Genomic DNA, 55805 nt, shown 5'->3' on the forward strand with positions numbered 1-55805 from the left:
GCGGTCGGCGCGGCGCTGAACCGCGCAGCCAACCAGGTCGCGGCCGAGGTTGCGGCCTGGGTGGGGTGACCTTTCGGTCCAACCGCAAGGTTCGTATGACGCGGCTGTTTTGCCTCGTTTTGTTGTTTTGCACGGCAGGCTGCTTTGCAGTACCCGACGAAACTGGCGGAAACGAGCCATCGGACGCTGTATCCGTTGCTGTCACGTTGGCGCGGCCGGATGGTTCGCTTGGCACTTTTGCGGGAGGAATTTCGGCGGGCGTAGATGCTATTGCGCTGAAAATTTGATCAAAGCTGTGCCGCCTGCGCAAAACCCATTACCGAACTGAAAATTGCCAGCCGCCTAAAGCGGCGCTCCTCAGCTTCCCAATCCTTGCCCCACAGGTCGGCCTGCCAATCTTCTTCAAGGTTGGCGGCAGCCCACAGCGCCTCTGCATCTGCGCCCGGCTCAAGCGCCGCCAGGCCGATGACCAGCGACGCCGCCAGCGATGCCATGGTGTTAAGCGCGGAGAGTACGAAATCGTCCTGCGCCGCCAGCACCGCGTGCAGCCGGGCCAGCGTAGCAGGCGGCTGGGGGCGGTGGATCACGCCGGCGATACGTTCAAAATGAACATCGTACCGCGCTTCTGCAGCCGACAGCAGCGGCTCCCAGACTTCAGCCTGACGCTCGTGCAAAGGCTCGCCAGCGTCGGCGCGGTAGCACAGCGTGTCGCCTTCGGCGAAACGCATCAGCGCGGTGATTGAGGCGTCGCGATCGGGGCCGATCACGTCGATGGCAAAATCGGCCATGTCGCGCAGGATGAACCCGGCAGGGTCGATCTGTTCGCCCTGCCTGGCCCATTCGTCGGCCAGCGCCTCGGCCAGGCCCGGGCTGGGGACGATCTGGGCCCGCCCGCCCTGGCTCTTGACGCCCCGGCCGTCGAGCATGACCTGCCAGCCACCCGGCACGGCGGCGATGGTGACGGCCGCATAGAAGCGCTTCATCGCGGCGGCGATTTCCAGCGCTTGGCCAGCAGCAGCGGCGCGACAAACAGATCGACAAAGCCGACGATCAGGAAGGCATAGCCCGCGATCACCGGCAGGTCGATCCGGCGCGCGACCACCAGCAGGCCCAGCAAGGCAAAGAAGGCCCCGCTCAGCCGCAGCAGTTGCAGGACGATAAAGCGCTGTTTGGCGGGATCGGGTGTGTTCATGACAAAAGCTCCAGCAAATGGGATGGGGACGTGGCGATGGCCTGCGCGCCGGCGGCTTGCAGTTCCTGCGGCGAATGATAGCCCCAGTCTACCCCGATGGCGCGCACGCCGATGGTCTGCGCCATGGCCACATCGTACTGTGTATCGCCGATCATTACCGTATCGGCAGGCAGGGCCAGGCAATCGTCCATGGCGGCTTCAAGCATGGCCGGGTGCGGTTTGGACGGGTGACGGTCGGCCGTTTGCAGCGTCGCGAACAGGTGGGACAAGCCGTGGCTGGCAAGGCAGTGGCTCAATCCGCGATCGCTTTTTCCGGTGGCGACACCCAATGTCCAGCCCTGGCTGTGCAGCGCAGCCAGCAGATCGGCAATCCCGTCGTACAGTGGTTCGACCAGAGCGCCGCTTTCGCGGGTCTGACGGAAGGAATCGCGGTACAGCCGGTCGACTTCGGTCCGCGCCGTTTCGCTCGCTTGCGGGATCAGCAGGCGGATCGCTTGCGGCAGGCTGAGGCCGACGGCCCGGCGCACGGCGTGGCGATCGGGCGCAGGCAGTCCGGCGCCGGCAAAGGCGGCGTCCATCGCGTTGCAGACTGCCGCCTGGCCATCGACCAGGGTGCCATCGCAATCGAACACGGCCAGCCGCACGGTCATGCGCCGCCTCCCAGTGCGCGCATCAGCTGCGCGATGGCGGGTGATCCTTCGGCTTCCAGCCCGTCGGCAGCGCGGGCGCGGTCGGCGGCGCCCTTGTTCTGGCTGAGTTTGAGCGTTTCGCGCCAGGCCACCACTTCCACCTCGAAGCCGACGATGCTTGCCAGCAGGCCGCGCTTTCTTGCGGGGGAAAGCTTGTCCATGGTCCACCGTTCGCCTTCGCTGACGCGGGCTTCGTGCTTGTCCGACAAGGCCGTGACCTGGCCCAGCAGGCCGTCATCGTCCATTTGCCGGACCCGGCCTTCCAGTTCCAGCGCGGCATAGTTCCAGGTGGGAACCTGATCGGGATCGGCGTACCAGCGCGGGCTGACATAGCCGTCCGGGCCATTGACCACGACCAGCACGGTCGCCCCGTCCAGGTTCCGGGTCAGCGCATTGCCCCGCGCAAGGTGGAACTGCACCGCGCCGTCACCTGTATAGAGCAGCGGCACATGGGCAACGCGCGGGCCATCGGGCGTCAAGGCGAACACCATACCGAAGCCGATCTCTTCCAGCATGGTTTCAAGCAGGGGCCGGTCGTGGTGGCGAAAGGCGCAATTGGGATGCACAGCGCGTGACTTCTTCTATTTGCCCGCAGCGGGTTTGGGCGAACCCTTGCCCTTGGTCGGGCCGCGCTTCTTCAGCGGCTTGTCCTCGGCCGGACCGCGTGACCGGCGTTCGCCCCGGCGTTCCTTGCGGACCTGCTTGGCGTGGGCCTTGGCCTGCTGTTTCAGCACCTCGCGCGGGGGCGGGGGAGGTGCCTGGGGCAGCCGCGCGCCGTCTGCCGGATCAAAGCCCAGGCTGTCCATACTGGCGGCAAAATGTTCGGGCAGATCGGCCGTCACATCGATTGCCCTGGCATCGCCCGGCTGGTCGATCAGCAGGCGGCGAGCGTGAAGGTGCATTTTGCGGCTGATACTGCCCGAAAGGAACGCGTCCTGCCCGCCGTATTTTCCGTCGCCCACGATCGGGTGACCGATCGCTGCCATATGGACGCGCAGCTGATGCGTGCGCCCGGTCAGCGGTTGCAGCTCGACCCAGGCGGCGCGGTTGCCGGCCCGGTCAACTACGCGGTAGCGGGTGCGCGCGGACTGGCCCTGTTCGCTTTCGTCGACCATCATCTTTTCGCCGCCGGTGCCGGGCTGCTTGCCCAGCGGAAGTTCGATCAGCCCGTCATCGATGTCAGGCACGCCGATCACCAGCGCCCAATAGATCTTGCGCGCCGAACGGCCTGAGAAATGCTTGGAAAAATAGGCCGCACTCCCCGGGGTGCGGGCGATCAGCAGGACGCCGGATGTATCCTTGTCCAGCCGGTGGACCAGCCGCGGGCGCGGTTCATCGTCCCCGGCATAGGCATCCAGCAACCCGTCGACATGGGCATAGGTGCCGCTGCCGCCCTGCGTCGCCAGGCCCGGCGGCTTGTTCAGCACCAGCGCGGCGGGCGTCTTCACGATCAGCATCGTTTCGGCAAGCGCAGTCTGCTCGGCCGTAAGCGGCTTGCGTTCACGCACCCGTTTGCCTTTTTCCGGCGCCTCGCCGCCGGGCGGGACGCGAATGATCTGTCCCGCCGCGATCCGGTCGGCCACGTCGGCGCGCTTGCCGTCCAGCCGGATCTGCCCGGTGCGCGCCCAGCGGCTGACCGTGGCAAAGCCCACTTGCGGCATATGGCGCTTGAACCAGCGGTCCAGCCGCGCCCCATCATCGTCGGCTCCGACCGTAAACTGGCGGACGCTGTCGGCCGGTTTCATGCTGCCACCCGCATCAGGCCAAGGCCGATGAAGAGGCCAATCACGCCGCCGATCACGGACAGGGCGGCATAAAGCGCGGCCATGCCGTGCGATCCGCGCTGGATCATGCCAAACAGTTCAAGGCTGAAGGCGGAAAAGGTAGTAAAGCCGCCCAGCATGCCCACACCCAGCAGCAGACGCCACTGTTCTCCCCCTTGGCCGTGGCGGGCCAGCCATCCCGCCAGCAGCCCCATGGCCAGGCTTCCGGCCAGATTGACGGTCAGCGTGGGCCAGGGAAAAGGATAGCCCGCCGTACCGATCAGCCGGCCGACGCCGTAGCGCAGCCAGGCGCCAAAACCGCCGCCAATCGCGACGGCAAGCGAGGATGAAAGAAAACTTGGCGGGTTCATGCACAGCGCCTTAGCGGGGGATGGGCGCCGTTACCAGTTGCCGCGTTTTGCCATGCAAATGCTTGCACAGCCCCCGACTCTCTGCTAGCCGCCCGCCGGTTAGAGCCGTTCCCACGGGGATTCGGCGCTTTTCCGTCTTTCTATTTAGAAGGCGCACCCCCGCACCATTTGCAGCGGGGCTCTGGTCTTTTGGTTTAATTGAGGTGTTTCGGTTTATGCAAATTCTCGTCCGCGACAACAACGTCGAACAGGCTCTCCGCGCGCTTAAGAAGAAGCTGCAGCGTGAAGGCGTGTACCGCGAGATGAAGCTGCGCCGTCACTATGAAAAGCCGTCGGAAAAGCGCGCCCGCGAAAAGGCTGCCGCCGTTCGCCGCGCCCGCAAGATGGAGCGCAAGCGGATGGAGCGTGACGGCGTCAAGTAAGACCCGTCGAGTCCCGCTTGAACCCAAGCGACTGTTGAGCCAAGAGGGCGCGGACACAACCCGCGCCCTTTTCGCTGCGCCTTACTCAGGATGGCCCGCATGACCGAGATTACCCGCGTTCCGCTTCAGCCGATTGCCAAGGGCGCCCTGGGCAAATTGTGGCTGGGCGTTGCCGCCGCCGCGCTGGCCGCCGGCGGCCTGGCCTGGGCGACCCTGCCCGCCGGGGTCAAGGTTGACGTGGTCAAGGAAGGCACCGGGCCCAACCCAACCCGCGACCAGGTGGTGTGGATCAAGTATACCGGCAAGCTGGCTGACGGGAAAGAGTTCGACAAATCGCCCGAACGCAATTTCCCGATCCCCGGCGTCCTGCCCGAAGGCGTGCCCAATGTGGTCAGCGGCTTCGTTCCTGGCTTTACCGAAGGCCTGCTGAAAATGAAGGAAGGCGGCAGCTATGTCCTCCACATTCCGGCGGACAAGGGCTATGGCGCTACTCCTCCCGAAGGATCGCCGATCCCGCCCAATGCGGACCTGACCTTTGACGTCGAACTGATCGACATCATGTCGCGCGAAGAAGCCGAAGGCAAAATAGCAGCGGCCCAGCAGATCATGCAGCAGATGCAGGCGAAACAGGGCGGCGGCAAAGGCGCTCCGCAAGGCGCGCCTCAGGGCATGCCGCAGCCGCAATAGGGGCAAGCTGCGGCTTGAAGCCGTTTTTCGGGGGTGCTAGCGCGCCCTGACTATCCTGTCTTGAAACGAAGGAATGCCATGTCGGTCGATACCGCCACCGTGGCCAAGATCGCCTCGCTGGCCCGGATCAAGGTCAGCCAGGCCGAGGTCGAGGCCATGGTTCCAGAACTGAACGGAATCCTCGCCTGGGTCGAACAACTGGGCGAAGTTGATGTGTCCGGCGTCGAACCGATGACTGCGGTGATCGAAAACCACCTGCGGCTGCGCGATGATGTGATCGGTGCCGATCCGTTGACCGGCGGCGGAGTGCGCGATGCCGTACTGGCCAATGCTCCGGCTGCAGAGCACGGCTTTTTCGGCGTGCCCAAGGTGATTGAATAGTGACCGACCTGACCGAACTGGGCGTTGCCGCGATCCGCGACGGGGTTGCCGCAGGTGATTTCACCGCGGTCGAAGTGGCCGAAGGCTTCAATGCCAATGTAGCCGCCGCCGCCGCGCTAAACACCTTCATCGTCACCACGCCGGAAAAGGCGCTGGACGCAGCAAGAGCCACGGATGCGCGCCGTGCCGCGGGGCAGCCGCTGGGCAAGATGGGCGGCGTGCCGATCGGCATGAAGGACCTGTTCGCCACCAGGGGCGTACAGACCACCGCGGCCAGCCACATCCTTGAAGGGTTCACGCCCGAATACGAAAGCACGGTTTCCCAAAAGCTGTGGAACGCCGGGGCGGGGATGCTGGGCAAGTTGAACCTTGATCAGTTCGCCATGGGTTCGTCCAACGAGACAAGTTATTTCGGCAACGTGATTTCACCGTGGCGGCGCAACGATGGCGGCAATGCACCGCTGGCCCCCGGCGGCTCGTCGGGCGGCAGCTCGGCTGCGGTGGCAGCGCGCCTGGCCCCGGCGGCGACCGGGACCGATACCGGCGGATCGATCCGCCAGCCCGCTGCTTTTACCGGCATTTCAGGGATCAAGCCCACCTATGGCCGGTGTTCGCGCTGGGGCATTGTTGCCTTTGCCTCCAGCCTCGATCAGGCCGGGCCAATGGCGCGCGACGTGCGCGACTGTGCGATCATGCTGGAAGCGATGGCCGGGTTCGATCCCAAGGACGCGACCAGCCTGGATATGCCGGTGCCTGACTGGGAAGCGGCGCTTTCGGGCGATCTGCGCGGCAAGAAGGTCGGCATTCCGCGCGAATACCGCATGGACGGAACCGATGCCGATGTGCTGGCCAGCTGGGATGCCGGCATCGCCTGGCTAAAGGACGCCGGGGCCGAAGTTGTCGACGTGTCGCTGCCGCACACCAAATACGCGCTGCCCGCCTATTACATCATTGCGCCTGCCGAAGCGTCCAGCAACCTTGCCCGCTATGACGGGGTGCGTTACGGCCTGCGTGACCTGCCCGACGGCGCGGGCCTGCAGGATATGTACGCCGCGACCCGTGCCGCCGGCTTCGGGGCCGAGGTCAAGCGCCGGATCATGATCGGCACCTATGTGCTTAGCGCGGGCTTCTATGATGCCTATTACACGCAGGCGCAGAAGGTCCGCACCCTGATCGCGCAGGATTTCGCCAATGCCTTCACCTTGTGCGATGTAATCCTGGCCCCCACCGCGCCGACCGCCGCGTTCGGGCTGGGCGACATGGTGTCTGACCCGCTGGCAATGTACCTAAACGACGTGTTCGCGGTGCCGGCCAGTCTGGCGGGCTTGCCGGCGATGTCGGTTCCGGCCGGGCTGAACAAGCAGGGTCTGCCGCTGGGCCTGCAGATTATCGGCAAAGCCTTTGACGAACAGGGCGTGCTCAACGCAGGTCTCGCAATCGAAGCGCGCGCGCAGTTTTCGGCCAAGCCGGACAAGTGGTGGTAAAATGAGCAACTATCGCATTGAGGGCACTACCGGCGAGTGGGAGGTCGTGATCGGCCTTGAAGTCCACGCGCAGGTCACTTCGCAGTCCAAGCTGTTTTCCGGAGCGGCGACGGCGTTCGGGGCAGAGCCGAACAGCCAGGTCTCGCTTGTCGACGCCGCGATGCCGGGGATGCTGCCGGTGCCCAACCGCGAATGCATCCGCCAGGCGGTGCGTACCGGAATGGCTGTGGGGGCGAAGATCAACAAGTGGTCGCGGTTTGACCGCAAGAACTACTTCTACGCCGATTTGCCGCAGGGCTACCAGATCAGCCAGCTGTATCACCCGCTGGTGGGCGAAGGGTCGCTAGAAGTCATTCTGGACGAGAAGGATCCCGAAGGCAGCACCAAGACCATCGGAATCGAACGCATCCATGTCGAACAGGACGCCGGCAAGCTGATGCACGATCAGCATCCGACGATGTCCTATGTCGATCTCAACCGTTCGGGCGTGGCCCTGATGGAAATCGTCAGCCGCCCCGATATGCGTTCGCCGGCAGAGGCGGGGGCCTATCTGTCAAAGCTGCGTTCGATCCTGCGCTATGTCGGGTCGTGCGACGGCAACATGGACCAGGGATCGATGCGCGCCGACGTCAACGTCAGCGTGCGCAAGCCGGGTGAGCCGTTCGGCACCCGCACCGAAACCAAGAACGTCAATTCGGTCCGCTTCGTCATGGCTGTGGTGGAAAGCGAGGCGCGCCGCCAGGTCGATCTGATCGAGGACGGCGGCACCGTGGTGCAGGAAACCCGGCTCTATGATCCGGACAAGAACACCACCCGGTCGATGCGCAGCAAGGAAGACGCGCACGATTACCGCTATTTCCCCGATCCCGACCTGCTGCCGCTGGAACTCGACGATGCATTTCTGGAAGACTGCAAAGCCAGTCTGCCCGAACTGCCCGATGCCAAGCGCCACCGCTATGAAACCGCGCTGGGATTATCAGCCTACAACGCCGGGGTGCTGACCGCCGATGTCGAAACCGCGCGCTGGTTCGAAGCATTGGTCGCTGCCGCGGCAGCCAAGGCCGGCAAGGGAGAGGCAGAGCTGGCCAAGCAAGCCTCCAACTGGCTGATTTCCGAACTGTTTGGCGCGCTCAACAAGCTGGGCAAGGGGCTGGCGGACAGCCCGGTGACGCCGCAGGGCGGAGCCGAACTGCTGGCGCTGATCGCCGATGGGACAATCTCGGGATCAATCGCCAAGCAAGTGCTCGAAAAGATGCTGGAAACCGGCGACGGCGCGGGCGCAATCGTTGAGCGCGAGGGCCTGAAGCAGACCACCGATACGGGCGCGATCGAAGCGGCGGTTGACGCCGTGCTGGCCGCCAATGCCGACAAGGTTGCCCAATACAAGGACGGCAAGGATGCGCTGTTTGGTTTCTTCGTCGGCCAGACGATGAAGGCAATGCAGGGCAAGGGCAATCCAGGGCTGGTCAACCAGGTGCTGAAAGCAAAGCTGAGCTAGGGCGGGCTGTTGCAACTTACCTGCAACGAAAGTCATTGAACCTCAATTCAAAATCGCCGAAGCAGTGCGCCAGAGCGCATCCATTCCAGAGCGCTCTTTTTCCTTTGGGGGGCGCATGAAGAGGATTTTGATTTCGGCGGCATTGGCCGCAGCCTTGTCGGCAACCGCGGTACATGCGGAAACCTTGAGCAATTCGAGTGTAGTCGAATTGCTCAAGGTCGGTCTTGGCGACGAAGCGGTGATCGCAAAGATCAAAGGCAGCGATGCCAGTTATGACACATCGACCGGCGCGCTGATCGCGCTGAAGGGGCAGGGCGTTTCAAGCGCGGTAATCGCCGCGATGATCGAAGCTGCCAACCGCAAAGCCGTTGCAGCAAGCGAAGCACTCTCTGTCGATTCGCCTGACCCTGCCGTGCCGCACGCCTCGGGCGTCTACATGCTGGCCAACTGGCTGAGCCAGCCCAGGATGATCGGCATCGATGCGACGACGAGCAACCAGACCAAGACCGGCGGCTTTCTTGGCTACGCTCTGACCGGCGGCCTCGCGTCAATGAGCTTCAAGGCCGTTGTTCCGGGTAATTCGGCAAAAGCCGTGACCGGATCGCCGCGCCCGACCTTTTATTTCTATTTTGATCAGGCCAATCGCGGCGGCAGTTCGGCGGTGTTCAACGCCGGCGCGGTTACATCGCCGCAGGAGTTCAGCCTGGTGAAGTTCACCGTCAAGGATGACCGCCGAGAAGCCAAGGTGGGCAAGTTCAATATCGGCGGGGCCAAGGCCGGGGTGATGGACAAGGATCGCATACCCTTCAGCGCCACTCAGCTGCGTCCGGGGGTTTATGAAATCCGCCCGGATGCTGCGCTTTTGGCAGGCCAGTACGGGTTCATGGTGCAGGTCACCACAGGCGGCGGAGCCGGCATGTCGGGAATGGGCGCGATGAGCTCAAAGATATTCGATTTCGCGATCGCGCCTGCTGCGGGATCTTCGGCCGCAAAATAACGCCGCCATCCCGGCATAAGCAAACGGGCGCCGGAAGTGATTCCGGCGCCCGATTTCTGGTGGCAAGGTGCCCCGGCCCTGATGACCGGCGCGGTAAGTCACATCCTTGGCGTCACTGGCCCTTCACGGCAGCTGTATCCGCGCTTGCAACCTCCACCGGCAAACCAAGGCCCTTGAGCTGCGGTTCCACCACCTTGGCATCGCCCACCACCACGAAAGTCAGTCCTTCGCGGCCCAGATAGGTCTTGGCCATGGCGTCGATAGCCGGGGCATCGATGGCGCGGTAACGGCTGGCCAGCGTACTGATATAGTTGTCGGGACGGCCCAGCCGCTCGTTGTTCACCACAGCGCCCAGCACTTGCAGGTTGGTTTGGAAGCGGTTGGGAAGGCCGCGAATGTTGCCATCGGTGACCCGCGCCAGTTCGACCTTGTCGACCGGTTTGGCTGCAGGAAAAGCGGCCATGTCTGCCAGCAGCAGTTTGATCGAATCGCCGGTGCGATCGGCCTGCACCGGGGCCGTGACAATCAGCGCGCGCGGACCCAGCGGGCTCGAAACGATCGAGCGCACGCCATAGGACCACCCCTTGTCCTCACGCAGATCCATGTTGAGCCGGCTGAGGAAGCCGTTGCCGAGCACTTCGTTGGCAAGATCCAGCGCCTCCTTGTTCTGGTCGCGCCCGGTCAGCGGCAGCACACGGCCGCCAAAGATGACGGACTGCGGCGAATTGGGCCGGTTGATCAGCACGATGCGCGGGCGCGGTGCGGGGGCAGGGCGGCTGATGTCCTTGACCGGCAAGGCGGCAGCTGGCGGTGCCCAATCACCGAAAGTGGCGTTCAGCATCGGCACGAGGGCGTCCATCGTGATATCGCCAACTACGGTGATCTTCAGCGTTTCAGGCCGGATCCAGCGGTCGTGCGCGGCGCTGAGCGCTTGCGGCGTCATCGCTGCAACATCGCTTTTGAAGCCCAGGCCATCGCCCGGCAGGCCATAGGGATGGTCCGCACCGAACAGGATTGGGGCCAATGCGCGCCCGGCCAGGCCGCTGGGGTTGGCTTCAACCTGCGCAATCTGGCTAAGCCGCTGATCGCGCACCCGCGCTACGTCTTCGGCGCGGAAAGCGGGGCGCCGCACTACATCGGCCAGCAGCGCCAGTGACGGCGCCAGGTTCGCCGACAGCGCCGTAAGCGTGACGGCGCTGCTATCTACGCCCGGACCGGCGCCTATCGTGGCACCCAGCCGCTCCTGTGCTTCGGCGATCTGGGTCGCATCGCGGGTCTGGGTGCCTTCATCAAGCAGGCTGAGCATCAATGACTGGGTTCCCGGCCTGTCCAGCGCGTCTGCCGATGTCCCGGCATCGAAGTTCAGGCTGAGGACCAGTTTGGGCACGCTGGTGCGGCGCACCAGGGTGACGGGCACGCCATTGGCCAGTTTGCTGCGTTCAATCGCCGGAAAGGCCAGATCGCCGACCGGGGCTACCGGTGGAGCCACCCGCTTGGGGCCGGTTACCAGTTTGGGCGCGGGTTTCCTGGCGTCAGGCCTGGGCGCCGGGCTGGTCGCCTCATCACCCCATCCGCCCATCGTCTCACCGCTTTCGGTGCGGGTTCCGGGGACTGTGTTGATCGCTGCCACCGGGCGGCTAAGCCAGCGGTTCAGCGCGTCCTTGACCTCGGCCGGGGTAAGCGCGGCAATGCGTTCCAGACTTTGCTTGTACTTGGCCGGATCGCCTGAATAGAGCTGCCCTTCGCTGAGCGTCATGCCTTTGCCGCCAAAATCGCCGACCTGTTCAAGGCTCCCGATTTCCTGGCTGACCAGGCGCGTGGCGGACCGGCGCACTTCGTCTTCGGTCGGCCCCTCGGCAAGGTACTGTGCGATCACTGCATCGAGCGCGCGTTCGGCATCGGCGCGGGCCACACCGTCTTTCACTGTCATCGCCACTTGCAGCATGGCAATCTGTTCATGCTGCTGAGCGCTGGCGGTAACGTCCACCGCCTGCTTGCTGCCGCGCACCAGCGCGTTGTCGAGCCGTGAACTGGCCAGTCCGCCCAGCACGTCCATTCCGATCTTCAGCGCTTCGGCGTCGGCCGAGTTCACTCCGGGGCCGCTCCACGAACGGGTCAGCCGCAGGTTGGGTACCTGATCGGCAATGTCGCGGGTGATCGGCGCGGACAGCGTCACCGGTTCGGCGACCACGACCGGCACCTTGGGCCCGGGTTTGATGCTGCCGAACCATTTTTCGACCAGCGGGCGGGCGGTTTCCGCATCGATATCGCCGGTCAGCGCCAGCACGGCATTATTGGGGCCATAGTTGTCGGTAAACCATTTGCGAACGTCGCTGATCGATGCCGCGCTCAGGTCAGCCATCGATCCGATTGTCGCGTGGCGATAGGGGTGCCCTATCGGGAACAGCGCATCGCCGACGCCATAGTCTTCCAGACCATAGGGCTGGTTATCGTTCTGGCGTTTTTCGTTCTGGACGACGCCGCGCTGCTTATCGAGCTTGTCCTGGCTGACCGCGCCCAGCAAATGGCCCATGCGGTCGCTTTCCATGAACAGCGCCAGATCCAGCGCTCCCTTGGGCACGGTTTCGACATAATTGGTGCGGTCATACCAGGTCGATCCGTTGGTCCCGGTTGATCCTGCGCCTTCAAGGGGGATGTCGAAATTGGGGACGTTTTCCGATCCGCCGAACATCAGATGTTCGAACAGGTGGGCAAATCCGGTCCGGCCTTTGGGTTCGCTTTTGGATCCGACCCGGTAATAGGTGGTGACGCCAACAATCGGCGCTTTGCGGTCGGTATGGACAATCACCGTCAGGCCGTTGGCAAGTCTGAAAGTTTCGAACGGAATGTCGACCGCGCTGACCAGCTGGCTTAGCGGCGCCGGCGCCGTTTCCGCCGCAGCGGTTACCGCAGTGGGCGGCGGTGCGCTGGCAAGCGGCGCGGTGGTCTGCGCAGCGCAGGCGCTAAGGGCAAGGGCGACGAGCGATACGGCAGCAAGTTTGCGCATGGGATTCCTTGGCGATTGAAGCAGTTGACCGGTATCGTGCGACAAGATGGCGGTGCGCGTCAATTGCCCACCACAATTCGACTAACGGCATGAGCAGCAGCATCGGCGCGGTTGAAATGAACCGGTTTGAAGCGGTGCGCCACGAACAGCGCAGCCTGATCGGCATAATGCGGACTGGCCGGGCGGGTAGCGGCCTGGCCGAAGGGCTGGATCGATTCCGACCGCACCTGGCCGTCCCTGCCCCATTCCATCACCATCACAAAGCTGTCCCCGTGGTTGACCGCCAGGCGCCCGTCCTTGCCCACGTCCCATGTGGTCGACGCGCGCAAGGTATCGCCGCCGCCGTCATTTGGCAGGTTGACCCCGCCCTGGCGAATGCGCACGACATCACCAAGTGGCGGATCGATCCGTCCGAAATATCTGATCAGATGATCGACCGCCTTGACCAGTTCGGTCTTTGGGTCGGGCGCGGCGCGCAGGCCGTAGCTGTTCTTCATCGCCTGTTCGAGGACCATGACTGCCAGGGCATCGGCGCGGCCTTTGCCATCGGCGGTCATGTCCCACTGCGACAGCAGCGTCTGCGCCTTGGCCAGTTGGGGATTGTCCCCAAGCTTCAGCCCGGCGATGCCATCCAGCATCGCGGCGACATAGCCGGCGCGTTCATAGCCGGTATCGAACTTGATCCGCAGCAGCCTGTCGCGGGTGATCGGTCCTGCTTCGGACAGCAATTTGACTGCGCGCCGGGCACGGTTGGTCATGTCGGTTTCGACGCCCCAGATTGCCGGAACGCTTGCCGGGTCAATCTCGCTGCCGGGTCCGGCGGCAAGCAGCGGAGTGTTGTTCGAATTGAACAGAAAGCCTGAAGCTGGGTTGATGCGGTGGGGCAAGGCTTCCCACGGTACATAGCTGTTCCAGACGTCGGCTCGCATTGTCAATGGCACCGGACTGCGCCAGTCCGGCCCGGCCCGGCGCTGAGGGATCAGCGCGTTGTACCAGTAGGCGATCGTCCCGGCCTTGTCGGCGTAGATGAAATTGGTCGCAGGAACACCTTGCAGCGCCATGGCCTTTCGCCATTCGGCAAAGGATTTTGCCTGGGTGATGCGATAATACTGCTCGACGCTGCCGATACTGTCGATCCCGGCATAACGCACCGCAAAGGTGCCTCGGGCTGTTTTCATCACCGGGCCTATGCCGGACGCGCGCCATACGGTCCGCGGGATCGGCAGGACCAGCGGGCCAAACCGAACCGGTAGCCACACCCGCTGGCTTTCAAGCCTGTGCCACTGTCCGTCCATCCTGAACCGCGTTCCGCCTGGATCCAGTTCCAGCGCATAGACGTCGATCAGGTCAGCCCGGTTGACCGTGTTGGTCCAGCCCAGGTTGTCGTTATGGCCCATGAACGGATAGGGCGATCCGGGAAAGGTCGCCCCGGCAAAGTGCCAGCCGCTGTCGCTGTCAATCACCAGTTCATACCACGCCACCCCGCCGCGATAGGGTTGGTGGCTGTTGGAAATCAGCCGTGTGACCCCGTCTCCGGCGCGCGATGAAGTGACGGCAAAGGCGTTGGAGCCGCTGTTTTCCGCAGTTTCTCCCATCGGCAGCGGCATGGGGGCCGAAGGCACCAGCTGATCCCCGCCGCCTCGCGCAAGGTTGGGCAGGGGCTTGCCGTTGAGCGGCGGACCATGTTCGGGCAGGAGCGGTTCTTCTTTGGCCAACGGTCCCAGCACCCGGTCCAGCCCGAAGAAGAACGGTTGGCGAAGCGCAAAGCCGGCAGCAATGTCCTGTCCGTTGACCGGGAACAGCCGGCTCAGCTTGATCTCGTTCGCATGCTGTGCGGCATAGCGGTTAAGGCCGCTGGCATAGCCGTCCAGCATCGCGCGAACGTCGGCCGGAAGCTGTGCATAATGGCTTTGTGCGGTCCGGCGTGCGCCAAGGAAATGATAGGCGAAATCCACTGCCGCGCCGCTTTGCCCGGCAATCGCCCCATAACGCCCGCGAGTCATCGCGACGACATCCTGCAATGTCGCAAAGTCATCCTGGGCGTGGGCATAAGCTACGCCGAAGGCGACATCGGGATCTGTCGCTCCGTGGATATGGGGCACGCCGTATTCGTCGCGGGTAATGTCCGCGCGGTAGGTCTGCGCAGGCGGCGGAGCGCCGGGCCGCTCGGCAAAAAATGGCTCCCAGCTGGCAAGCGCAACGAACGCAATCATGAACAGTGCGAGCAGCGTCCAGCCGCCCCGTGCAATCCACTTCCTTGTCATTCAAGCGCTCCCCGGTACGCCGCACTTTGTCGGCCGAATGTCCAACGCCCTAGTCGCGCGTTCCGTCATTGTAAGCATAATCGTAAGTGAAGCGCGTTTCGCTGTTTGCGGCAATCGACAGTTGCCGCACCCGCTTGCCCGGTTTGTTCTGCAATTTGCCGGGCACGTTGTAAACGCGGTCTTCCCCGGTCGGGAAATCAAGTTCGTACCGCACGGCAAAAGGATTGGCGTTGCGGATCGTGGCGGTCACCGTCCTGCGCTTGGCGCCTTTGACGGGTTTGGTATCGCTGACAATCGTAATTCCGCTGGGTTCGCCAAAAACAAGTTCAACCTCTTCATCCAGTGTCTTGTCGGCCAGGGTGGTTTCGCCGATCAGTTGCCGTCCCCAGGCACTGTTCTGGTAAAGCACAACCTTGCCTGCCGGCAGCGGATTGCCCAGGCCGTCGGCCTTGCGGTTGCGGAACCGGAACAGCATTTTCGGATCTTCTGGCTCTTCCCAAACCCGCGAGCGGTAAAGCAGAACCCCTGCGACCTTGTCCGCGTTGAGGAATGCGACCTGCTTTTGCGAATGGGCCGCGACGGTCATCGCGACGGGCACGCGGTAAAGTTTCAGATCGCCCAGCGATTCCGATACCGCGGTGACAGCAAGCGGCGAAAAGTTCGCTTTTGCCTCGCGCCGAGCGCCGGTGACGACGATATCCATCGCTTCGTCGGCCATCATCATGCCCAATGCCATGGGCGGCGGCACTGGCGGCGGCATGATCTGCAGACCAGTCGTGGTTGTAACCGAAGGCCAGCAATTGGACCATTTAGCCAGGTTTTCAGCCTCGGCGCGGGCATTTGTTCCAGTATCGTCGCGGGTGTCATCGGACCGGTTGATCCGCCCGGCAACGGCGCTGGTCGTGGCATCGGGAAAACTGGTTTCATCGCCGCTGGCCATCGTCAGCCAGGACATCAGGCCAAGCGATTTGCCGTCATCAGCCAGAGTGCCGACATAAGTGGCGTCCCAATCAAAGCCGGTCGCGATATAGGCCAGCGTGATCGTGGCGGGGCCGCCGGGTTGATCCTTGGTGGTCATCGACAGCACCGGCTTGGCCGAAAGGGCGGGGGGCGCGCCGGGATAGATCAGCGTCTGGTTCAATCCGGTGCAATAGACCGCCTCTACCCCGCGCGGTGTCGTCAAAACCAGGCGATCAGCGGCAGATCGGACCGTGGCACGCTCTTCGGTGATTTTGCCCGTTGCGGGATCGGTGCGGCGCAGGATCACCGACTGGCCGGTGAAACCATCGACCAGGCCCTTTTGCGACAGAAGCGCGGCATCGCGGTTACGTTCGCGCGGGTCGGTGCCAAACAGGATTGCGGTCTGCGGTACGATCCCGCCTGCCACCCCTTCGAAACGCACGGTAACCACGCCTGGCGGCAGGTCCACAATGCGCGTTTCGGCGATCAGGGCGAAAGAGCCAGGCTGGTTGCGGTCGATTTCGCCGTCGCCGCGGTTGGGATCGCGGTAGAACGTCACCGCTACCGTGCCCGGCGCAGCCGACGTTACCACGGGCGGATCGGCCAGAGCCGGCATTGCGGCCAGGCCAAGGATCAAGGCAATTGCGCTGCGCACAGGGTTCAGCGTTACCAGGGCGTCAGGTACGTGACGGTCAGCTCTGTCTTGCCGTTCGCTGGCACCGGCACTTCCCAATGACGGCTGTCGGCGCTGTCCTGCTGGCCGGTAATCGATTCCTCCGGCACGCGCAGGTCATACCACCACCACCACTGGTGCAGCCCGGTCTGGACGACGTCGACCGTCACCGGCACGTCGCGCGCATTCGTGACCACGTAGCGCACCTGCGTGCGCCAGTAGGACTTGGGATATTCCGCATACCCTTCCTTTACGGTGCCATCGGGATAGGTCACTTTCCACCGCGAATATTTTACCCATTCGTCGCTGGTTATGGCTTCGCGCTTGTCTACGACCGGCTGCACCTTGACGTCGAAGGCATCGCCGGTCCGGATCGCCAGGCTTGAACCACCCGGAGTGTGCGGGATTGCGCTTTCACCTACGAATTGCGCCTGGCCCTTGGTGTCACGCATGTAGACGCGGACCGTCCCGGCCGGCAGCGCCGCACCGATCCCTGCGGCCCGGGCGCTGCTGAACTTAAGCACAGAGGCTGCGCTTTGCGCTTCTTCCGCGTTGGTCAGCCAATTGGCACGGTACTCGTATCCCTTGCGGGCCGGCACGCCTTCGGCATTGAGGAACGAGACCTGCTTGGTCTGGGCATTGGCAATCGTGGTGCGGCCTTCGATCGGATAGATGTGCAGATCGCCCAGCTGCGCGCCGCCGCTTTCGGTCCCGGCCACGTTGCCGCGCGGACGGACCGGACGCGAATTGTAGCCGCCGTAGTTTTGCTGTGTCTGCCCAACATCGCCCGCGATCATCAGGATTCGTGCGTTCTGGAACGTTGTTCCCGTGCTGTTGGTCAGTGTGATCCAGCCTTGCATGTCGAGCTTTCCCGACTTTTCGTCGAACAATGTGACATAGTCCGATTTCCAGCCCAGTCCCGGCGTCAGATAGGATAGCGCCAATGGCCGCGTGCCGCCGCGTTTGGCATCGACCGTTACGGAAAGCGTTGGCCGGGCGCGCAGATTGGGCGGGATCGAATCGAAGATCACCCGCACCGGCAACCCGTCGTCGCGCAGCACTTCGATTCGCTCCCCTATTTTCAGCACCACACCGCCATTGGCCGCCAACACCTGGGCGCGTTCGCGCGTCTCCGCGCCAGTCGCAGGATTGGTGCGCAGCAAGGTGATGGTCTGCCCGACCGCCTTTTGCATCAGCGCTGCCGGGGTCAGGAGGTCATAATCGAAGTTCTGCTCGATAATGCCAAACCCTTCGCCTGACAGGGTGACCGTTTCGGGCCGGATTCGCGCCGATACATCGGGAAAATCCTGGCGCGATTTTCCGATGGGCAGGTTGACCTCGCGTTCATCGTGGACCAGCGCTTGATCGTTGTTGTAAATTGTGACTGACAGGTCGCCCTGGGCGCTGGGTGCTGCCGACTGTGCCAGAAGGGCAATCGGAAATCCCGCCAGTCCGGCGGAAAATACAAGCTTGGTCAGCCGCATATTGATCCTCTCTGCTTCGTCGCCGCAGCTTGCCTCGGCAGGATCGGGTTGACCAGCATCAAAGTCATGCGATCAAATTGCGCCTAGCGCCCTTGTGTTGCTTCAAAGTCACACTATCTCACGGTGTAACAGGAGGCTGATACACCCATGAACCTCGAAAAATTCACTGACCGCGCCAAAGGTTTCTTGCAAAGCGCGCAGACCGTGGCGATCCGGATGAACCATCAGCGGATCACGCCTGAACACATCCTCAAGGCATTGCTCGAAGATGACGAGGGCATGGCCGCCGGGTTGATCCAGCGCGCCGGCGGTAATGTGGGCGTTGCCCAGGCCGAGGTGGACAAGGCGCTGGCCAAGATCCCCGGGGTGTCGGGCAGCGGGGCGCAGGCCGCTCCGGGGCTGGAAAACGATGCCGTTCGTGTGCTTGACCAGGCCGAACAGCTGGCTGCCAAGGCGGGAGACAGCTTTGTCTCGGTCCAGCGGATGTTGCAGGCGCTGGCGTTGGGCGCGACCAACCCGGCGGGGCAGGCGCTGAAAGCGGCCAACGTAAATGTCCAGGCATTGGAAACCGCAATCCAGGAACTGACCGGCGGGCGCACCGCGGACAATGCCAGCGCCGAAAATGCTTATGACGCGATGAAAAAGTACGCCCGTGATCTGACCGAGGCGGCGCGCGGCGGCAAACTTGATCCGGTTATTGGCCGCGATGAGGAAATCCGCCGCACTATCCAGATCCTGGCTCGCCGCACCAAGAATAACCCGGCGCTGATTGGTGAACCGGGTGTCGGCAAGACCGCAATTGCCGAAGGCCTGGCGCTGCGCATTGCCAATGGCGACGTGCCTGACAGCCTGAAGGACCGCCGATTGATGAGCCTCGATATGGGGGCACTGATCGCCGGGGCGAAATACCGCGGCGAGTTTGAGGAGCGGCTGAAAGCCGTGCTGGACGAGGTCAAGGGCGCCGAGGGCGAAATCATCCTGTTCATTGATGAAATGCACACTCTGATCGGGGCGGGCAAGGGTGAGGGGGCGATGGATGCCTCCAACCTGCTGAAGCCCGCTCTGGCCCGCGGTGAACTGCACTGCATCGGCGCGACCACGCTGGATGAATACCAGAAGTACGTCGAAAAAGACCCGGCGCTGCAACGCCGGTTCCAGCCGGTGTTCGTGGGCGAGCCGACTGTCGAGGATACGATCTCGATCCTGCGCGGCCTCAAGGACCGGTACGAGCTGCACCACGGTGTGCGCATCACCGACGGGGCGATCGTGGCCGCAGCAACGCTGTCAAACCGTTACATTTCCGACCGCTTCCTGCCCGACAAGGCGATCGACCTGATGGACGAGGCGGCGAGCCGCATCCGCATGGAAGTGGAAAGCAAGCCTGAGGAAATCGAAGGGCTCGACCGGCGGATCATCCAGCTGAAGATCGAGGAAATGGCGTTGGCCAAGGAAAGCGACACGGCGTCCAAGGACCGGCTCGCGACGCTCAAGGCCGAACTGGGCAACCTTGAACAGCAGTCCGCCGAACTGACCACCCGCTGGCAGAACGAACGCGACAAGATCGCCGCAGAAGGCAAGATCAAGGAAGCTCTCGACGCGGCGCGGATCGAGCTGGAACAGGCCCAGCGCGCCGGCGATCTGGCCAAGGCTGGCGAGCTTTCCTACGGCAAGATCCCCGATCTGGAACGCCAGCTGGCCGAAGCGCAGAACGTCGATACATCGAACATGCTGCTGCGCGAGGAAGTGACAGCGGAAGACATCGCCTCGGTCGTCAGCAAGTGGACCGGTGTCCCGGTCGACAAGATGATGGAGGGCGAGCGGGAAAAGCTGCTGAAGATGGAAGAGGTCATCGGCAAGCGGGTGATCGGCCAGGCCGATGCCGTCATCGCCGTGTCCAAGGCGGTGCGCCGCGCACGCGCCGGCCTGCAGGATCCCAATCGGCCGCTGGGGAGTTTCCTGTTCCTGGGTCCCACGGGCGTCGGCAAGACCGAACTGACCAAGGCACTGGCTGGCTTTCTGTTCGATGATGATACCGCGATGGTCCGCATCGACATGTCCGAGTTCATGGAAAAGCATTCGGTCAGCCGCCTGATCGGTGCGCCTCCGGGCTATGTCGGTTATGACGAGGGCGGGGTGCTGACCGAAGCGGTGCGGCGCCGGCCCTATCAGGTTGTCCTGTTCGACGAGGTTGAGAAGGCCCACGCCGATGTGTTCAACGTCCTGCTCCAGGTGCTGGACGATGGCCGCCTGACGGACGGGCAGGGCCGGGTGGTCGATTTCACCAACACCCTGATCATCCTTACCAGCAACCTGGGCAGCCAGTACCTCGCCAACCTGGAAGACGGACAAAGCGTGGAAAGCGTCGAACCACAGGTGATGGAGATCGTGCGCGGGCATTTCCGGCCCGAGTTCCTCAACCGGCTGGACGAGATCATTCTGTTCCACCGTCTGGGCCAGGAACACATGGCGCCGATCGTCGACATCCAGGTCGGCCGGGTCGCAAAACTGCTCAAGGACCGCAAGATTACGCTTGATCTGACCGATGCCGCCAAGCGTTGGCTGGGCCGCGTCGGCTACGATCCGGTCTACGGTGCGCGGCCCCTGAAACGCGCGGTGCAACGCTATTTGCAAGACCCGCTGGCGGAAAAACTGCTGGCCGGCGAAGTGCCGGATGGCGCTGCAGTGCGGATCGACGAAGGCGACGGCGCGCTGACCATCGCGGTGGCTTGACGCGCGCGGCCTCGATTGCGCGTTGACCTGGCCGGAGCGGCGCTTTAATCGTTCGGTTAAACGCCCGTTCCGGAGAGGAGTCGTCCCATGCCTGCCGCCTATATCGTCGATGCCGTTCGTACTGCCGGGGGCCGCCGCGGTGGGCGTCTTTCCGGCATTCACCCGGTCGATCTGGCCGCAGCTGCGCTGGATGATCTGGTCACCCGCACTGGCATGGACCCGGCTGGGATCGATGACGTGGTGATGGGCTGTGTAAGCCAGGGCGGACAGCAGGCCAACCAGGTTGGCCGCAACGCTGTGCTCGCCTCAAAGGTGCTGCCGCAATCGGTTCCGGCGGTGACGATTGACCGTCAGTGCGGATCGTCGCAGCAGGCAATCCAGTTCGCTGCGCAGGCGGTGATGAGCGGCACCCAGGATGTGGTGATCGCGGCCGGCGTCGAATCGATGACCCGCGTTCCGATGGGCAGCACCACCATGCTGTTCATGAAGGAAGGGCTGGGCGCATCGCGCTCGCCCGGCCTGGCCGAGAATTATCCGGGGCCGAACTGGACGCAGTTCGCCGGCGCGGAAATGATCGCGCAAAAGCACGGCTTTTCGAAAGACGACATGGACCGCTTCGCGCTGCGCAGCCATCACAACGCCAGGGCCGCGACTGAAGCCGGGGCATTTGCTGGTGAAATCGTGCCGATCGCCATCGAGACGCCCGACGGCGCGGCGGTGCACAACGTCGATGAAGGCATTCGCATGGACGCAACGCTGGAAAGCATCGCAGCGGTCAAGCTGCTCAGCGAAGGCGGGCGGATTACAGCAGCCAGTTCCAGTCAGATCTGTGACGGTTCCTCGGCTGCGCTGGTAGTTTCGGAAGAGGCCTTGAAGCGCTATAACCTGACCCCGCTTGCACGCATCCACACTTTGGCAGTAACCGCCGGCGATCCGGTGATCATGCTTGAAGAACCGCTGTTCGCGACCGACAAGGCGCTGCAACGCGCCGGGCTGTCGATCGGCGATATAGACCTTTACGAAGTGAATGAGGCCTTTGCCTCGGTCCCGATGGCCTGGCTCAAACACACCGGCGCCGATCCCGACAAGCTTAACGTCAATGGCGGCGCGATTGCGCTGGGCCATCCGCTGGGCGCATCGGGGACCAAGCTGATGGCGACCCTGCTCCATGCGCTCAAGGCCAGGGGCAAGAAATACGGTTTGCAGACAATGTGCGAAGGTGGCGGGGTTGCCAATGTGACGATCGTCGAGATGGTTTGAAGCCAACCTCGATCACGCCTTAGATTTACGAAGAACATGGAGAATTGCTGAAATGAAACTCGACAACACGGTCGCAGCTGTCGTTACCGGCGGCGCTTCGGGGCTGGGTGCCGCGACCGCCCGGGCGCTGGCTGCCAAGGGCGTCAAAGTCGCCATTTTCGATCTGCAGGAGGAAAAAGGCAAAGCCGTTGCTGCTGAAATCGGCGGCGTGTTCTGCGAAGTCAACGTGACCGATGATGCCAGCGTCGATGCCGGGTTTGCCAAGGCACGCGATGCCCACGGGCAGGAACGCATCCTCGTCAACTGCGCCGGTACCGGCAATGCAATCAAGACCGCCAGTCGGTCAAAGCAGGACGGCAGCATCAAGCATTTTCCCCTGGATGCGTTCAACTGGATCGTCCAGATCAACCTGGTCGGCACATTCCGCTGTATCGCCAAATCGGCGGCGGGCATGTTGACCCTTGATCCGCAGGACGACGGTGATCGCGGCGCGATCGTCAATACCGCTTCGGTTGCGGCTGAGGACGGCCAGATCGGCCAGGCGGCCTATTCCGCGTCGAAGGGCGGCGTGGTCGGCATGACCCTGCCGATCGCGCGCGACCTGTCGGGTGAGAACATCCGCGTCAACACGATCCTGCCGGGCATTTTCAACACCCCGCTGCTCGCCGCTGCGCCGCAGAACGTCAAAGATGCGCTGGGCGCTTCGGTACCGTTCCCCAAGCGGCTGGGCGAGCCCGAGGAATACGCCAAGCTGGCAATGTGCATGATTGAAAACGGGTACTTCAACGGCGAGGACGTGCGCCTTGACGGCGGGATCCGCATGGCGCCGCGTTAATTTGGCTGGGTCCCCGTGCAGACGGGGACCAAAGGCCTGACCCCCTGCCCGCGCGGGGGATCACGGAGGGGTTTGAAGATGGGTTATTCGCAGATCGCGCTCGATATCAGCGAAGGCATTGCCACGCTGACGCTTAACCGTCCCGAAAAGATGAACGCCTTCACCGGCACGATGATGAACGAAATCATCGATGCGATTGACCGCACCGACGCCGATGACGCGGTGCGGGCGGTGATCTTTACCGGAGCCGGTGAGCGCGCGTTCTGTGCCGGGGCCGATCTGACGCCCGACGATGGCCGCGCGGTGTTTTCCAATTCCGAACCGGTCACGGACCTTTCCGATCCGCGCGTGCGCGATGGCGGCGGATTGCTGACCCTGCGGCTGTTCCAGTCGATGAAGCCGCTGATCTCCGCCTGCAACGGTGCCGCGGTGGGCGTGGGCATTACCATGCAACTGCCCATGGACATCCGCCTGGCCAGTGAAACGGCGCGCTACGGCTTTGTCTTCGCTCGTCGCGGGATTGTTCCCGAAGCCTGCTCAAGCTGGTTCCTGCCTAAGTTGGTCGGCGTTTCCCAGGCGATGGAATGGTGTATGACTGGGCGGATATTCGATGCGCAGGAGGCCTTGCGCGGCGGGCTGGTGCGATCGGTCCATGCGCCGGGCGAATTGATGGACGCGGCGCGCGGACTGGCGCGCGAGATTGCCGACAACACCTCGGCCGTGTCAGTCGCGATGACACGCGCGATGCTGTGGCGCAATCCGTCGGGCGACCATCCGATGGAAGCGCACAAAGTCGACAGCCGGGCGATCTACCGCTTGTCCAAGGGCGTGGATGCAAAGGAAGGTGTGCAAAGCTTCCTTGAAAAGCGGGCTCCGGCCTTTCCGGGCCGGGTTTCTGCCGATATGCCGGACTTCTACCCCTGGTGGGGAGAGGAGCCGCCCTACGCATGACGACAGCGAGCCAGCAGATCGCACCCGATGCGCCGCCCGGCGCGCGAGACCAGTTGCTGGATACCGCGTCTGCGATCATGCGCGAAGGCGACATCGTCGATATTTCGCTGTCGGAACTGTCGCTGCGTTCGGGCCTCAATTCGGCGCTGGTCAAATACTATTTTGGCAACAAGGCCGGTTTGCTGAAAGCGCTGCTCGACCGTGACATGGCGGGGATCGTCCATTCGGTCGATGCCCTGCTGGCCAAGGACATGGCGCCCGAAGTGCGGCTGCGCCGCCACATCGGCGCAGTGGTCGATACCTATTACAAGACCCCTTATCTCAACCGGCTGCTGATGCGGCTGGTGCGCGAGAGCGACCCGGACGAGGCGCATCGCATCGCCGACAGCTATCTGACCCCGCTCAGCCGGGCATATGACAAGCTGATCGAGGACGGGATGCGCGAAGGCGTGTTCCGATCCATCGACCCGCAGATGTTCTATTTCACCACCACCGGGGCCTGTGACCGGTTCTTTTCATCGCGGCTGGTGCTCAAGCATTGCTACGATACCGAAGCGCTGACCGAAGAGCTGCGTGACCGTTACCGCGACCATTGCATCGAGACCATAATGGCCGGCATCCTCGCCCGCTGATGCCGGCTGGCTGGCATATCGGGGTAATCGGCGGTTCCGGCCTGGCCGCTGCTGTGGCGATGGACGGCGCGCAGGAGATCGAGGTTGCCAGCCCATTTGGCGCGGCCTCCGGTCCGGTGACAACAGGCACGATCGGCGCGGTCCGGGTAACGTTTCTGGCCCGCCACGGTGCCGGGCACCGCCTGCCGCCTGGTGAGATAAACTACCGCGCCAATATCGACGTGCTGAAACGCTGCGGCGTAACCGACGTTATCGCGCTGTCGGCAATCGGATCACTCAACGAAGCGATGGAGCCCGGGCATTTTGTGGCGATCGACCAGCTGATCGACCGCACGATTGGTCGCGCAGGCAGTTTTTTCGGCACGGGTCTGGTGGCGCATGTTTCGCTGGCCGATCCGGTCTGCCCGCGCTTGCAGGCCCTGCTGGCCAAGGCGGCTGATGCGCAAGGCGCACAGGTCCATCCAGGGGGCACCTATCTGGCGATGGAAGGGCCGCAGTTTTCAACCCGGGCAGAAAGCCGCCTTTACCAAAGCTGGGGTGCCGACGTGATCGGCATGACCGCAATGCCCGAAGCGCGGCTCGCCCGTGAGGCTGAACTACCCTACGCCCTGCTCGGCATGGTCACCGATTTTGATTCCTGGCGCGAAGCCGATGCAGGGGTCGATGCTGGGGCCGTGTTGGCAGTGATGAAGGCCAATGTCGAAACGGCCCGCGCGATTGTCGGCAGCCTGGTGGCAGCGCTTCCGGCAAAGCGCGCCGCCAGCCCGATCGACCGTGCACTTGACCATGCAATCATGACCGCGCCTGATCAGCGCGACCGCACGCTGGCTGCCAAATTGCAGGCCGTCGCCGGAAGGGTGCTGCAATGACGGATGAAGTCGTCCTGTATGATTACTGGCGTTCATCCGCCGCATACCGGGTGCGGATTGTCCTCAATCTGAAGGGAATAGCATACCGCGCAGTGCCGGTTGATCTGGGCAAGGCAGAGCAGACCAACCCTGCCTTTGTCGCGATGAACCCCCAAGGGCTGGTGCCGGCGCTACAGATCGACGGCCATTTGCTGACACAAAGCCTGGCGATCATTGATTACCTTGATGCCAGGGTTGATAGCCCGCCGATGGTTTCGCCTGATCCCGCAGCGCGATCACGCATCCTGGCCCAGGCATTGGTAATCGCGGCGGATATTCATCCAATCAACAACCTGCGCGTGCTCAACTACCTGCGCCGCGAGCTTGGCGCTGATGAAGCCGCCATCAACCGTTGGTACCATCACTGGATCCTGGATGGGTTCCGCGCGCTGGAAGATCAGGCACCGCAGCGGGGCTTGCTGGGCGGTGATCAGGCCAACCTGGCCGATGTGTGCCTGGTTCCGCAGATGGCCAATGCCCGGCGTTTTGCAGTGCCCCTGGAAGCGTTCCCGCGACTGGTCGCGATTGATGAGCAGCTTCGTGCGCTGGATCCGTTTGCCCGGGCCGCGCCGGAAGCGGTGGCCCCGGCTTGAAAAAAGGCACAAGCGCCCATTGCGCGGCGTGCCGCTTGGTCCTAGCAAATTGGTTACAGTTGGAACCGCCTTGCCGATGACCGTCCGAAACGCCCGCCTTGCCGATTTCTTGCCCTATCTGTTGTCGGTTACGTCCAATGTGGTGAGCGACCGGATTGCCGATGAATACCGCGCGCGTTTTGGTCTGAAGATCCCTGAATGGCGGGTTATGGCAGTGCTTGGCGATGGCGGCGCGATGACCCAGCGGCTGCTGGTCGGCGCAACGCGGATGGACAAGGTGGCGGTCAACCGTGCGTGCAAGGTCCTTGAAGAACGAGGCCTGATCAGACGCAGCCCGAATGACCGGGATGGGCGATCACACCACCTCGAACTTACCGCGGCTGGCAAGGCGATGCACGGCGAAATCATGCCGATTGCACTTGATATGGAACGCCGCCTGTTTTCCACGCTCGGTGCAGCCGAACGTGACCAGTTCAAGTCTCTGCTAGCCCGCATCAACGTGGCGGCAGATCAGATGGAGAGCCCTGAATGAAGCTTGCAACACTTCCCGGCAGCGGGCGCGATGGTCAATTGGCAGTGGTCAGCGAGGACCTCCACTGGTGCGCGCAGGCAAGCCACATCGTGCCGACGCTTCAGGCGGCGCTGGACGACTGGGATCGGCACGAACCGGCGCTGCGCGCTCTGGCGATGGAGGTTGCGCACGAATCCATTCCGCTGGAACGTTTTCATGAGCGTGAAGCGCTGGCCCCGCTGCCGCGCGCGTTCCAGTGGGCCGATGGATCGGCTTACGTCAATCACGTTGAACTGGTCCGCAAAGCGCGCGGTGCCGAACTGCCCGACAGCTTCTGGCACGATCCGCTGATGTACCAGGGCGGAAGTGATGATCTGCGCGGCGGTCGCGCCCCGATCACCTTGGCAGACGAAACCTGGGGCTGCGACATGGAGGCCGAGATCTGCGTGGTCACCGGCGATGTGCCGCAGGGCACCGCTGCCGCCGCCGCGCTGGGTCATGTCCGTCTGGTCGGACTGGTCAACGACGTATCGCTGCGCAACCTGATTCCCGGCGAACTTGCCAAAGGCTTCGGCTTTGTCCAGTCCAAGCCCGCAACGCATTTCTCGCCGGTTTTTGCGACACCTGACAGCCTGGGCGATGCCTGGTCGGGCGGCAAGCTCAACCTGCCGCTGATGGTCGACCTCAACGGTCAGCCGTTCGGCCGCGCCGAAGCGGGCGAGGAATGCACTTTCGATTTCGGCACGCTGATTGCCCATCTGGCCCGGACCCGAAACCTTGGCGCAGGCACTATCATCGGGTCGGGAACGGTATCCAATCGCGATCCTGATGGCTCGCCCGGACGCCCGGTCGGCGCCGGCGGGCGCGGCTACAGCTGCATCGCCGAACTGCGCATGGTCGAAACCATCGCCAGCGGAGCCGCAACGACGCCGTTCCTGCATTACGGCGATACCGTGCGCATCGAAATGAAGGACCGCACTGGCCATTCGCTGTTCGGCGCGATCGAGCAGCAGGTCGTACCGCTGAAACAATAAGGCCCTCGCACCGTGAGTGCGAGGGCCTGTTGCTGGTAAAGGTTGAGGTGGCGTCTGTTCGCTAGCTCTTGGTCCCCGGTGTTCCGCCGGCAAAGGCATCGGTGATCGAACAGGCCGCCGGGCCAAGGATCACAATGAACAGCACCGGCAGGATGAACAGAATCAGCGGTACGGTCATGATCGCGGGCAGACGGGCGGCCTTTTCTTCAGCCCGCATCATGCGTTCGTTGCGGAACTCGGCCGACAGCACGCGCAGGGCAGAGGCCAGCGGCGTACCATAGCGTTCTGTCTGGATCATGGTGGTGACCACGCCTTTCACCGCGTCCAGGTCGACGCGGTAAGCCAGGTTTTCAAAGGCGTTGCGCCGCTCGGTCAGGAATGACAGTTCGATCGCGGTCAGCGCGAACTCGTCTCCCAGTTCGGGATAAGCGCGGCCCAGCTCCTTGGCGACACGGTTGAACGCGGCGTCGACAGTCAGGCCGGCTTCGGCGCAGATCACCAGCAGGTCGAGCGCGTCGGGCAGGCCCTTGCGAACTTCGTTGGTGCGCTTGTTCTTGATGTTGTTGATATAAAGGTCCGGTGCCTTGTAGCCCAGGATCGTCATGGCCGCGAACAGCGCGAACTTCTTGGTGGGTCCCCACGCCGGAAACACGTCCATTCCATAAATCAGCGACGCTGCGATGCCGCCAAAAACGATCGGCAGGACCATGCGTGCAAAGATGACAGCGACGGCAAGCTCTTTCTTGCGGATACCAGCCTGGGCCAGCTTCTGCGTGACCGCAGCGACCTGGCTGGCCTGCAGAACCTTGAGCGACGACAGCGTGTCGCGCATCTTGTCGGTCGTTTCGTTCGTGCGAACGATCTTGGCCCGCTTTTTGGCCGACTGGGTGACGATGCCCGATTTCAGCTGATCACGGCGCTCATTCAGCGCCTTGACCCGCTTGGCCATCGGATCGCGAATGGTCACCGCGGTGTAGATGGCGAACATTACGGCCATGGCGGTCAGGGCGGCAAGCATGGTGCCGGCCCAGATGACATCGACGCCAAGCAGCGTCGGGCCGGGAGGTGTATTCAACATATCCTAATTCCTCCCGCTCAGATCTCGAAGCTGACCATCTTGCTCATGATAAATACGCCAAGGCTCATCCAGGTAAGGCCGCCCAGGCCCACCGCGATCAGGCGTTCATCGCTGAAAAATCCGCCGATGTAGCTCGGGTTGACGAACCAGATCAGGCCAAAGACGATGAACGGCAGCGAGCCGACGATATAGGCCGAGGCCTTGGATTCAGAACTCATGGCCTTGATCTTGAGCTTCATCTGACCGCGCTTTCGCAGCACATCGGACAGGTTTGACAGCGTTTCCGCCAGGTTGCCCCCGGTTTCGCGCTGGATTGCCAGTGTGATGCAGAAAAAGCTGAACTCAGGCATGTTAAGCCGGTCGGCGGTGTCCTGAAGGGCGTCCTCCATGGTCTTGCCGATCTTGATCCGTTCGCTGATCGATTTGAACTCTTCACCCACCGGACCCGGTACTTCGGACGCGATGACGCCCAGTGTTTCGGTAACCGGCAGGCCCGAGCGCAGGCCGCGAACCAGCAATTCGATTGCGTCGGGAAACTTCGTCGTAAAATTGACGTAACGCTTCTTGATCGCGCTGTTGACCACCATGTGCGGAATGCCTGCGCCGACAACCAGTCCAAAGCCAAGCGACAGCATGGCTGCGCCCGTCTTGAGGTACATCAGCACACAGATGGCGAGCGCGATCCCGCCCGAGGCATAGAGGTAGTTGCTGAGCGTCCAGCCCTTGCCGGTCTGGTGCAACCGCAGCGACAAAGCCGCGATGCGCGATTCCGAACCGGCGATCTGGTGCATCCTGGGCTTGCGCTGGGCAACGGCCTTTTTCAGCTGCGCCTCGACGCGGTCGATGGTGCTTTCGGAATGGCGATAGCGGACCGCCTGGAGGCGGCGCGCGCTTTCCTTGGCTACCGACGGCCCGGAAAAGGCCATGTAGCCAAGTACCATGAACGCCATCAGGCCTACGGCCACTAGCAGGAGCTGGATAATGCCCATCTGCGTATCACGCCTTCCTTGTCAGGGCCGCCCGCCGCCCGCATCAGCGGGGGGCGAGTGGGCCGGTTCCGCTCAGGCGCTGGCCTTGGCGGTGGACTTGTCTTTCTTCGGCAGCAGTGCCTTGAGGTCGAGCTTGCCGAGCAGCGAAGACTTGGCTTTGACGCTGTCATCAACGTAGTCGCCTTCGCCAACACCCATGATCGATTTCGCGATGTCACGGATGACGCCGCCGGCTTTGCTGCTGCGGTTGGCATCGGCAAAGGTCTGGCCCAGCTTCGCCGCATTGACGGCTGCCTTGGCATCGAACGGGATCGTGAAACCGATCTTGCGTTCGACCGAGGCTTCGAAATCGGCCTTGGTGATTTCGGCCACGCCCGACTGGACACGGTTGGCAATCACGATCGGCTGGACATGGGCGGCATTGGTCTTGAGCCACGACAGAATGCGGATCGCATCGCGCGCGCCGGCCAGAGTCATTTCGGTGGTCAGCAGGACCACGTTCACGTCTGCCAGCAAGTGCGGGAAATTGATAAGCATGTTACGCGGCAGATCGATCACCGTCATTTCGAACGCCTGGCGGAACTCTTCTTCCAGCTGCACGAACGCGGCACCATCGGTCATCAGGGGCGAGTTCATCGGCGCTTCGGCCGACAGGATCGCCAGATGATCGTTGGCCCGGATCATCGCACGTTCGATGAACAGTCCGTCGATTCGGCCCGGGTTTTCGATCGCATCGGTCAGGCCGCGGCCCGGTTCGAGATCCAGCGCCAGGGCGCCGGTGCCGAAGTGCACGTCAAGATCTAGCAGCGCAGTCGGCATCTTTTCGTCCGCGCTGAACAACCAGGCAAGCGATGTGGCCAGCGTCGATGCTCCCACGCCGCCGCGCGTCCCGATCACCGCGGTCGAGATGTGGCGCTTGGCCACAGCCGGATCGTGCTGCTTGGGCGCGGCAAACACCGCCTGGGCGTTGATCAGCGCATCGCGCACTGCGCCGGGTGAAAGCGGCTTGAGCAGGTAATCGTGAATCCCGCTGGCGACCAAGTCGCGGTACAGGCGCACGTCATTGACCTGACCGACAGCGATCACGACCGTACCGGGTTCGCAAACCTCGGCCAGGGCGTTGATATCGGACAGCGGATCGCCGCTTTCCGAAAGGTCGACCATCAGGATGTTCGGACTGGCAGTGATTGACAGGGACTGCACTGCATTGCGCAGGCCGCCCTTGTTGCACTTTTCAGGCTGCCAGCCCATCTCGATCACGACCGGGCGCAGCACATCAAGTGCGGCCTCATCGCAGATGAATGAGGCAAAGGCGTCGCGGTTACCGGGTGTGCCGGGCTTCCAGGGAGCGTTCATGGCTTACTTCCCGTCCTTCGTGGATTCTTGCTTCAGACCGCCTTCGCCCGTGGGCTTGGCTTCGCGGTAGCTGTCGATCGCCTTGGTCGAACTCATCACGACCGTCTGGCCCGATCCGGCGGCACCCTTGATCAGGTGTTCAGGATCGGCGACCATTGCGGCCAGGTTTGAATTGCTGGCGCAGCCGTAGTTGGTGCTGGTGGCATTGTTCAGCGAGATGTCGGTCTTGCGCGACCAGTCCGGGCAGCCCGGAACCGATGCGCTTGACCGCGTCACCACGACGCGGACCGTGCCGGCGTTGACATACCCTGGCGTAACCGGAGCATCACCGCCGACCAGCATGCCGAAGCGGCTGGCAACAGCCTCTACTGCAGCGCGGGTTGCGCCGCTGGCTAGCGGATCGTCGAGGCTGATCCGGTCGCCATAGCGCAGGTCCATTGCTTCGAACCAGCCCGCCAGCCGGCGTTGTTCGGGAAGCGAAAGCCCCCCAGGACCGGCGTTGACGTCAAGCGTGTAGTTGGTGCGTTCGACCACCGCCTGGTGGACCGATTCAAGACTGCGATTGCCGCCTACGACACCGCCACAACCACTAAGGGCCAAGCCGAGCGAGAGAGCGATGACCCCGCTGAGGGCCGTGCGATTGATAGGATTACGCATGGGACTTCACCTCTCTCAGTTCAGGCTGAAGCCGGGAGCTGCATCCTTCGATGCATCCGCGGTCCGCGCCTTGCGCTTGCTTTTCTTGTCTTCCTTGGCCTGAGCCGGGGCTGCGTCGAGCATGCCGACCTTGGGGCCTGTTACGGCCGAGGGTGCGGTCGACGCGTGGGGCCGGTCAGCACCCGACTTGCCGTCGCTGTCCATGTGGCCCAGCAACTGCTGCAGCGTGTTGGCGTTTTGATAGCCATCTGTCGGCAGCTTGATGTCGTTCGCGTTGACCGGGTTCACCAGATAGGGCGTGACCACGATCACCAGTTCGGTTTCGCCGCGCTGGAAGTTGGTTGAGCGGAACAGCGACCCCAGGATCGGGATATCGCCGGCGCCGGGCATCTTCTTCAGCGTCTGCTGAGCAGAATTGCTCATCAGGCCGGCAATCATGAAGCTTTGCCCCGAACCCAGTTCGATCGTGGTTTCGGCGCGGCGCACGGTCAGTGCAGGAACCTGGAAACCGTTGAGCGTGATCGCTCCCTGGCTCGACAGTTCAGACACTTCCGGGCGGACCCGCATCGAGATGCGGCCATTGGCCAGAACCGTCGGGGTATAGGCCAGGCTGACACCGAACTTCTTGTATTCGACTGATGTCGTGCCCAGGCCCTGGCTGATCGGGATCGGGTATTCACCGCCGGCCAGAAACTCGGCCGTTTCGCCCGAAAGCGCGGTCAGGTTGGGCGAAGACAGTGACGTTACAAGGCCCAGGTTTTCCCCGATATCAAGGGCGCCCAGGATGTTCAGACCAAGCAGCTTGCCCATTCCGGCAATCGTGCTGACTCCACTCAAGCTGGTCACGTTGGTGCCTGGCTGGAGCACCAGCTGACCGGTGTTGGGATCCACTACATATCCTTGCACCGCACTGGTGCCGACACCAAGGGGCGCACTCGGGTTTGTGGAGAAGGTGCTGCCTGCGCCGCGACCCTGGGTCACGCCGAACTTGAAGCCACCCGTACCGTCGATCGACTGCAGATTGACACCCAGCTGGCGAACCAGCGTGCGGCTGACTTCGGCAAAGCGGACCTGCAGGTTGACCTGCAGCGGGGTGGCCATTTTCAGGCGGGTAATCACGTTGGCTTCCTTGCCAACGAAGGCTGCGACCAGGCGCTGGGCCTCGGCTGCATCTTCGGGCGCGCCGACCGTACCGGTCAGCAGGAAGGTGTTGGTGCCCATGGTCGATACGGCAACCTTGGCGTCCGGCATGGCCAGTCGCAGCATCTGGTCGACGCTGTCGATGTTCGAGCCGACGCGGACGTTGGCTGACCAGATCACATCGCCTGCCGCATTGCTGGCATAAACCGTGGTTTCACCGCCGGCCTTGCCGAACACATAAAGCTGACGCGGCGATTTGACCTGCACGTCGGCGATCTGTTCGTTGGCGACGAAAACATCGCTCATCGCGCCGGCGACGGTGACCAGCTGGCCGCGACCGATCGACAGGACAATTTCATTGGCCGGGCGTGAGACCGACTGTGCCTGGGCGGCGACCGCAGGCAGCAGGGCCAGCGGCGCGGCAAGGCACGCGGCAGTCAGTAACTTGGTGACTAGGCGGTTCATCGGTCGGCCTTTCGTGGCGGAGCGGTTGGCTGGTTTGGAAAGCATCGACATCTCAGCGGCTCCCCACGGATTCTTCAGTGGTAACCTTGCCGCGGGTGACGCGGACCACCGGGCCCGAACGGATCACCGCAGGACGGCCCGACGAGGCGCCGCCGAAAGACGGGCCCGAATAAGGCTGGAAGCTGGCCGTGGCGCGCTGCGCCTGGGCCTGGCTGGGCATTGAGCGGCGCTGGAAGCGCGACACATCGCCGCCGGTCACAAAGGTCGCACCGGCATCGACCGGACGGTTGAGCGCCTGCGACAGGAACTTGTCCTCGTCTTCCTTGCTCATCCCGGCGGGTACCTTGACATTGCCGCCGGCGATTGCCCGATCAAGATCGGCCTGGCTGTCAGCCAGGCTGCGCAGCGACAGGCTGAGCTTGCCGATGTTGTCCGCAACCGCGATCTTTTCAGCAAGCTTGGGCGTGACTTCCAGCGTAACGTTGCTGGCAGTCTTGACCACGGTCTTGCCGTTTTCGGTTTCGGTTTCGGTCGATTGGTCGGTGGCCAGGACGCGAAGGTTACGCACGATGGTTTCCGCCGTCTTCAGCGTATCGCCGCTGTCCGTGGGTTTGACCTGCTGCGTCAGCACCAGATCGACATGGTCGCCCGGGAAGATAAAGCCGGCAACGCCGGTCTGCTTGGATACCGGAATGGTCACGGCGCGCATGCCGGGGCCAAGCGCCGCTGCCAGGAAGCCGCGATCGCCGGGTTTGACCAGGGCGCCCTGGGTGACCGGCTGGCCGGCAGTGACCGGATAGCGGACCACAGTGCCAAGCAGCTTGTTCATGTCCGATTCGCCGTCAATGAAGTAGGCGTCCTGGATCATTTCCTTGGGCCACTGCTGATACGAAACCGAATCAGCGGTGATGATCGTGCCGACGGGCAAGGCGCGCTGGGCAACCAGGACCTTGGGACCCTTGGGCGCGACCTGTGCGGCCTCGGCCTTGGGAGCTGCGGCTCCGACAAACAGAGTGCGGGCAGCCAGAGCCGTGCCGATAGCCACGACCATTGCTCCCATCAGCAACATCAGCTTCTTTTTATCCATGGCTTGGCAAGCCCCCTTGAAAACCCCGAAACGTTGAACCCGTTTCGGGTAAATTGGTTAAAATCAGGTTCACTGCAGGCCGGTTGGCAACTGCGATACGGCGATTACGTTGGAATATTGGCTAACCAGCACCCACAGCCCGGCGACGGCGATTGCCACACCGTAAGGAATGGCCACGCGGTCGCGCTGCCGGCGGGCGATGTGCCAGGCGCCAAACACGATGGTCAGCAGCAGGCCGACCAGTGCCATCACGATCAGCAACTGGGCGAACGAGTACGGCGCGATCCACAGCGCCAGTGCGGTCAACAGTTTGACGTCACCCCCGCCCATCCAGCGCATCGCGAACAGCGCGGCAAAAACCGCGAAAACTGCCACGGCCAAGCCGATTTGGTAAACGACGTCAGGCCACAGCGAATAGCCGGCGGCCCACCAGTACAGCGGAGCGACCAGCGCAATGGCGGCGTTGAGGGTGTTGTCGATCTGCCGGCGGCGAAGATCGGTAAACGCGGCAATAACCAGCGCGATTGCCAAGGCCCCCTGCAATAGGTAACGAAAATCGAAGTCCGGCATGGTGCCCCCTGATCCCTTGGGGCGACGTGTAAAGGGCAGGGCTTACTAAATAGTAACCAGTCCCAAGAGGCCGGAATTAGGCAAATGCACGAACCAGATTTCCGGTCGATTGATCGCCGCGCCATTCCTGTTGATGCTGCCGAATCCAAATGGCTTGCGGCCGATGGCCTGGCCATCCGGCGTATCGACTGGTCAGATCCGGCGGTTCCGGCGCAAGGATCGCTGCTGTTCTTCCCGGGCCGCGGCGATGCTTACGAGAAATACCTTGAAACGCTGGACCACTGGCACCGGCTGGGCTGGCGGGTCACGGCAATGGACTGGCGCTGGCAGGCGGGGTCGGGCCGGCTGGGCACCGATCCCGTGACAGGCCATGTCGATGATTTTGCAACGTGGGTTGGTGATCTTGCCGCGTTCTGGCCGCAGTGGTGTGCGCAAACCCCCGGTCCGCACGTTCTGGCGGGCCACTCGATGGGCGGCCACCTGGTGCTGCGGGCCGTGGCCGATGGACGGGTGACCCCTGATGGCTTGCTGCTGTCAGCGCCGATGCTGGGCTTTCGCGACAGCTATGCACCCACGCCGGTCATGCATCTGGCGGCCAAGTTGATGACCCGGCTGGGCGACCGCCGCCGTCCGGCATGGAAGTGGAGCGAAAAGCCCGGAGAGGTTCCGGCGGACCGCATTCACCTCCTTACCCACGATGGTGAACGCTATGCCGATGAACTGTGGTGGCGCAAGGCGCGGCCCGAACTTGCCATGGGGCCGGGATCGTGGGGCTGGGTTGAGCGGGCCTACGCCTCGATGCGGCAGCTTGAACGGCCGCGCGCGCTGGAAGCGGTCACGATGCCGGTGTTGATCCTGGCCGCCGCGAAGGACGAGCTGGTCAGTTACAAGGCGATTGTGCGCGCTGTCGCCCGGCTGCGGGACTGCGAACTTATCCGCTTTGGCGAGGAAGCCTGCCACGAAATCCTGCGCGAGGAAGACAGCGTGCGCGACCGCGCGCTGGACGCCTGCGATGATTTTCTGGGCCGGATTGCGGCGGGCTGAAGCGGGCAGTGGAAACGTTCGACTTCGCGGTGATCGGCGCGGGTATCGCCGGGGCTTCGCTAGCAGCTGGGCTGGTATCGGACGGTTCTGTCCTGCTGATGGAAGCGGAGGAGCAGCCAGGTTACCATTCGACCGGGCGTTCGGCGGCGTTCTGGACCGAAAGCTACGGCGGTCCGCTGGTCCAGCCGCTGACCACAGCATCAGGGCCGTTTCTGGCAAAACACGGTTTCCTTAAACCGCGCGGTGCACTGACCTTGGCGCGGTCAGGGGAAAAGGACGCTCTCGATGCCTTTGTGGCAAGGTTTTCGCAGCTCGGCGTGCGGGTCGAAGCGCTGGACCGCTCCGCGCTCGAGGTGCGGCTGCCGGGACTTCACCCGCAATGGCGTCACGGCGCCCACGAACCCGATAGCACCGACATCGACGTTGCAGGATTGCACCAGCACTGGCTGGGCGCAGTACGGCGAGGCGGGGCGATCATAGCCACTCGTGCGCGGTTGGCTGCGGCCAGACATAGCGATGGCATGTGGCATATGCGAGCGGCCGATGGTCGCAGCTTTGCCGCCCGCGTGCTGATCAACGCAGCCGGTGCCTGGGCTGACGAGGTGGCAATAATGGCCGGCGCGGCGCCAATCGGCATCCAGCCAATGCGGCGCACCGTGGCGCAGTTACGCATGGCCGCGCCGGTTCCGGCTGACTTGCCATTGACGATGGGAATTGACGGGCAGTTCTACTTCAAGCCCGAAGGCGGCAAATTGTGGCTCAGCCCACATGACGAAACCCCGACACTTCCCTGCGATGCCGCGGCGGAGGAGCTGGACGTGGCCACGGCGATTGACCGGTTCCAGCAAGTTGTCGACTGGCCGATCGCGCAGGTCGAACGCAAATGGGCCGGTCTGCGCAGCTTTGCCCCCGACCGCCTTCCGGTGTATGGTTTCGATCAGGCGAACCCGGCGTTCTTCTGGTTCGCCGGTCAAGGCGGTTTTGGCATCCAGACAGCTCCCGCCGCGGCCGACCTGGCGCTGCGGTTGTTGCGCCGACAGGGGCCTGGACCTTTAAATCCCGCGCCTTATTCGCCGGATCGCTTTTCATAGCTATTCAACCGTGTGCACAAATGTACACTCCTCAGCGCCAACCTGAAGGAGAGTCGCATGGCACACCGGTTTGAAATTCGTAAGAACAAAGGCGGAGAGTTTGTCGCCTATTTCTGCCATAATTCTGAAACGATGTTCTGGACGGAAGGCTATTCGAGCAAGGCCAGCGCCAGGAACGCAATCGAATCGATCAAGAAGAACGGTCCCGGCGCCGAAACGGTCGACACCACGACCGGTTGATCAGCCGGCCTGGTTAAGGGCCGCATCACTCGCCAGCCGGTCAACCCGTTCGTTCTCCGCATGGCCGTTGTGGCCGCGGACCCACACCCATTCGATGTGGTGACGCTGCGCAGCTTCGATCAGGTCGTGCCACAAGTCAGCGTTGCGGACCGGCTGCCGGCTGGCGTTGATCCAGCCCTTCTTTTTCCAGCCGTGGACCCACTTGGTGATGCCATCGACCACGTATTTGCTGTCGGTATGCAAAGTGACGGAACACGGTTCGGTCAAGGCTGTCAGCGCCTGGATCGCAGCGGTCATCTCCATCCGGTTATTGGTCGTGTCGGGTTCGGATCCCGACAGTTCCTTTTCATGCTGGCCCAGGCGCAGCAAAGCGCCCCAGCCGCCGGGTCCGGGATTGCCCTTGCAGGCGCCATCGGTGAAAATGTCGACAGTCTTCATAGGAATACGGCGCTATTACCCGGATCGGCATAGAAATCCAGCCGTCGGACAAAGGCCATCGGGTCTTTGGGCATGACCAGTGCTCCACGCGGGGTATTCAGCCAATCATAGGCGCGGCTTGCGATAAATCGCAGGCAGGCGGCGCGGGCCAGAACCGGTAATGCAGCGCGCTCGGCGTCCGTAAAAGGTCTGACGGCTGCATACCCTGCCATCAGCGCGCGCGACAATTCGGGGTCGAAACCGGTCCCGTCGCCAGCAAAACACCATGCTGCGTGGGTCACTGCCATGTCATAGGCGGTCAGGTCGTTGCAAGCGAAGTAGAAGTCGATCAGGCCGGTGACATCGCTGCCCAGCATCAGAACATTGTCAGGAAAAAGATCGGCGTGGATGACGGATCGCGGCAGGTTTTGCGGCCAGTCGCGGTCTGCGGCATCAAGTTCCCGGCCGACCAGCGCGGGCAGGCGCGCGTCGATCTGCGCCAGACCGCTGTCCCCGCACGCATCGAACAGCCGGCGCGATTCGGCGCGGTCCATACCGTTGGCGCGGCTTGCCGGGAAATCCGCTGCGGCCAAGTGCAGTTGGGCCAGCGCACGACCCACGGCCTCGGCCTGCCCCGGACTTGGCTGGCTGACAGATACGCCGGGGAGGTATTCGATAAGCGCAACCGCCTTGTCCCCCACCATGCGGTACAGGTTCCCGTCGCGGTCATGGATAGTGCGAGGCACCGGGCAACCTTTCGCCGCCAGATGATCCAGCAAGGCAAGGAAATAGGGTAATTCGGCAATATCGATGCGAAACTCGTACATCGTCAGGATAAATCGCGCCCCGCGGCCATCTGCGCCGCTGGTTTCAATCAGCCAGTTGGAATTGGAAACACCCTCGGCAATACCCTTGGCGCTGCGCAGCGTGCCCACCTCGAAATGGCTGATCAGGTCAGCCATCTCTTCAGCGCCAAGGTGTGTATATACCGCCATCAATCGGCCAGCTGGCGGGGCAGCTTGAACACCATCTTTTCCTCGGTCGTCACGACCTTTTCGACCGTCAGCGCACGGAGCGATGCGATCAGCGCGACGACCTCGTCTACCAGCGCTTCGGGCGCGGAGGCTCCGGCAGTCAGGCCCATCGTTTCAACTTCTTCGAACCAAGCCGGATCGATGTCAGCGGCGCGCTGGACAAGGTTCGCTTTCGCCCCGCAGCGCTGCGCCACTTCAAGCAGCCGGACCGAATTTGAACTGTTTGGCGCGCCGATGACCAGCACCAGCTGGCAACGCGGGGCAATCGCTTTTACCGCTGCCTGGCGGTTAGACGTGGCATAGCAGATATCTTCGGCCTTGGGCCCGGCGATCCCCGGAAAGCGGATCCGCAGCGCAGCGACGATTTCGGCTGTATCGTCAACTGACAGGGTGGTCTGGGTCAGGAACGCAAGCGGTGAGTCGGGCGCGAAGTTCAGCGCGGCGACATCCTCAAGGGTTTCCACCAATGTGATCGCACCATCGGGAACCTGCCCCATTGTGCCGATCACTTCGGGATGGCCCTTGTGGCCGATGAACAGAATGTGGCGCCCGGCCTCGATCTGGCGTTCGGCCTGGCGGTGAACCTTGCTGACCAGCGGGCAGGTGGCGTCAAGCCAATCGAGCCCGCGGCTCGTCGCTTCTTCGGGCACCGCCTTGGGCACGCCATGCGCGCTGAACACCACCTGGGCGCCGTCGGGAACTTCGTCCAGCTCCTCGACGAAAATCGCCCCTTTGGACCGCAGGCCATCGACGACAAAGCGGTTGTGGACGATTTCGTGACGCACGTAGACCGGCTGGCCATAACGTTCCAGCGCGCGCTCGACGATCTCGATCGCACGGTCAACGCCGGCGCAGAAACCGCGCGGCGCGGCCAGCAGCAGGTGCATCGGGGGCAGGGCGTCTGCGGGAAAGGAAGCGTTCATGTTCGCCCCCCTAGCGCTTTGCTCCGTGTGCGGCTAGGGCAAGCGAAAGTTGGGCCCCAGGCCGAATTGCAAGGATGCCGAAATGATCGTTCGCCCCCGCCTGATTGCCTCTGTCGCCGTGCTGGTCGCCCTGGCCGGCTGCAAGACCACCGGTGACATCGTCGTTGATGAAGGCGTCGGCATATCGGCGGTGCGCAGCGCGTGCCCGGCAATCGGCATTCCCGATTATACAGGTGACGTCACCTTGTTCCGCACTCCCGGCAGCACCACCGCCGATAACATCGATGTGGTCGCCGCGATGACCAACGTGCGCGCGGCCTGCAATGACACGGGAGACAAGGTGACCAGCCAGGTAACGTTTGACGTGCTGGCGCGCCGCACCGACACGCGCGGCGCACGGCAGGTGACAATTCCCTATTTCTCTGCCGTGCTGCGCGGCAGCAATGCCGTGATTGCCAAGCGCATCGGGCAGGTCACGCTGAACTTTGCCGATGGCCAGGAACGCGCCCAGGCCAGCGGCAGCGGCGCGGCCTTCATCGACCGGGCCGAAGCCACGCTCCCCGCCGATATCCGCGAACGTATTACCCGCAAGCGCAAGGCGGGCGAGGCGGATGCCGCTATCGATCCGCTGTCGCAGCCCGACATCAAAGCCGCCGTTGCCCGCGCGACCTTTGAACTGCTGGTCGGTTTCCAGCTCGACCAGAGCCAGCTTAACTACAACGGCACCCGATAACCCGCGTCGCGGCGGCTGCCGCGACGCTTCTGCCTGTTGAGTGCACCTCTCCGCCGTAGCGGGGAGGTTTCCTTGTTGCTGCAAACGAGCTAACCGCCCGCCATGACCCAGACGACCACAATTCACGCCGCCTTTGCGGCCCATGTCGATGCCGCGCTTGATGCGCTTGAAGCGGCGGGCACGCTGCCCGCTTTGCCGCGCGGTTCCATTGCGGTCGAACCGCCGCGAGACCCGGCGCACGGCGATCTGGCGACGAACGCAGCCATGGTTCTGGCCAAACCGGCCGGCATCAACCCGCGCGCCCTGGCCGAAGCTCTGGCAGAACAGCTGCGCCAGGTGGCAGGCGTCTCCTCGGTGGAGATTGCAGGACCGGGCTTCCTCAACTTGCGGCTCGATCCCGCACTGTGGGTGGCCGAACTGAAAACAATCGCAGCGCTGGCGGGTGACTATGGCCGGTCGGTCATGGGTGCGGGCAAGACGGTCAATGTCGAATATGTTTCGGCCAACCCGACCGGGCCGATGCACATGGGCCATTGCCGCGGCGCGGTGGTGGGCGATGCGCTCGCCAGCTTGCTGGAATATGCCGGGCACACCGTGATCCGCGAATACTACGTCAATGATGCCGGCAGTCAGGTCGATGTTCTCGCCCGTTCGGCGCACCTGCGCTACCGCGAGGCGCTGGGCGATGCGGTTGGCCCGATTCCCGAAGGGCTGTACCCGGGCGATTATCTTGTCCCAGTGGGTCAGGCCCTCGCCGCAGAGTTCGGGGACCGCTATGCCGCGGCGGACGAAAGCGAATGGCTGGTGACATTTCGCGCCCGCGCGGTTGCCGCCATGCTCGACATGATCCGGGCCGATCTGGCCCTGCTGGGAATCCACCACGACCTGTTCAGTTCCGAGGCGGAACTGCAGGCGGCGGGCAAGCCTGCACAGGCTGAAGCATGGCTGCGCGCGCATGACCTGGTTTATGACGGGCACCTGGAAGCGCCAAAAGGCAAGACCGCCGACGATTGGGAGCCGGTCGAACTGCCGCTGTTCCGCTCCACCCGCTTTGGCGATGATCAGGACCGCCCGATCAAGAAAAGCGACGGCAGCTGGACCTATTTCGGTGCTGATCTGGCCTATCACTTTCAAAAGGCGGAAAAAGCTGATGCGCTGGTCGATATCTGGGGCGCCGACCATGCCGGTACGGTCAAGCGGATCAAGGCCGCAGTTGCCGCGCTGACGCAGGGCCAAGGCAAGGAAAAGCCATTCGAAATCAAGCTTGTCCAGATGGTCCAGCTGATGAAGGGCGGGCAGCCGTTCAAGATGTCGAAGCGCGCGGGCAATTTTGTCACTCTTGCCGATGTGGTCGAAATGGTCGGCAAGGACGTGGTCCGCTTCACCATGCTGACCCGCAAGCCCGAAGCGCAAATGGACTTCGATTTCGACAAGGTGGTCGAAGCATCGAAGGACAACCCGGTATTCTATGTCCAGTATGCCCACGCGCGTATCCGTTCCACCCTGCGCAAGGCGGCGGCTGAAGGCCTGACGCCGTCCGCCGATGGGCTGGACCTGCTGGGCGAAGAAGAACTGGCGCTGGTCAAGTTGGCGGCGCAGTTCCCCCGGATCGTAGAGGCTGCCGCCGCCGCGCGCGAAGCGCACCGCATCGCATTTTTCCTCTATGACCTTGCCGGAGCGCTGCACGGGTTCTGGAACCTGGGCAATGACAAGCCCGAAAAGCGGTTCATCGTGGCACAGGATGCGCGGCTGACCGGCGCAAGGCTTTATCTTGCCGCGCAAATAGGGCAGCTTATCCGCAATGGCCTGGCGCTGCTGGGGGTTGAGGCTGTGGAGGAAATGTAAACATGACGGGCGAGCACGACGAACAGAACCCGGGCGAAAATCCCGAGACGTGGACTGACGCTGAAGGCGAGCCGCTGGAGACCGAGCGGCTTGCCCTGGACGAAGACGATACGCGCTTGCCCTGGCTGGAATCCGGCGATGACGAATATGAGGACGAAGGCGCCGGATCAGGCCGCGTTGCCGGCCTTGCCGCGCTGAGCGGCGTGGCTTTGCTGGCAATTGTCGGCGGCATCTGGTGGGCATCTCATCGGGGCGGGGATAGTGCGGCCGTGGCAGATGGAAGCGTGATCGCTGCGCCAAAGGAGCCCTACAAGGAAGCGCCCAAGAACCCCGGCGGCAAAACCTTTGACGGAACCGGCGATACAAGCTTTGCCGTATCCGAAGGACAAAGCCGTCCGGCCAAGATGGGGGAAAACCCCGGCGCTGTGCCGCCTGCCCCTGCGGCTGCCGCTTCGCCATCGGCCAGCGTTGCCCAATCAGGGCCCGCTACGGCTGGCAGCGGCGGCGTGGGCGTTCAGGTCGGCGCATACAGTTCCAAGGCCGCGGCCGAGGCGGGCTGGACCAAGCTGACCGGCCAGGCGGGCAGCGTGCTGTCAGGCATATCGCACCGCGTGGTCGAAGGCACTGCCGATATCGGCAAGGTCTACCGCCTTCAGGCGGTCGCGGCGGATGCCGGTGCTGCCAACGCGCTGTGCGGCAAATTGAAAAGCGCCGGGATCTCCTGCCAAGTCAAATAGGCCGCATAATCCACACGTCTGGGGCCCCGTTCGCTTGCCACGGGCCCGCGATCCTGCGACTTTCTCGGCCGTTATGACACCTGCAATCTTCGGCCTTTCCGGTTTGACGCTAGGCGATGCGGAACGCGCCTTTTTCCTTGAGGCGGATCCTGCCGGTTACATCCTGTTCGGCCGCAATATTCAGTCCCGCGACCAGGTCCGCGCGCTGACTGACTCGTTGCGCAGCATCCACGGCCGCGACCGCCTGCTGATCACGATCGATCAGGAAGGCGGACGTGTTGCGCGAATGCGGCCTCCCGAATGGCCGCCCTATCCCGCTGGCGCACTGTTCGACGCGCTGTATGATGTGGCGCCGGCCAGCGCGATCGAGGCCGCCCGCGCCAATGCCGAGGCGATGGGCCATGATCTTGCCGAAGCGGGCATTACCTGCACCCATGCCCCGGTGCTCGATGTGCGTCAGCCGGGCGCGCACGATGTGATTGGCGACCGCGCTCTCGGGCACGAACCGCTGCGCGTTGCTGCGCTGGGCCGCGCTGTGCTGGATGGGCTGGCCCGCGCCGGCATCGCCGGCACGGTCAAGCACATGCCTGGCCACGGCCGAACGACTACCGATACCCACAAGGAAATGCCCACGGTCACCGCCAGCGCCGAAGATCTGGAAGCTGACCTTGCCCCGTTCCGGGCGCTCAATACCGCGCCGATCGGGATGACGGGGCATTTGTTGTTTACTACCTGGGACGCGGACCATCCCGCCACCCAGTCAGCGATCATCATCCGCGATATTATTCGCGGTGCGATCGGATTTGACGGGCTGCTCTTGACCGATGACCTTGATATGGAGGCATTGTCGGGCACTGTCCCTGAAAGGGCAGCGCGGTCGATTGCGGCTGGCTGCGACATCGCGCTCAATTGCTGGGCCAAAATGGAAGATATGGCCGGAATCGTGAAGCAGTGCGGAACCATGAAGGCCGAAACGGCGGTGCGGCTGGAGCGTGCCCTTGCTGATACCCGCGTGGACGGCGCACGCGGTGCGCAGGTCGAACTGCTAGCCAAGCGTGACGCGTTGTTGGCCCTGACGGAGCAGCAGGCTTGACCGATCCTGCCGACAGTCCGGCAATCGCATTGCCCGATGACGACTGGCAAGGCGTGGCGACGGCCGCTGCCGGCGACGAGGCGCTGTATCTCGAACTGGACGGGTGGGAAGGCCCGCTCGATCTGTTGCTCGATCTGGCAAGGCGTCAAAAGGTTGACCTGCGGCGGATTTCAATCCTCGACCTGGTCGACCAGTATCTGAACTATATCGATCAGGCCGAGGCTCTGCGATTGGAATTGGCGGCCGATTACCTGGTGATGGCGGCGTGGCTGGCCTATCTCAAATCGGCGCTGCTGCTACCGCGTGAAGAGCAGGAAGATCCCAGTCCGGAAGAGCTCGCGCTGCGCCTCCAGCTTCGCTTGCAGCGGCTGGCAGCGATGCGCGATGCCGCCGGACGGCTGATGGGGCGCGACCGGCTGGGCCGCGATGTGTTCGGCCGGGGCAATCCGGAAGGGCTGAGGATCGATCGAAAGGCCTTGTGGCAATGCGATTGGTTCGCGCTGATCCAGGCCTATGGCCAGATCAAGGCGCGGACCCAGCCGGTGGTGCACCTGGTCCGTGATCGCATGGTCATGACGCTAGACAGCGCGCTGACGCGGGTGGCAGCGATGCTGGGGGTGACGCTAGACTGGATGGAGCTCAAGGATTTTCTTCCGCCCCATGCCGATCCCAAGCTGCGCAAGTCTGCGCTTGCCTCCAGCTTCGTGGCCGCTCTGGAACTGGCCCGGTTGGGCAAGGCGGAGATGACCCAGGACGAAACCTTCGGCCCGCTGCGTCTGCGCGGAGTGCGGGCGTGAGCGACCGGCCCGACGATTTGCTCCGCGCAGTCGAGGCGGCAGTGTTCGCTTCGGAACAACCTTTGAGCATCGAGGCGATTTCGCTCCACTTGGGCGGGGCCGATGTGCGCGCCGCGCTGGCTGAGCTGGCTGAGCACTATGCTGATCGCGGTGTGCATCTGGTCGAACGGGGCAAGCGCTGGCATTTTGAAACGGCGCCCGATCTGGCCCACTTGCTGCGCCGCGAGCGCGAGGAAGTCCGCCGCCTCAGCCGGGCCGGCACCGAAGTCCTGGCCATCGTTGCCTATCACGAGCCGGTCAGCCGCGCGGAAATCGAATCGATCCGCGGCGTGCAGACCGCCAAGGGCACGCTGGACGTGCTGATGGAGGCGGGCTGGGTGCGGATCGTCGGGCGGCGCGACGTACCGGGGCGACCGGTTATTTATGCCACGACGCCGGATTTCCTGACTCATTTCGGGCTGGAAAGCCGCCGTGATCTCCCCGGAATTGACGAGCTGCGCGCCGCTGGCCTGCTGGACCCGGTTGAAGACGCGCTGGCCGCTGCGATGGATGGGCCGTCTGCCGAAACCGAACTGACCGACGCGGAAGAGGATACCGATTCCGCCGATTGACTGGCAAAGTGCGGCAACATGTCCTAAATGACACACACGGTGGGGCTGCCGGGCCGTTTCGCCCTTTACTATTCAGGAGTTTCCCATGGGTCTGTCGCTTCCGCACCTCCTCATTCTCGCGGTAGTCGTGCTCGTTCTGTTCGGGCGCGGGCGAATTTCCGAGATGATGGGCGATTTTGGCAAGGGTATCAAAAGCTTCAAGGAAGGCATGAACGACGAGGCCAACGCCCAATCGCCCATGCCGCCGGCCCAGCAGATTCCGCCGCCGCCGCCGGCCAATCAGGCCACGCTGAACGGCGATACGGTGATCGATTCCTCCTCTATCCCGCCCAAGCCCTGATTTCGCGCGGGCGCGCACCATGTTCGACATCGGCTGGGATGAAATGCTGCTTACGGCGATCATTGCGATCGTCGTCATTGGGCCCAAGGATTTACCCCGCGCCTTGCGTACGGCGGGCCAGTGGATCGCCAAGATCCGCCGCGTATCCGGCCACTTTCGCAGCGGTATCGAAACGATGATACGCGAAGCTGAGCTTGACGAAATGGAAAAGCAATGGCGCGAAAAGAACGCGGCGATAATGGAACAGACCCCGCCGGGATGGGACGCCAATGAAGCCGATCTGGTCGGCACCGATCCGGGCACCTCGCCCCTGATGACCCCGCTGCCCGCGCCCGAACCAACGCCGACGGGCGGCACTGCATCGCCCCAACTTCCGCTCGATCCGCCAAAGGCCGGCTGATGGCGTTCCAGATCCGCGATATCGACGAAAGTCAGGCACCGCTGCTCGATCACCTGATCGAACTGCGCACCCGGCTGCTCCGGTCGATCGCAGTGCTGGCGGTCGCTTTTGCTGTCTGCTTCACATTTGCGGACAAGATATTCAGCTTTCTGGTGCGCCCGCTCACCGCAGCATTTCCACCCGGACAGGGCAAGCTCATCTACACCAAGTTGTACGAAGCCTTTTTTGTCGAGATCAAGGTGGCTTTGTTTGCGGCTTTCTGTCTGGCGTTTCCGTTCATTGCTAACCAGCTGTGGGCCTTTGTCGCACCAGGTCTTTACGCTCGGGAAAAGAAGGCGTTCCTGCCGTTTCTGTTCCTGACCCCCGTGCTGTTCTTCACCGGAGCGGCACTGGCCTATTATGTCGTCATGCCAACCGCTTTCCGGTTTTTCCTCAAGTTTGAAGGAAACAAGGGCGGCCTGACTCTTGAAGCACTGCCGGGGACGGGCGATTATCTCAGCCTGGTGATGCAGTTCATCCTGGCCTTCGGGATGAGCTTTCTGCTGCCGGTGCTGCTCCTGTTGCTTAATATGGCGGGGATCGTCAGCCGCACGCAACTGTCCGGTATGCGCCGCTATGTGATTGTGGCGATCACGGCGGTGGCGGCGATCATCACTCCGCCCGACGTGGTGTCGCAGCTGATGTTGCTCGTGCCGATGTGGCTGCTGTTCGAAGGCTCGCTTCTGGTGATGTGGCTGGGCGACCGGCGCAGGACCAAGGCTGAACTGGCTGAAACCGTAACGGCTGAGGTGCCCGCCGACCAGGCCTAACGCCCGTCCACCGGAACCGGACGTTCGCGCTTGGGTGGTTCGGCTGGCGGCGCAGGCGGATTGGCCGCATCATAAACCAGCTGACCATTGACCCATGTCTGAAGTACCTTGGTGGCGCGCAGATCGGCAGGGCTGGCCAGCATCGGATCACGGTCCACCAACAGGAAATCGGCCCGCTCACCGCGCAGCAGCCGGCCAAAGCGGCCATCACCGAACCCCGCATATGCGGCATCTGCGGTATAGGCGGTCAGGGCCTGTTCGCGGGTGACTTTTTCCTGCGCCTGCCATCCGCCGAACGGCTGTCCATCGGGTCCTTGGCGCGTAATCGCGGCGGCCAGACCTGCCCAGGGATCGGGCAGCTCGACCGGCGCATCAGATCCGAACGCCAGCTTGGCGCCCGACGCGGCAATGGATTTCCATGCATAGGCACCGGCCAGCCGGTTCGGCCCCAGCCGCGCTTCGGCCATCAGCCGGTCACTTGTTTCGTGGACCGGCTGCATCGATGCGATGATCCCGTATTTGCCAAAGCGGGCGATATCGGCCGGATCGACGATCTGGGCATGCTCGATCCGCCAGCGGCGATCACCCTTGTAGGTCAGGGCCATGTCCTCGATCGCGCCGAGCAGGGCGGCGTTCGCCTCGTCCCCGATGGCGTGGACCGCGACCTGGAAATGATCGAAGGCGGCGCGGCTCATCAGGTTCTTGAGTGCGGTATCCTGCGTGATCCGCAGGCCCTTGGTTTCCGGCATGTCGGCATAGGGCGCCTTCAGGCTGGCCCCGCGCGATCCCAGCGCGCCGTCCATGTAAAGCTTGACCCCGTTCAGCCGCAGTTTGTCGTCATAAAGCCAGGGGCTGGGCCCCGGTCCGCCGATCAGCACCATGTTTTCGGTGCCCGAAGCATAGCTCATGATCCGCATCCGCAGGGCGCCATTGTCCCCCGCGCGGCGGAACGATTGCCAATCCTCGATTGTGGATCCCATGTCTGCCACGGCAGTCACGCCGCGTCTGAGCAACAGGCCCTGCGCTGTAAGCAGGGCCAGATCGCGGTCTTCTGGCCGGGGCGGGGGCACCGTCACCAGATTCATCGCATTGTCGACCAGCACGCCCGCCGGCTTGCCGCCCGGTGCGACCCGCTCGATCTTGCCGCCAGCCGGATCCTTGGTGGCTGCCGTCAGCTTGGCCAGGACCAGCGTTCGGGTGTTGGCCCAGCCGGCATGCCCATCCACGCGTTCCAGCCACACCGGGCGGTCACTGACCACGCTGTCCAGCTCGGCCGCGGTGGGAAAGCGGCCCAGCTTCCACAGTTCCTGATTCCAGCCGCGGCCCATGATCCATGGACGGTCGGGATGGGCCTTGGCATAGGCGGCGATCAGTACCTTGGCCTCGTCCAGTGATCGGGTTTCCGACAGGTCCAGCGTCAGCGCGCCAAAGCCGATCCCCATCACGTGGACGTGGGCATCGATCATGCCCGGCACCAGCACCCGGCCCTTGCCGTCGACCATGTAGTCAACCTTGCCCGGGCGCTTGTCTCCGCGTTTGAAAGTCTGGACGATCCGGCCGTCACTGCCCACCAGCAGCCCCGTAAACCGTTCAATCTGGCCCTTGGCATCGATGGTCAAGCCATCGACATTGTCGACCAGGGTATCGGCCGCCGCAGGGGCGGCCACAATGGCAGCCGCAGCTGCCAGCAACAGGTATTTCATGCCTTGCCCTTTCGCGGGAGAACACGGACCAGGGCAGATGTATCCTGCCGCCCGCCGCCGATCGCCTGAACCTGTGCGTAAATCTGGTCGATCTGCGCCGCTACCGGCAGCGACACCCCGATCGAGCGCCCTTCATCCAGCGTCAGGCCCAGATCCTTGCGCATCCAGTCAACCGCAAAGCCGAAGTCGAATTCGTCTCTGGCCATGGTGTGCCAGCGGTTGTCCATCTGCCAGCTTTGCGCCGCACCGCCCGAAATCGCCTCATAGACCTTGTCGAGATCGAGGTGGGCCGATTGGGCAAATCGCAAGGCTTCGGACAGGCTGGCGATGATCCCGGCAAAGGCGATCTGATTGACCATCTTGCAGGTCTGGCCAGACCCAGCCTTGCCGACATGGACAATCCGCTTTGTATAGGTTTCCATGATAGGGCGCGCGGCCTCCAGCGCGTCGACGCGGCCTCCGCACATCACGGTCAGCTGGCCGCTTTCCGCGCCGACCTGCCCGCCGGTCAGCGGCGCATCGACGCAGTGAACTTCAAGATCGCGCGCTTCGACCGCGATCTGGCGGGCGATCCGGGCCGATACGGTGGTATGATCGATGAACACCGCGCCGCGTCGCAGGGTAGTGAAAACGCCCATCGGCCCCAGCACAACGTCGGCCAGGTCATCATCGTTGCCCACGCAGGTCAGCACCGCATCCGCGCCCTTGGCCGCATCAGCCGGGCTTTGTGCAATGCGGATGGCAAGATCGGGGTTGGAATCCTGCCAGCGTTCGATCCGGCCCATCGAGCGATTGTACACGGTCAGGCGGTGCCCGGCGCGGGCGATGTGGCGGGCCATCGCGCCGCCCATCACACCCAGGCCCAGGAAAGATACGTTGAGCGGTTCGGTCATGGTCTGGGCTGTTTAGCGGCTTTTCAGTCAAAGCAAAGCTTGATGGGCGGCGCAAAATGCCTGTTTCCCCGCCCTGTGCTTTACGATACGGCCCGGCACGATGAAACAAACCGCCCAAACTGTGGCTGAACAGCTGACCATCGCCGATGTGCGCGCCGCGGCGACCCGCATCGACGGCGCCGTGGTGCGCACCGATTGCGATTATAGCCGGACGCTGAGCCAGATTACCGGGGCGGACATCTGGCTTAAGTTCGAGAATCTTCAGTTCACCGCCGCCTACAAGGAACGCGGCGCCTTGAACGCGCTGCTCCACCTGAACGAGGAACAGCGCGCGCGCGGTGTAATCGCGGCTTCGGCCGGCAACCACGCCCAGGGCCTGAGCTATCACGGCACCCGGCTGCATATCCCGGTAACTATCGTCATGCCGCGCACCACGCCCACGGTAAAGGTGATGCAGACCGAGGCGGTGGGCGGCAAGGTTGTGCTTGAAGGCGAAACCTTTGACGATGCCTATGCCCATGCCCGCGCGATGGAACGGCAACTGGGGCTGACCTTCATCCACCCGTTCGACGATCCGCTGGTGGCGGCCGGTCAGGGCACGGTTGCGCTGGAAATGCTGGCCGACGTGCCCGATCTGGATATGCTGGTGATCCCGGTTGGCGGGGGCGGGCTCGCCTCGGGCATGGGCACGGCGGCGCGGGCAATAAATCCCCAAATCGGCCTGATCGGGGTAGAGGCGGAACTGTTCCCCTCGATGTACAACCGCCTTAAAGGAACCGACCTGCCTTGCGGCGGCGATACCCTGGCCGAAGGCATCGCGGTTAAGGAACCGGGGGCCTTTACTTCGCGCGTCCTGGCGGGGCTGCTCGACGATATCCTGCTGGTCAGCGAGGCCTCGCTCGAAGGAGCGGTGTCGTTGCTCCTGCAGATTGAAAAGACCGTGGCCGAAGGCGCCGGCGCGGCCGGCCTTGCAGCGGTGCTGGCCTACCCAGAGCTGTTCAAGGGTCGCAAGGTCGGCATCCCGATCTGCGGCGGCAACATCGATACCCGCCTGCTTGCCAACGTGCTGCTGCGCGATCTCGCCCGCTCGGGCCGGTTAGCCCGCCTGCGCCTGACCCTGCAGGATCGCCCCGGCGCACTGTTCAAGGTGATGGAAGAGTTCAACCGCCACAACGTCAACATCATCGAGATCTACCACCAGCGGATATTTACCCACCTGCCGGCCAAGGGCCTGATCACCGACATCGAATGCGAAGCCCGCGACAAGGATCAGCTTGACGCCCTGGTCGCCGCGTTGCGGGCCAAAGGCTACGAGGTTGATCAGGTCGAGCTGGGGTAGAAAAGGCAATAACACGGGAGGCGGAAGGGACCCTTGCGGTAGCAAGCGTTACGATGCTGCGTCCGTATCGGCCCATACCGCGCAAAGATCGTTCATTAGTGTCCCCAGTTCCGGGCAGCTTTTTACCAGAGGGCGAGCCGCCGTTCCCAATCCTCCAGCGCAGCCTTCGCCGGCACCGAGCGCGGGACGATAAAGCGCGGAGACCATAGCACGATCACTGCCTTGGCGCTGCGCAGCGCGTTCTCGGTCATTTCGGCATAGGCCTGGCTTTGACGCAGCCTCTGATCTTTCAACACATCGAACCCCTCGCCTGTAAAACCCTTGGGCCAAGCGCTGCGGGAAATCGCTGTCTTCGCAATCGGAGGACAGGAGAAGGTGAGGGGCAGTCATGGCCGTGCGCCGGCGTCCCATGTCCTTGCCCGGCGGAATGTGCGGCCTGACGCGCAATACCTGCGCACGACAAGGCAGGGCCTTCGGCGATCCGGCAGTCTGCTGCACGCCGATTTTGCCGTGCGTTGGGCAACGGCGGGATCGGCACAAGCCCGTGCCGTTGTGAAAAAACGCAGTCCGTTTACCACCTTTCGTGGTTAAAAGACTTTCAACACGCAGGCAGGGGGGGCATAGTGCTCCGGTAACCTTGCAGTAAGGATGTTGCGCGACTGTGACGGCACCCGTTCGTTTTCCCCGCTTTTTCGTGACGAGCGCCGCGCCGTGCCCCTATTTGCCCGGGCGCAGCGAACGCAAGGTATTCACCGAGCTGAAAGGCCCGCACGCTGATCAGCTTAACGATGCGCTGGGCCGGATCGGTTTTCGCCGCAGCCAGACGGTCGCCTATCGCCCGTCCTGTGTTGATTGCAGCGCGTGTGTTTCGGTGCGGGTCGTCGCGGGTGAGTTTCGCGCCTCATCCACGCAAAAGCGCAACATCAAGGCGAATTCTGATCTGATTGCCGTGCCGTGCCGGCCGTGGTCAACCGTTGAGCAGTTCGACCTGCTGCAGCGCTATCTTGCCCACCGCCATCCCGGCGGCGGCATGGCCAATATGGACGAGGTCGATTTCGCCGACATGGTGGAGCATACCCCCGTCGATACCCAGATTGTTGAATACCGCGAACCGACCCCTGAAGGCTTGCCGGGCCGCTTGGTCGGCGCCTGCCTCACCGATCGTCAGGGCGACGGGCTGTCGATGATCTACAGCTTTTATGATCCAGACCATCCGTTCCGCGAAGGACTGGGCAATTACATCATCCTGGATCATATCCGCCGCGCCGCGGATGAAGGCCTGGCCTATGTCTACCTGGGTTACTGGGTCGATGGATCGGTGCGGATGCAGTACAAGGTGCGGTATCGCCCGCTTGAACGGCTGGGCCGTGACGGCTGGAGCCGGATCGACAACGACGAGCATGACCGGCTGGTTGCTGCTGCAGCGGTAATGCGCCGCGTCGATGCCCTCCCGCTTGACGGACTGACCAAGGACGGCGCCCACGGCGGGCAGGATCAGTACCGCGTCGAAGAAGTCTAGGCACCGCGTTTGTCCTTGGCGGCCGTGGCCCACGCCAACCAGCGTATTCGCCGATTTTCGTGTCCATTAGCCAGTCAGGCAGCGGCTCGATCTACCGGGCAGCAACGATACCCTGGTGTGCACGCACCATCACGCGGTCGTACCCGCTGGCAATATCCTGAACCGTATTGCTGACTGCGATGTGGGGCAGGACGCCGGTGTCGGCCTGCGGGTGTTCAGGGTAATAGCCCTTGATCGGCAAGTCGAATTCCAGACCGGTTTCCGGCAGACGCACGAAGAAGAAGGCGCCGCCGTTGATGCCGCGCATGTTGCCCCCGGTTGGTGAACCGACCAGCTTCGCCGCCCCCGATTCCCTTATCCGGCGCGCAAAACTGAATGTGGCCGAGCTGTTGACCGGGCCGACCAGCACCGCCACCGGCACGCCAATGCGCGAACCTGCGGGATGGAGGATGTCTTCGGTATCGGCTCTATCGACAATCAGGTTGCCACGCGCATCCGGCACGCCGTCTGCGCCTAGCGTGTGAAAGCCTGGATCCCAGGTATCGAGATAGGGCCGCAGGTCAGCTGGAGTTTCACGGAAAGCAACCCGGCTAAAATAACGCAGCGGCCTGAATGGCGCTGGAATAAGGTGCTGCAGGATGAAAGTGCCGCAATCAGTGCCACCTTCGTTATCACGCAAATCGATGATCAGTCCCTTGGCCCCCGCCAACGAGGCGAAGCGTTCGGCAAGCCAGGCCTGCCAGTCCCAATTGCCGCGATAGGTGACCCAGGTCGGCATCGTCAGCACCGCGACACCATCGGAGCCTACCCGCCAGTCCCACAGCACACCGTCTTCTTTGGGCTTGGCCAGCAGGGCGTTGCGGGCCGATGTGGCAACGGCAGGAAGCAGCGCAGTGCGGCGCTGTCCGGCTGGATCACGCCAGACAATCTTGTGGCCCCCAGCGTCAGGGGGAAACAGCAAGCCTTGAAAGATGTCGAATGTTTCGTGTTCGTCAGTGCCGCGCATTTCCATTTGCGCCACGCGTTTCCCATCGTTGCTGCCATCGGCGCGGGCATAGGGCAGTAACGCTCGCAGCATGGCCTCGGGCCTGCGCCCGTTGATCTGCTCGACAATGCTGCCGCGCGCTATGCCGGTAGCCGCTCCGCTATCACCCAGCACAACCATATGGCCATCGATCCAGGCGAAAGCAAAGGGCAGGCGAGTGGGGCGATCGAGCAGCGCGCCGGCCACCGTCTTGACCTGGTTGTAAGGGTTGCACTGGGTGTGGCCGCAGCGCACAGCCGCGGTCAGCCGCGACAGCGCGAGAAAACGATCGGACAGTGCGGGCCGGGCGCCCCATTCCGCGGCAAAGCGATCGAACCGCTGCGCAAACTGGCGAGGCGACTGATAGCGATACAGCCCCGGATGAAGTGCCAGCGCACGCCGCACAACGGTAGGATCGTCCAGCGCTGGCTGCGCCGACCGCAGTGGATCGGTATAAAGGGCGGTCCCGCCGGCGACGAGCGCAGCGGAGCCGGTGCGGAGAACAGAGCGGCGATCAATCATTATTGCGTGGTGCCAAATCTGCGGGTCCGCTGCGCCTCAATTCGCTTGGCGCCGCAACTATTCGCCTTTTGAGACGCGGCGCCGATAGGCCGATGGGGCCATTCCCAGCGCTGCGGCAAAGGCGCGGTTGAAGCTAGCCTTCGATCCGAAACCTTCTTCCAGCGCGATTGTCAGAAGATCGGCTGCGTCGCCTTCGCGCAGACGACTGGCGACCGCTTCGGCGCGCAGGCGGGCAATGAAGGTGGCAAAGTTGCTTCCTTCACCCTGGTTGATCGCACGGCTGAGATAGCCGGTGTTGGTGCCCAGCCGCCGCGCCAGCCGCTCCAGCGTCAGGTCAGGCTCTCGTGCCCAGCCGTTCTGCCGGACCCTGTCGGCCCATTCGCGCCCCAATGCCGCCCAATCGCGCGGTTCAGGCGCGGGCGCCAAGGCCAGATCGCCAAGCCGCGGAAAGGGCAAAGCAGCGTGGCGCCACCCCTCTATGCCCAGGAACAGGGCCGCTGCCGCGATCGCCAGATATAGCCCCATCAAGCCCTTGTACCCGAGCGGGCTGACCAGATCCCAGGCCAGATAACCGGTCCAGACGACGAACAACGTCGCCAGCGCCGCCATAGCCGCCGCCAGCCAGCGCGCGGCATAGCGCTGGGCATCGGCGCGGTGATCGCCCAGCACGGTCCTATACCGTGCCAGCAGTCCCACCGCATCGCGTCCATAACCGGCGATCTGCAAAAGCAACACAGCGCCGGTAACCGAAGCGTAGGCGGTTGACGATCTGCCGGCCCAGTCAAGCTTGGCTTCCAGCGGCAGAATGAAGCACGCGGCAAGGTAGGTGAACTGCAAAAGCGCGGGAGCAAGGTGGCGCTGCCACCGGCGCGGCAAGCCACCTTCAGTCAGGGCGCGCAGGTAAAGCCAGGCCAGCGGAGCCGCGCCCAGCGTGACCTGAAACGGAGCAAAAGTCAGCCACATCCACCGGTCGTAGAACCCCGCAAACCCGATTAGCCACGGCATGACTATTGCCGCCATCAGACACAGCAACGCCGCCAACGTTCGGTTGGCGGCGCGGTTGGCGATGGTTCGCGAGAGGGCCCCGGCCAGCGTGAGAAGCTGGATGACGGCGACAGTCAGAACTGCCGTCCGCCATCCGAAACTCAACCCTTCATCCACGCGGCAGGCGCGCCGCGGTTCAGGCGGGCAGGCCTGAAATGGCCTTCATTTCCATGAAGTCCTTGAGGCCGGCCAAGCCGCCTTCGCGGCCATTGCCCGATTGCTTGTAGCCGCCGAACGGTGCGCCAGGGCTGGGACCCCAGTTGTTGATAGCGACCATACCGGCGCGCAGCTTGCCCGCTACCGAAGCCGCTTTTGCCGGATCGCCGGTGATGGCTGCGGACAGCCCGTATTCGGTTGCATTGGCCAGTTCGATACCGGATTCCAGGTCGTCATAAGTCAGGATCGTTGCGACCGGACCAAAGATTTCCTCCTGCGCGATGCGCATGTCAGGGGTGACGTTCGAGAATACCGTCGGCTGGATATAGTAGCCGCGGTTTACCCCCGGGGGCAGATCGGTTCCGCCGGTTTCCAGCGTTGCGCCCTGATCGATCGCCGATTGGATCAGGTCCTTGATCTTGTCGTACTGTGCTTTGTTGACCACTGGGCCAAGGTGGTTGCCCTCGGCCATCGGATCACCGACCGGGGTTGCCGAATACATCGATTTGTAGAAACCGACCACTTCTGCTTCACGGTCTTTGGCAACGAGCACCTTGGTTGGCGAAATGCACGATTGCCCGGTGTTTATCAGCGGACCCATGGCAACGGCCGGCAGCTGCGTGGCCAGATCGGCATCGGGCAGAACCAGGTTGGGTGATTTGCCGCCAAGCTCCTGATGCACCCGCTTTACTGTCGGCGCGGCGGCGATGGCCACCGCGATACCGGCGCGGGTCGACCCTGTGAAGCTGACCATTTCAACGTCGGGATGGCTGCTTATCGCGTTGCCGGTGGTCGGGCCATCACCCTGCACCAGATTGAATAC

At 63.3% G+C, this 55805-nt stretch carries 57 protein-coding genes (2 of these 57 only partly in view); 30 read left to right on the forward strand and 27 right to left on the reverse strand.

The window, feature by feature from the left end:
* Positions 1–69: the final stretch of an ABC-type transport auxiliary lipoprotein family protein gene (locus Q0L62_RS00555; RefSeq protein ID WP_296674905.1), read on the forward strand. Its footprint begins 531 nt before the window's first position; only the last 69 of its 600 coding nucleotides appear in the window; its start codon lies off the left edge, out of view; it ends in the stop codon at positions 67–69.
* Between the two features lie 218 nt (positions 70–287).
* Here the strand turns inward: Q0L62_RS00555 and Q0L62_RS00560 are convergent, their stop codons facing one another.
* Genes Q0L62_RS00560 through crcB form a run of 6 tightly spaced genes read right to left on the reverse strand, consistent with a single transcriptional unit; the run spans position 288 to position 4015 of the window.
* Complete coding sequence (locus Q0L62_RS00560; protein WP_296674907.1) at positions 288–983, reverse strand: ATP12 family chaperone protein; 696 nt, start codon at positions 981–983, stop codon at positions 288–290.
* Positions 980–1192: a hypothetical protein gene (locus Q0L62_RS00565; RefSeq protein WP_296674912.1), complete on the reverse strand. Its 213-nt coding sequence runs from the start codon at positions 1190–1192 to the stop codon at positions 980–982. The genes Q0L62_RS00560 and Q0L62_RS00565 overlap by 4 nt, the downstream gene beginning before the upstream one ends.
* Positions 1189–1842 (reverse strand): HAD-IA family hydrolase, encoded by a 654-nt coding sequence (locus Q0L62_RS00570; protein WP_296674915.1) that lies wholly within the window; start codon positions 1840–1842, stop codon positions 1189–1191. The genes Q0L62_RS00565 and Q0L62_RS00570 overlap by 4 nt, the downstream gene beginning before the upstream one ends.
* On the reverse strand, positions 1839–2447 hold the full coding sequence (locus Q0L62_RS00575; RefSeq protein WP_296674918.1) for an FMN-binding negative transcriptional regulator: 609 nt from the start codon (positions 2445–2447) through the stop codon (positions 1839–1841). Before Q0L62_RS00575 ends, Q0L62_RS00570 begins: the two co-directional genes overlap by 4 nt.
* A 15-nt stretch (positions 2448–2462) precedes the next feature.
* Positions 2463–3626, reverse strand: a complete 1164-nt coding sequence (locus Q0L62_RS00580; RefSeq protein WP_296674921.1) for an RluA family pseudouridine synthase — start codon at positions 3624–3626, stop codon at positions 2463–2465.
* Positions 3623–4015: a fluoride efflux transporter CrcB gene (gene crcB / locus Q0L62_RS00585; RefSeq protein ID WP_296674924.1), complete on the reverse strand. Its 393-nt coding sequence runs from the start codon at positions 4013–4015 to the stop codon at positions 3623–3625. Before crcB ends, Q0L62_RS00580 begins: the two co-directional genes overlap by 4 nt.
* Before the next feature lie 215 nt (positions 4016–4230).
* On the opposite strand from crcB, the gene rpsU reads away from it, so the two are divergent.
* The 5 genes from rpsU to gatB all read left to right on the forward strand — a co-directional run bounded on the left by rpsU (position 4231) and on the right by gatB (position 8487).
* A complete protein-coding gene (gene rpsU, locus Q0L62_RS00590; protein WP_088310185.1) occupies positions 4231–4437 on the forward strand; it encodes a 30S ribosomal protein S21 in 207 nt (68 codons plus the stop codon).
* A gap of 99 nt (positions 4438–4536) precedes the next feature.
* Complete coding sequence (locus Q0L62_RS00595; RefSeq protein WP_296674930.1) at positions 4537–5124, forward strand: FKBP-type peptidyl-prolyl cis-trans isomerase; 588 nt, start codon at positions 4537–4539, stop codon at positions 5122–5124.
* Positions 5125–5202: 78 nt separating this feature from the next.
* The gene (gene gatC, locus Q0L62_RS00600; RefSeq protein WP_296674934.1) at positions 5203–5505 is read left to right on the forward strand and encodes an Asp-tRNA(Asn)/Glu-tRNA(Gln) amidotransferase subunit GatC; all 303 of its coding nucleotides are present in this window, start codon (positions 5203–5205) and stop codon (positions 5503–5505) included.
* The gene (gene gatA, locus Q0L62_RS00605) at positions 5505–6989 is read left to right on the forward strand and encodes an Asp-tRNA(Asn)/Glu-tRNA(Gln) amidotransferase subunit GatA (RefSeq protein WP_296674935.1); all 1485 of its coding nucleotides are present in this window, start codon (positions 5505–5507) and stop codon (positions 6987–6989) included. The genes gatC and gatA overlap by 1 nt, the downstream gene beginning before the upstream one ends.
* 1 nt (position 6990) lies before the next feature.
* Positions 6991–8487 (forward strand): Asp-tRNA(Asn)/Glu-tRNA(Gln) amidotransferase subunit GatB, encoded by a 1497-nt coding sequence (gatB, locus tag Q0L62_RS00610; RefSeq protein ID WP_296674938.1) that lies wholly within the window; start codon positions 6991–6993, stop codon positions 8485–8487.
* Between the two features lie 42 nt (positions 8488–8529).
* Here gatB and Q0L62_RS00615 read toward each other — a convergent pair whose 3' ends face one another.
* A complete protein-coding gene (locus tag Q0L62_RS00615) occupies positions 8530–8679 on the reverse strand; it encodes a hypothetical protein (protein WP_296674941.1) in 150 nt (49 codons plus the stop codon).
* Between Q0L62_RS00615 and Q0L62_RS00620 the strand changes: the two genes are divergently transcribed.
* Positions 8672–9484 (forward strand): hypothetical protein, encoded by an 813-nt coding sequence (locus tag Q0L62_RS00620; protein ID WP_296674944.1) that lies wholly within the window; start codon positions 8672–8674, stop codon positions 9482–9484. The genes Q0L62_RS00615 and Q0L62_RS00620 overlap by 8 nt on opposite strands.
* 112 nt (positions 9485–9596) lie before the next feature.
* Here the strand turns inward: Q0L62_RS00620 and Q0L62_RS00625 are convergent, their stop codons facing one another.
* From Q0L62_RS00625 to Q0L62_RS00640, 4 genes are read right to left on the reverse strand one after another with little or no spacing between them, the layout of a single operon-like run.
* A complete protein-coding gene (locus Q0L62_RS00625) occupies positions 9597–12491 on the reverse strand; it encodes a pitrilysin family protein (RefSeq protein ID WP_296674947.1) in 2895 nt (964 codons plus the stop codon).
* A 59-nt stretch (positions 12492–12550) separates the two neighbouring features.
* Positions 12551–14755, reverse strand: a complete 2205-nt coding sequence (locus tag Q0L62_RS00630; protein WP_296674950.1) for a penicillin acylase family protein — start codon at positions 14753–14755, stop codon at positions 12551–12553.
* Between the two features lie 49 nt (positions 14756–14804).
* Complete coding sequence (locus Q0L62_RS00635) at positions 14805–16448, reverse strand: hypothetical protein (protein ID WP_296674952.1); 1644 nt, start codon at positions 16446–16448, stop codon at positions 14805–14807.
* A complete protein-coding gene (locus Q0L62_RS00640; RefSeq protein WP_296674955.1) occupies positions 16382–17872 on the reverse strand; it encodes a DUF4139 domain-containing protein in 1491 nt (496 codons plus the stop codon). Before Q0L62_RS00640 ends, Q0L62_RS00635 begins: the two co-directional genes overlap by 67 nt.
* A gap of 147 nt (positions 17873–18019) precedes the next feature.
* Here Q0L62_RS00640 and clpB point away from each other — a divergent pair, with 147 nt between their 5' ends.
* The 9 genes from clpB to Q0L62_RS00685 all read left to right on the forward strand — a co-directional run bounded on the left by clpB (position 18020) and on the right by Q0L62_RS00685 (position 27326).
* Positions 18020–20602, forward strand: a complete 2583-nt coding sequence (gene clpB, locus Q0L62_RS00645) for an ATP-dependent chaperone ClpB (protein WP_296674958.1) — start codon at positions 18020–18022, stop codon at positions 20600–20602.
* 87 nt (positions 20603–20689) lie between these two features.
* Positions 20690–21862, forward strand: coding sequence for an acetyl-CoA C-acetyltransferase (locus tag Q0L62_RS00650; RefSeq protein WP_296674961.1), 1173 nt, complete (start codon positions 20690–20692; stop codon positions 21860–21862).
* A gap of 52 nt (positions 21863–21914) precedes the next feature.
* Positions 21915–22697 carry an SDR family NAD(P)-dependent oxidoreductase gene (locus tag Q0L62_RS00655; RefSeq protein ID WP_296674964.1) on the forward strand — a complete coding sequence of 261 codons (783 nt, stop codon included), beginning with the start codon at positions 21915–21917 and terminating at the stop codon, positions 22695–22697.
* A 78-nt stretch (positions 22698–22775) separates the two neighbouring features.
* Positions 22776–23648: a crotonase/enoyl-CoA hydratase family protein gene (locus tag Q0L62_RS00660; protein WP_296674967.1), complete on the forward strand. Its 873-nt coding sequence runs from the start codon at positions 22776–22778 to the stop codon at positions 23646–23648.
* Positions 23645–24280 (forward strand): TetR family transcriptional regulator, encoded by a 636-nt coding sequence (locus Q0L62_RS00665; protein ID WP_296674969.1) that lies wholly within the window; start codon positions 23645–23647, stop codon positions 24278–24280. Before Q0L62_RS00660 ends, Q0L62_RS00665 begins: the two co-directional genes overlap by 4 nt.
* Entirely contained in the window at positions 24280–25149 is an 870-nt protein-coding gene (mtnP, locus tag Q0L62_RS00670; RefSeq protein ID WP_296674972.1) for an S-methyl-5'-thioadenosine phosphorylase, read from the forward strand. Before Q0L62_RS00665 ends, mtnP begins: the two co-directional genes overlap by 1 nt.
* Positions 25146–25781, forward strand: a complete 636-nt coding sequence (gene maiA / locus Q0L62_RS00675) for a maleylacetoacetate isomerase (protein WP_296674975.1) — start codon at positions 25146–25148, stop codon at positions 25779–25781. The genes mtnP and maiA overlap by 4 nt, the downstream gene beginning before the upstream one ends.
* A 76-nt stretch (positions 25782–25857) precedes the next feature.
* A complete protein-coding gene (locus Q0L62_RS00680; RefSeq protein ID WP_296674978.1) occupies positions 25858–26313 on the forward strand; it encodes a MarR family winged helix-turn-helix transcriptional regulator in 456 nt (151 codons plus the stop codon).
* Positions 26310–27326 (forward strand): fumarylacetoacetate hydrolase family protein, encoded by a 1017-nt coding sequence (locus Q0L62_RS00685; protein WP_296674981.1) that lies wholly within the window; start codon positions 26310–26312, stop codon positions 27324–27326. The genes Q0L62_RS00680 and Q0L62_RS00685 overlap by 4 nt, the downstream gene beginning before the upstream one ends.
* A 61-nt stretch (positions 27327–27387) precedes the next feature.
* Here Q0L62_RS00685 and Q0L62_RS00690 read toward each other — a convergent pair whose 3' ends face one another.
* The 7 genes from Q0L62_RS00690 to Q0L62_RS00720 form a co-directional block, all read right to left on the reverse strand.
* Positions 27388–28404: a type II secretion system F family protein gene (locus tag Q0L62_RS00690; RefSeq protein WP_296674983.1), complete on the reverse strand. Its 1017-nt coding sequence runs from the start codon at positions 28402–28404 to the stop codon at positions 27388–27390.
* A gap of 17 nt (positions 28405–28421) precedes the next feature.
* On the reverse strand, positions 28422–29393 hold the full coding sequence (locus tag Q0L62_RS00695) for a type II secretion system F family protein (RefSeq protein ID WP_296674986.1): 972 nt from the start codon (positions 29391–29393) through the stop codon (positions 28422–28424).
* A gap of 72 nt (positions 29394–29465) precedes the next feature.
* Positions 29466–30749 carry a pilus assembly protein CpaE gene (locus tag Q0L62_RS00700; RefSeq protein ID WP_296674988.1) on the reverse strand — a complete coding sequence of 428 codons (1284 nt, stop codon included), beginning with the start codon at positions 30747–30749 and terminating at the stop codon, positions 29466–29468.
* 3 nt (positions 30750–30752) lie between these two features.
* The gene (locus Q0L62_RS00705; protein WP_296674991.1) at positions 30753–31406 is read right to left on the reverse strand and encodes a CpaD family pilus assembly protein; all 654 of its coding nucleotides are present in this window, start codon (positions 31404–31406) and stop codon (positions 30753–30755) included.
* Positions 31407–31421: 15 nt separating this feature from the next.
* Entirely contained in the window at positions 31422–33011 is a 1590-nt protein-coding gene (locus Q0L62_RS00710) for a type II and III secretion system protein family protein (protein WP_296674993.1), read from the reverse strand.
* A 52-nt stretch (positions 33012–33063) separates the two neighbouring features.
* Complete coding sequence (gene cpaB, locus Q0L62_RS00715) at positions 33064–34098, reverse strand: Flp pilus assembly protein CpaB (protein ID WP_296674996.1); 1035 nt, start codon at positions 34096–34098, stop codon at positions 33064–33066.
* 69 nt (positions 34099–34167) lie between these two features.
* Positions 34168–34668: a prepilin peptidase gene (locus Q0L62_RS00720; RefSeq protein ID WP_296674998.1), complete on the reverse strand. Its 501-nt coding sequence runs from the start codon at positions 34666–34668 to the stop codon at positions 34168–34170.
* 84 nt (positions 34669–34752) lie between these two features.
* Between Q0L62_RS00720 and Q0L62_RS00725 the strand changes: the two genes are divergently transcribed.
* The 3 genes from Q0L62_RS00725 to Q0L62_RS00735 are packed head-to-tail and all read left to right on the forward strand — an operon-like array spanning position 34753 to position 37043.
* On the forward strand, positions 34753–35712 hold the full coding sequence (locus Q0L62_RS00725) for an alpha/beta fold hydrolase (RefSeq protein ID WP_296675000.1): 960 nt from the start codon (positions 34753–34755) through the stop codon (positions 35710–35712).
* An 8-nt stretch (positions 35713–35720) separates the two neighbouring features.
* On the forward strand, positions 35721–36803 hold the full coding sequence (locus Q0L62_RS00730) for an FAD-binding oxidoreductase (RefSeq protein ID WP_296675003.1): 1083 nt from the start codon (positions 35721–35723) through the stop codon (positions 36801–36803).
* Between the two features lie 57 nt (positions 36804–36860).
* A complete protein-coding gene (locus Q0L62_RS00735; protein WP_296675005.1) occupies positions 36861–37043 on the forward strand; it encodes a DUF1508 domain-containing protein in 183 nt (60 codons plus the stop codon).
* Here Q0L62_RS00735 and rnhA read toward each other — a convergent pair whose 3' ends face one another.
* From rnhA to ispH, 3 genes are read right to left on the reverse strand one after another with little or no spacing between them, the layout of a single operon-like run.
* Positions 37044–37481: a ribonuclease HI gene (gene rnhA / locus Q0L62_RS00740; RefSeq protein WP_296675009.1), complete on the reverse strand. Its 438-nt coding sequence runs from the start codon at positions 37479–37481 to the stop codon at positions 37044–37046.
* Positions 37478–38455, reverse strand: coding sequence for a homoserine kinase (thrB, locus tag Q0L62_RS00745; protein WP_296675012.1), 978 nt, complete (start codon positions 38453–38455; stop codon positions 37478–37480). Before thrB ends, rnhA begins: the two co-directional genes overlap by 4 nt.
* Positions 38455–39417 (reverse strand): 4-hydroxy-3-methylbut-2-enyl diphosphate reductase, encoded by a 963-nt coding sequence (gene ispH / locus Q0L62_RS00750; protein ID WP_296675015.1) that lies wholly within the window; start codon positions 39415–39417, stop codon positions 38455–38457. Before ispH ends, thrB begins: the two co-directional genes overlap by 1 nt.
* Positions 39418–39499: 82 nt before the next feature.
* On the opposite strand from ispH, the gene Q0L62_RS00755 reads away from it, so the two are divergent.
* The 9 genes from Q0L62_RS00755 (at position 39500) to tatC (ending at position 46782) form a co-directional block, all read left to right on the forward strand.
* Complete coding sequence (locus Q0L62_RS00755; RefSeq protein WP_296675017.1) at positions 39500–40150, forward strand: hypothetical protein; 651 nt, start codon at positions 39500–39502, stop codon at positions 40148–40150.
* Between the two features lie 102 nt (positions 40151–40252).
* Positions 40253–41995 carry an arginine--tRNA ligase gene (argS, locus tag Q0L62_RS00760; RefSeq protein WP_296675020.1) on the forward strand — a complete coding sequence of 581 codons (1743 nt, stop codon included), beginning with the start codon at positions 40253–40255 and terminating at the stop codon, positions 41993–41995.
* Positions 41996–41997: 2 nt separating this feature from the next.
* The gene (locus Q0L62_RS00765) at positions 41998–42732 is read left to right on the forward strand and encodes an SPOR domain-containing protein (RefSeq protein ID WP_296675023.1); all 735 of its coding nucleotides are present in this window, start codon (positions 41998–42000) and stop codon (positions 42730–42732) included.
* 73 nt (positions 42733–42805) lie between these two features.
* Positions 42806–43825 carry a beta-N-acetylhexosaminidase gene (nagZ, locus tag Q0L62_RS00770; protein ID WP_296675025.1) on the forward strand — a complete coding sequence of 340 codons (1020 nt, stop codon included), beginning with the start codon at positions 42806–42808 and terminating at the stop codon, positions 43823–43825.
* Positions 43826–43848: 23 nt separating this feature from the next.
* Positions 43849–44622 (forward strand): ScpA family protein, encoded by a 774-nt coding sequence (locus tag Q0L62_RS00775; protein WP_296675117.1) that lies wholly within the window; start codon positions 43849–43851, stop codon positions 44620–44622.
* Entirely contained in the window at positions 44619–45233 is a 615-nt protein-coding gene (scpB, locus tag Q0L62_RS00780) for an SMC-Scp complex subunit ScpB (RefSeq protein ID WP_296675028.1), read from the forward strand. Before Q0L62_RS00775 ends, scpB begins: the two co-directional genes overlap by 4 nt.
* Before the next feature lie 85 nt (positions 45234–45318).
* The gene (gene tatA / locus Q0L62_RS00785) at positions 45319–45573 is read left to right on the forward strand and encodes a twin-arginine translocase TatA/TatE family subunit (RefSeq protein WP_296675031.1); all 255 of its coding nucleotides are present in this window, start codon (positions 45319–45321) and stop codon (positions 45571–45573) included.
* Between the two features lie 19 nt (positions 45574–45592).
* Positions 45593–45973 (forward strand): Sec-independent protein translocase protein TatB, encoded by a 381-nt coding sequence (gene tatB / locus Q0L62_RS00790; protein WP_296675034.1) that lies wholly within the window; start codon positions 45593–45595, stop codon positions 45971–45973.
* Positions 45973–46782, forward strand: a complete 810-nt coding sequence (gene tatC, locus Q0L62_RS00795; RefSeq protein WP_296675037.1) for a twin-arginine translocase subunit TatC — start codon at positions 45973–45975, stop codon at positions 46780–46782. The genes tatB and tatC overlap by 1 nt, the downstream gene beginning before the upstream one ends.
* Here tatC and Q0L62_RS00800 read toward each other — a convergent pair.
* Together Q0L62_RS00800 and Q0L62_RS00805 are read right to left on the reverse strand one after the other, a co-directional pair.
* Positions 46779–48485, reverse strand: coding sequence for an amidohydrolase (locus Q0L62_RS00800; protein WP_296675040.1), 1707 nt, complete (start codon positions 48483–48485; stop codon positions 46779–46781). The two genes, tatC and Q0L62_RS00800, sit on opposite strands and share 4 nt — an antisense overlap.
* Positions 48482–49378 carry an NAD(P)-dependent oxidoreductase gene (locus Q0L62_RS00805; protein ID WP_296675043.1) on the reverse strand — a complete coding sequence of 299 codons (897 nt, stop codon included), beginning with the start codon at positions 49376–49378 and terminating at the stop codon, positions 48482–48484. Before Q0L62_RS00805 ends, Q0L62_RS00800 begins: the two co-directional genes overlap by 4 nt.
* Before the next feature lie 100 nt (positions 49379–49478).
* Between Q0L62_RS00805 and Q0L62_RS00810 the strand changes: the two genes are divergently transcribed.
* On the forward strand, positions 49479–50717 hold the full coding sequence (locus Q0L62_RS00810; protein WP_296675046.1) for a threonine ammonia-lyase: 1239 nt from the start codon (positions 49479–49481) through the stop codon (positions 50715–50717).
* Positions 50718–50839: 122 nt separating this feature from the next.
* On the opposite strand, the gene Q0L62_RS00815 is transcribed toward Q0L62_RS00810, so the two are convergent.
* Positions 50840–51010, reverse strand: coding sequence for a hypothetical protein (locus tag Q0L62_RS00815; protein WP_296675048.1), 171 nt, complete (start codon positions 51008–51010; stop codon positions 50840–50842).
* 368 nt (positions 51011–51378) lie between these two features.
* Here Q0L62_RS00815 and Q0L62_RS00820 point away from each other — a divergent pair, with 368 nt between their 5' ends.
* Complete coding sequence (locus tag Q0L62_RS00820) at positions 51379–52236, forward strand: arginyltransferase (RefSeq protein ID WP_296675051.1); 858 nt, start codon at positions 51379–51381, stop codon at positions 52234–52236.
* Between the two features lie 91 nt (positions 52237–52327).
* Here the strand turns inward: Q0L62_RS00820 and Q0L62_RS00825 are convergent, their stop codons facing one another.
* The 3 genes in view from Q0L62_RS00825 to Q0L62_RS00835 are tightly spaced (at most 57 nt apart) and all read right to left on the reverse strand, a layout consistent with a single transcriptional unit that may run on beyond the window.
* Positions 52328–53782, reverse strand: coding sequence for a S41 family peptidase (locus Q0L62_RS00825; protein WP_296675054.1), 1455 nt, complete (start codon positions 53780–53782; stop codon positions 52328–52330).
* Between the two features lie 57 nt (positions 53783–53839).
* Positions 53840–54943 carry a helix-turn-helix domain-containing protein gene (locus Q0L62_RS00830; RefSeq protein WP_296675056.1) on the reverse strand — a complete coding sequence of 368 codons (1104 nt, stop codon included), beginning with the start codon at positions 54941–54943 and terminating at the stop codon, positions 53840–53842.
* 19 nt (positions 54944–54962) lie between these two features.
* On the reverse strand, positions 54963–55805 hold the 3' portion of the coding sequence (locus Q0L62_RS00835; protein ID WP_296675059.1) for an aldehyde dehydrogenase family protein. It continues 582 nt past the right edge of the window; only the last 843 of its 1425 coding nucleotides appear in the window; its start codon lies off the right edge, out of view — the gene reads right to left on this strand; its stop codon occupies positions 54963–54965.

The sequence above is a fragment of the Novosphingobium sp. genome (assembly GCF_024642085.1).
GTDB lineage: Bacteria > Pseudomonadota > Alphaproteobacteria > Sphingomonadales > Sphingomonadaceae > Novosphingobium.

Excerpts from the sequence above, each read along its gene's own strand:
- Q0L62_RS00560 (WP_296674907.1), bottom strand. The coding sequence starts at position 983 with ATGAAGCGCTTCTATGCGGCCGTCACCATCGCCGCCGTGCCGGGTGGC.
- Q0L62_RS00565 (WP_296674912.1), bottom strand. The coding sequence starts at position 1,192 with ATGAACACACCCGATCCCGCCAAACAGCGCTTTATCGTCCTGCAACTG.
- Q0L62_RS00570 (WP_296674915.1), bottom strand. The coding sequence starts at position 1,842 with ATGACCGTGCGGCTGGCCGTGTTCGATTGCGATGGCACCCTGGTCGAT.
- Q0L62_RS00580 (WP_296674921.1), bottom strand. The coding sequence starts at position 3,626 with ATGAAACCGGCCGACAGCGTCCGCCAGTTTACGGTCGGAGCCGACGAT.
- crcB (WP_296674924.1), bottom strand. The coding sequence starts at position 4,015 with ATGAACCCGCCAAGTTTTCTTTCATCCTCGCTTGCCGTCGCGATTGGC.
- rpsU (WP_088310185.1), top strand. The coding sequence starts at position 4,231 with ATGCAAATTCTCGTCCGCGACAACAACGTCGAACAGGCTCTCCGCGCG.
- Q0L62_RS00595 (WP_296674930.1), top strand. The coding sequence starts at position 4,537 with ATGACCGAGATTACCCGCGTTCCGCTTCAGCCGATTGCCAAGGGCGCC.
- gatC (WP_296674934.1), top strand. The coding sequence starts at position 5,203 with ATGTCGGTCGATACCGCCACCGTGGCCAAGATCGCCTCGCTGGCCCGG.
- gatB (WP_296674938.1), top strand. The coding sequence starts at position 6,991 with ATGAGCAACTATCGCATTGAGGGCACTACCGGCGAGTGGGAGGTCGTG.
- Q0L62_RS00625 (WP_296674947.1), bottom strand. The coding sequence starts at position 12,491 with ATGCGCAAACTTGCTGCCGTATCGCTCGTCGCCCTTGCCCTTAGCGCC.
- Q0L62_RS00630 (WP_296674950.1), bottom strand. The coding sequence starts at position 14,755 with ATGACAAGGAAGTGGATTGCACGGGGCGGCTGGACGCTGCTCGCACTG.
- Q0L62_RS00640 (WP_296674955.1), bottom strand. The coding sequence starts at position 17,872 with ATGCGGCTGACCAAGCTTGTATTTTCCGCCGGACTGGCGGGATTTCCG.
- clpB (WP_296674958.1), top strand. The coding sequence starts at position 18,020 with ATGAACCTCGAAAAATTCACTGACCGCGCCAAAGGTTTCTTGCAAAGC.
- Q0L62_RS00650 (WP_296674961.1), top strand. The coding sequence starts at position 20,690 with ATGCCTGCCGCCTATATCGTCGATGCCGTTCGTACTGCCGGGGGCCGC.
- Q0L62_RS00655 (WP_296674964.1), top strand. The coding sequence starts at position 21,915 with ATGAAACTCGACAACACGGTCGCAGCTGTCGTTACCGGCGGCGCTTCG.
- Q0L62_RS00660 (WP_296674967.1), top strand. The coding sequence starts at position 22,776 with ATGGGTTATTCGCAGATCGCGCTCGATATCAGCGAAGGCATTGCCACG.
- Q0L62_RS00665 (WP_296674969.1), top strand. The coding sequence starts at position 23,645 with ATGACGACAGCGAGCCAGCAGATCGCACCCGATGCGCCGCCCGGCGCG.
- mtnP (WP_296674972.1), top strand. The coding sequence starts at position 24,280 with ATGCCGGCTGGCTGGCATATCGGGGTAATCGGCGGTTCCGGCCTGGCC.
- maiA (WP_296674975.1), top strand. The coding sequence starts at position 25,146 with ATGACGGATGAAGTCGTCCTGTATGATTACTGGCGTTCATCCGCCGCA.
- Q0L62_RS00680 (WP_296674978.1), top strand. The coding sequence starts at position 25,858 with ATGACCGTCCGAAACGCCCGCCTTGCCGATTTCTTGCCCTATCTGTTG.
- Q0L62_RS00685 (WP_296674981.1), top strand. The coding sequence starts at position 26,310 with ATGAAGCTTGCAACACTTCCCGGCAGCGGGCGCGATGGTCAATTGGCA.
- Q0L62_RS00690 (WP_296674983.1), bottom strand. The coding sequence starts at position 28,404 with ATGTTGAATACACCTCCCGGCCCGACGCTGCTTGGCGTCGATGTCATC.
- Q0L62_RS00695 (WP_296674986.1), bottom strand. The coding sequence starts at position 29,393 with ATGGGCATTATCCAGCTCCTGCTAGTGGCCGTAGGCCTGATGGCGTTC.
- Q0L62_RS00700 (WP_296674988.1), bottom strand. The coding sequence starts at position 30,749 with ATGAACGCTCCCTGGAAGCCCGGCACACCCGGTAACCGCGACGCCTTT.
- Q0L62_RS00705 (WP_296674991.1), bottom strand. The coding sequence starts at position 31,406 with ATGCGTAATCCTATCAATCGCACGGCCCTCAGCGGGGTCATCGCTCTC.
- Q0L62_RS00710 (WP_296674993.1), bottom strand. The coding sequence starts at position 33,011 with ATGAACCGCCTAGTCACCAAGTTACTGACTGCCGCGTGCCTTGCCGCG.
- cpaB (WP_296674996.1), bottom strand. The coding sequence starts at position 34,098 with ATGGATAAAAAGAAGCTGATGTTGCTGATGGGAGCAATGGTCGTGGCT.
- Q0L62_RS00720 (WP_296674998.1), bottom strand. The coding sequence starts at position 34,668 with ATGCCGGACTTCGATTTTCGTTACCTATTGCAGGGGGCCTTGGCAATC.
- Q0L62_RS00725 (WP_296675000.1), top strand. The coding sequence starts at position 34,753 with ATGCACGAACCAGATTTCCGGTCGATTGATCGCCGCGCCATTCCTGTT.
- Q0L62_RS00735 (WP_296675005.1), top strand. The coding sequence starts at position 36,861 with ATGGCACACCGGTTTGAAATTCGTAAGAACAAAGGCGGAGAGTTTGTC.
- rnhA (WP_296675009.1), bottom strand. The coding sequence starts at position 37,481 with ATGAAGACTGTCGACATTTTCACCGATGGCGCCTGCAAGGGCAATCCC.
- thrB (WP_296675012.1), bottom strand. The coding sequence starts at position 38,455 with ATGGCGGTATATACACACCTTGGCGCTGAAGAGATGGCTGACCTGATC.
- ispH (WP_296675015.1), bottom strand. The coding sequence starts at position 39,417 with ATGAACGCTTCCTTTCCCGCAGACGCCCTGCCCCCGATGCACCTGCTG.
- Q0L62_RS00755 (WP_296675017.1), top strand. The coding sequence starts at position 39,500 with ATGATCGTTCGCCCCCGCCTGATTGCCTCTGTCGCCGTGCTGGTCGCC.
- argS (WP_296675020.1), top strand. The coding sequence starts at position 40,253 with ATGACCCAGACGACCACAATTCACGCCGCCTTTGCGGCCCATGTCGAT.
- Q0L62_RS00765 (WP_296675023.1), top strand. The coding sequence starts at position 41,998 with ATGACGGGCGAGCACGACGAACAGAACCCGGGCGAAAATCCCGAGACG.
- nagZ (WP_296675025.1), top strand. The coding sequence starts at position 42,806 with ATGACACCTGCAATCTTCGGCCTTTCCGGTTTGACGCTAGGCGATGCG.
- tatA (WP_296675031.1), top strand. The coding sequence starts at position 45,319 with ATGGGTCTGTCGCTTCCGCACCTCCTCATTCTCGCGGTAGTCGTGCTC.
- tatB (WP_296675034.1), top strand. The coding sequence starts at position 45,593 with ATGTTCGACATCGGCTGGGATGAAATGCTGCTTACGGCGATCATTGCG.
- tatC (WP_296675037.1), top strand. The coding sequence starts at position 45,973 with ATGGCGTTCCAGATCCGCGATATCGACGAAAGTCAGGCACCGCTGCTC.
- Q0L62_RS00800 (WP_296675040.1), bottom strand. The coding sequence starts at position 48,485 with ATGAAATACCTGTTGCTGGCAGCTGCGGCTGCCATTGTGGCCGCCCCT.
- Q0L62_RS00805 (WP_296675043.1), bottom strand. The coding sequence starts at position 49,378 with ATGACCGAACCGCTCAACGTATCTTTCCTGGGCCTGGGTGTGATGGGC.
- Q0L62_RS00810 (WP_296675046.1), top strand. The coding sequence starts at position 49,479 with ATGAAACAAACCGCCCAAACTGTGGCTGAACAGCTGACCATCGCCGAT.
- Q0L62_RS00825 (WP_296675054.1), bottom strand. The coding sequence starts at position 53,782 with ATGATTGATCGCCGCTCTGTTCTCCGCACCGGCTCCGCTGCGCTCGTC.